This window comes from Microvirga sp. KLBC 81 (assembly GCF_003075415.1).
In the GTDB taxonomy this organism is placed as follows: domain Bacteria; phylum Pseudomonadota; class Alphaproteobacteria; order Rhizobiales; family Beijerinckiaceae; genus Microvirga.
In genome coordinates, this window is sequence record NZ_QDAH01000028.1 from 1 (window position 1) to 57062 (window position 57062).

Below are 57062 nucleotides of genomic sequence, written 5' to 3' on the forward strand. Positions count from 1 at the left end.
CTGGAGCGCGGCGCCGGCGAGCGCGGGCCCGCCCCGGCCGACCTGCAGAACCCGACCGAGACAACCGGCGGAACGGCGGATCGAGGATAGCGGGTAATCGTCAGACAAGAAGCTGATAGGGATGCGCCCAGCCCGGCACGGCGCGGACGCGGTCGAGCCACGCGCTCACATGGGTCCATGCGCTGTAATCAAGGCCTGTCTGCTCGGGCCAGAAGAGATAGCTGCAGCAGGCGATATCGGCGATGGAGATCGTCGAGCCGAGTAGGAACTGATCCTTGCCTCGAAACTCCTCATCGAGCCGGTCGAGATCGGCCTTGGCGCGGGCTTTGTGCCAGGCGATCACGTCAGGCGGTGTATCCTTCGTGAAATGTCGCGCGAAGCGGAGATTGGAGATGGAGAAGGTGATCCGGTTCGCTTCCCAGAACATCCATTCGACGGTGCGGTCGGGATCGCATTCGCCGCGCAACTGTCCGGTGACGCGCGCAAGATGCATAAGGATCGCGTTCGACTGAACGAGAGGCTCACCATTTGTGACGAGGACCGGAACCTCGCCGAAACGACTGACCTCCCGAAAATCGGGAGGCCTGTTGTTGCGTTCGATCGTGAGATCGACGGGCCGATACTCGTGCTCGAGCCCGAGAAGCGTGAGAGCCAGTTTCACCTTATAGGAATGACCTGACTCCCGGTTCCCGTAGAGCACGAGGTTCAGCATCAATCACTCACCGAACTTGTTCGATTTCGGGAAGCCCTTCGGCGGCAGGCGGCCTGCTTCGGTGCGGTCGCCCATCCAGTCGCGCAGGTCTTCCTTGGCGACGGTCCAGGTGCGGCCGGACGTATCCTTCCAGGTCAGGCCTTCCTTCAGCGTGAAGACCTTGGCATCGGAGACGCCGCCGTCCTTGTAGCGCTGCAGGCGAACGCCCTTGCCGCGGGTCATCTCCGGCACCTGCTTTACCGGGAAGATCAGGAGCTTGCGGTTCTCGCCGATGATCGCGACGTGATCGCCCTGAGCATCGGTGCAGACGACCGTGGTCGCCGGTGCATCGAGGTTGAGGATCTGCTTGCCCTTACGCGTGTTCGCCGTGACCTCGTCGGTGGGCACGATGAATCCGCGTCCGTCGGAGCTCACGACAAGGAGCTTCGAGCCCGCCTTGTACGGGAAGGCGGCAATGAAGTCCGAGCCTTCTTCCAGATCCACCATCAGGCGGATCGGATCGCCGAAGCCGCGACCGCCCGGAAGCTTCGACGCATCGAGCGTGAAGAAGCGGCCGTTGTTCGCCACCACGATGATCTTGGACGTGGTCTCGGCGAAGAAGGCGGTCTTGAGCTTGTCGTCGCCCCTGAACTGCAGCGCGGAGAGATCTTCCTGATGCCCCTTCATGGCACGCACCCAGCCCTTCTCGGAGACGATGACCGTAATCGGCTCGCGCTCGATCATGGCCTCCGCGAAGTCGATCTCGGAGGTGTCCGGCGCCTCGGCGAAGGTGGTGCGCCGCTTGCCGAGAGCCGTGTCGGGACCGAAGGTCTTGCGAACCTCCTTGATGTCGGCGGCAACGGCCTTCCACTGAATCTTCTCGGAGCCGAGCAGCTCCTCGATCTTGGCCTTCTCGTCCTGGAGGTTCTTCTGCTCGCGCTTGAGCTCCATCTCTTCGAGCTTGCGAAGCGAGCGCAAGCGCGTGTCGAGAATGGCGTTGGCCTGAACCTCGGTGAGCTTGAAGACGCGCATCAGCTCCGCCTTCGGCTCGTCTTCCTCGCGGATGATTTTGATCACCCGGTCGAGGTCGAGATAGACGATGAGCAGGCCGCCCAAGATCTCCAAGCGCTTGTCGATGGCAGCGAGGCGGAACTTCGAACGGCGGATCAGCACCTCGCGACGATGGTCGAGCCATTCGCGCAGGCATTCGGCCAGGCTCAACACCTTCGGCACCTTGCCGCCGGCGAGCACGTTCACGTTCATCGGAATGCGGCTTTCAAGCTCGGTGAGCTTGAAGAGCGACTCCATGAGAATGATCGGATCGACCGTCTTGGCGCGCGGCTCGAGAACCACGCGAATGTCCTCAGCCGATTCATCGCGAATGTCGGCGAGCAGCGGCAGCTTCTTTTCTTGCAGCAGCTCCGCAATCTTCTCGATCAGGCGTGACTTCGGCACCGCGTACGGGATTTCGGTGACGACAATCTGCCAGTTGCCGCGCCCGAGATCCTCCTTATGCCAGCGAGCGCGCACGCGGAACGAGCCGCGGCCGGTGCTGTAGGTCTCGGCCATGGAAGCCGGCGTGTCGACGATGATGCCGCCGGTCGGAAGATCCGGCCCCGGCACGAATTGCATCAGCTGCTCGGAGGTCGCATTCGGCTTCGAGATGAGATGCAGCGCGGCATCGCACAGCTCCGCCGCATTATGCGGCGGGATGGAGGTGGCCATGCCGACCGCGATGCCCTGCGAGCCGTTGGCGAGCAGGTTCGGGAAGGCGGCGGGCAGCACCACTGGCTCTTCGTTGGCCTGATCGTAGGTTTCGCGGAAATCGACGGCATCCTCATCGATGCCTTCCAGGAGCAGGCGCGCGACTTCCGTCAGCTTGGCTTCGGTGTAGCGCATCGCGGCAGCGCCATCGCCGTCAATATTGCCGAAATTGCCCTGCCCGTCCGCCAGCGGATAGCGCTGGGCGAAATCCTGCGCCATGCGCACGAGTGCATCGTAGATCGATTGGTCACCGTGAGGGTGATACTGACCCATCACGTCGCCGACGATGCGGGCGCATTTCTTCGGCGCGGACTTCGGGTCCAGCTTCAACAGCCGCATGGCGTGCAGGATGCGGCGGTGGACGGGCTTCAACCCGTCTCGCGCGTCCGGCAGCGCACGGTGCATGATGGTGGAGAGCGCGTATGCGAGGTAGCGCTCCTCCAAGGCGTCCTTGAGATTGATGTTCTCGATCTCGCCGCCAGACGGTGGATTGACCGGCTTACCCATTACCTGAATTCCTCAATAGCGAATCGCTTCTTTATCACCTGAAACGAGAACATAACAGAAACAGACCCTATTCATCCCCAGCTGTCGCGAGTGCGACGAAACGCGCCCGTTCCTCCGGCGCCCGCTGCCCCTGGGGGGCGAACACGTTCTGATGCAGGAAGAAGTCCGTGAGTGCAAATCCAGCCTGGATTTCGCTCTCGCTCGGGCGGTTGGCTTTTGTCTGGCCAATCAGGAAACCCGGGAGCTTGAGCAGGCGATCCTTGTAGGGCTCTCCCGCCGCCGCACACACCGCCCGCCCGCTTCTCGGGGACACATAGATGAGGTCCCGCTCAGTGCCTGTCGCCGCGCAGGAGGATAGGTCCAGCCCGAAGCCGAGCTCGGATAGCATGGCGAGCTCGAACCGTACGAAGAGTGCGGGGGCAAGGTCCGGGTCGTCCAGGTGGTCCACCAGAACGCTCAAGGTTTCGTAGAGAGCAAAATGCGGATCGCGTTCCGGCACGAAGCGGAGCAGGTTCGCCAGGGCAGCGAGGCCGTAGAGCGCCATGGACGAGTTCATGAGACGAGAGGCCCGCAGGCTCAATCCCTCGACCTGGAAATTGCCGAGATGCTCATCGAGCCGCGCCCGCCAAGTGGCTTGCACGGTGTTCCCCGGCTGGAGCACCGCCTGAAGGGTCTTCGAGCGGCCGCCATGGACGAGGCCCGAATGGCGGCCGTGCTCGCGCGTCATCAGCTCGAGGATGACGCTCGTCTCGCCATGTTTGCGGACGCCGAGAACGACGCCTTCATCGGTCCAGTGCATCGGGTGCGGGTGCTTTCTTTAAGCCCAATCGGCTGAAGCCCAGATGTAAGCATTCAGCGGGCTTTTTGCCATGTTTTCCAAGAGCATCGGGCGAAATTGTTAAGATATTTCCAAAGACCCGGAATGCCCAAAATGGAACCAAAGAGGCACCTTGGCATTCACGATCAGCTTAAATCCCAGAATGTGAATCGAGTATCATGAAAATTACCAACCTGTTGCTTGCGAGTACCGCTCTCCCGCTGATGATGATGTCGGCGAATGCCTCTGCGCTTCAGCCGCAGAACTCAACTCCCATCACCGTGGCTCAGGCCGATCCGGGCGACCCGACCCAGCTGCCCCCGAGAGCCCGTCAAAGACAGCAGGGACAGGATGAGCAGGCCCCTCCCGGCCAGCAGCGCCGTCAGGAGCGGCGCGGGGCGGATGAGGAAGGCGGCCAACGTCCCCAGCGTGGCGGTGGTCAGGGAGCAGCCCCGGAGGCGCCGCGCCCGCCCCGTGCGACAAGCCCCGATGAAGAAACGCGACCGGCTCAGCGCCCGGGTCGCGAGCAGCGCCAGCCGGCCGAACGCCAAGAGCAGCGCCCCGAGCGCCCGACACCGCCTTCCGGCGCGGAACCGGCTACCCCGGCTCGCCCTGTACTGCCCCCTGCCGAGCGGGCTCGTCCACCGGCAGAGACGCCGGAACGTCCTGCCCGCCCCGGCGCTCAGGAGCGTGACCAGCGCCCGGCGGAGCGCCAACGTCAGCAGGAACCCGAAACCCCGGCCCGTCCTGCGACGCCGCCCGCCGCGCAGCCTGCGACGCCGCCAACACCAGCTCAGCCTCGGACCGCACCGAGCCCCCGCGACGTTCCACAGCCCGAACGTGAGCAGCGCCGCACTCCGCCCGCGGCAACACAGCCGCGCACCGAGCCTACACCCCCGGCTCCAGCTCCGACGCAGGCTCCGGCACCCCGCACGCAGCCTGCGCCGACGTCCCCTGCTCCGGCTCAGACTGCGCCAGCTCCGGCAGCTCCCGCGGCTCCCCGTGCTCAGCCGCCGGCGGCCGCTGCCCCGGCCCCCGCAACGCCCCAGACAGCCCAGCAGCCGCTCGATCCATCGCGGGTGCGTATCGAGGATCTGCGCACGCAGCGTCGGGAGCGCAGGGAGGGAACCCGCGTCATCATCGAGGAGCCCGGCAACCGCACGATTGTCCGCGAGGGCAACGACATCATCATCCGCCACGACGAAACGGAACGCTTCCGCCGCATCTACGGTGCCGATGATGTCCGCGTGGAACGTCGCAGCGGCAATGAGGAGGTCACCATCGTTCGTCGGCCCGACGGTTCGGAGATTGTCACGGTGCGCGACGAATACGGCAATCTCATCCGTCGCGTGAGGCGAGAGCCTGCCGGTCGCGAGGTCGTTCTCATCGAGAACCGCCGCAGCGGCATCGGCGTGCGTCCCGGCTATGGCTACGTGGAAGAGGAAGTGCTCAGGCTGCCGCCGCCCACGGTGCGCATCCCGCGCGAGGAGTACATCGTGGAAACGGAACGCGCCTCCCCGAGGCAGATCGTGGAAGCCTTCACGGCCCCACCGGTGGAGCGGATCGAGCGCGCGTATACCCTCGACGAGGTCCGCCGCAGCCAGCCGCTGCGTGAGCGCATGCGCCGCGTGGACCTGGATACGATCAACTTCGAGTTCGGCTCCTGGGAGCTGCCGCCGGATCAGGTGAACGCTCTGAGTGTCATCGCCGAAGGTCTGCGTCAGGCCATCTCCCGCAACCCGAATGAGATCTTCCTCGTGGAAGGTCACACCGATGCGGTTGGCGCGGACGAGGACAACCTCACCCTCTCCGATCGCCGTGCGGAAACGGTTGCGACGATTCTGACGCAGCAGTTCCAGATCCCCGCCGAGAACCTGACCACCCAAGGCTACGGTGAGCAGTATCTGAAAGTGAACACGCAGGGCCCCGAACAGGAGAACCGTCGCGTCACCCTCCGCCGCATCACGCCGCTGCTGCAGGGGCAAAACCAGCAGTAACACACGCGGCTGGAATTCTTGAAACACGATCACCCGGCGATGAGGCCTCATCGCCGGGTGATCGTGTTTGCATGCCACCAGCTTCGCGCAGGCTTCAATCACCACAATGACGTTAGGGAATCAACAATCATAAGAACGGGACAATGCTCGGTCTTCTGCGACGCCACACGCCTCAAGAACCTCCTCAAGACGTTGCGGCCCCCGAGCCGTTGGCTGCGCCCACTCCCACACCCGTGAGCGACAGGAAGCGGGATGTAGAGGTCGTGAACTCGCTGGAAGCGGATTTGCTGAAGGCGATCCAGGGGGTCACCCAAGCCATTGCCGTGGCCGCTGCTGACGTAGCGGCGGTGGAGAAGGACTTGGCCGAGATCCGCACGCATGCAGCGGACCTCGCAGCTTCAGGACGTACGGCTTCGAGCGAGACGCTCTCGCTGGCCTCCTCGACTGAGGAACTCGCCACGACGGCTTCCGAGATCGGCCGAGCGATGGATCACGCGAGCGAGCAGATCGACAGCGCAGTTCAGGCGGCGCAAAGGGCGAGTGCTCTCATTACGCAGCTATCTGCAGCGACCGCTGAGATCGTCGGCATCGTCGATACGATTTCCGCCGTTGCACGACAGACCAATCTTCTCGCGCTGAACGCCACCATCGAGGCAGCCCGCGCAGGCGAAGCCGGGCGTGGCTTTGCAGTCGTCGCCAGCGAGGTGAAAACCCTCTCGACAGAAACCGCCAAGGCCGCCGACAACATCCGCCGGCGCATCGACCATTTGCGCGAAACGGCGGAGGCTTCCACGAGCACCGTGACATCGGTCGTTGAGGTCGTGCAGGGTGTCCGTCCTGTCTTCGACACGGTGCGCCAAGCGGTCAGCGAGCAGAATGCGGCCATCGATGAGGTTTCGCGCCTCGCAAGCGTCACGTCGAGCAGCGTGGGCGAGGTCAGCGATCGTGCGGGCGACGTGGATACCATCTCTCTCGATGCAAGCCAGCGCGCGAACCAAGCCGATCAGGCCACGAAGACGGCGGATGCCTTGGCCAAGGCCTTGGGGCAGCGTTTCGTCGCCGTCATTCGCCAGAGCGAACTCGGCGACAGGCGGCAATCCGATCGCTTTCCTGTCGAGCGCCCCGCCACGATCCGCATCGGCGCAAACAGCACCACCTCACGACTGATCGACATCAGCACTGGCGGCGTGCTTTTGGCTGCGACCGACACGATGCGTATGCCCCCCGGCCAGCGTGCTGAGATCGAGACGCGGGAGCTGGGCCGCATTGGCATTCGGATCGTCGCTTCAAGCCCCATGGGCCTTCACTGCGCCTTCGATCATCCCACGGCAGAAAGCCGCAGCCGTATCGAGGGTTTTGTCGCCCAGGTCGAGGCGAGCTATAAACCGCGCATCCTGCTGGCCCAGGAAGCCGCGCGTCAGGTCGAGGCTCTCATCGAGCAGGCTGTGAAGGACGGAAGCGTCTCGCGCGATGCCGTCTTCGATACGGATTACCGGCTGCTGCCCGACACCAATCCCGCGCAGTACAGCACCGCATATCTTCCCGTATTCGAGAAAATTCTGCCGTTCGTGCTCGAAAAGGTGCTGGCGTCAGACGCCACGATGGCCTTCTGTCTCGCCATCGACCGCAACAGCTACATCCCGGTCCACAACCGAATCTACTCGCAAGTCCAGCGCGCGAACGATCCGGTCTGGAACGCCGCCAACTGCCGAAACAAACGCATCTTTGATGACCGCGCCGGCATCACGGCCGCCCGCTCGACACGTCCCTTCATCGTGCAGGCCTATGCCCGCGACATGGGCGGCGGGAAGATCGTGATGATGCAGGAAGTGGACACGCCGATCCGCATCCTCGGGCGTCATTGGGGCGGGTTGAGAACGGCTTACCGGGCTTGATAAGAGCGCGATAAGCATTAAACGATTTAGCCCTTCGGGAACTCCAATCCCATCTCGCGGTAGCGCTCGGGATCGTCGCTCCAGTTCTCGCGCACCTTCACGAAGATGAAAAGATGCACGGGAGCCTCCGCGATCTCGGCGATCTCCTTACGTGCGGCCTGGCCGATGGCCTTGATGGTCTGGCCGCCCTTGCCGAGCACGATCTTGCGCTGGCTGTCGCGCTCCACAAACACCGTCTGCTCGATGCGCACGGAGCCGTCCGGCCGCTGCTGCCATTGGTCGGTTTCGACGGTCGACTGGTACGGCAGCTCTTCGTGCAGGCGCTCGTAGATCTTCTCGCGGGTGATCTCGGCCGCGAGCATGCGCAGCGGCGCGTCGGAAATCTGATCCTCCGGATAGAGCCAGGGACCTGCGGGCATCATGGCAGCGAGCTGACTCCTGAGAGTGTTGATGCCGTCACCATTCAGGGCCGAGATCATGAAGGTATGGGCGAAGGGCACCTTCTCGTTGAGCTTCGCGGCCATTTCCAGGAGCTTCGATCGCTCGATCAGGTCGATCTTGTTGAGGATCAGCACCTTCGGCTGCTTCAGCTCGGGCAACTTGTCGAGGATAGCCCCGGCCTCCTCGTCGACGCCTTTGCGGACATCGAGCAGCAGAGCGACGACATCTGCGTCCCCGGCTCCGCCCCAGGCCGATGTGACCATGGCGCGGTCGAGGCGCCGCTTCGGCTTGAAGATGCCGGGCGTGTCCACGAACACGATCTGTGTATCGCCTTCCATGGCGATGCCTCGCACCAAAGCGCGCGTCGTCTGAACCTTGCGCGACACGATGGAAACCTTGGAGCCCACGAGCGCATTGAGCAGCGTCGACTTGCCCGCATTCGGCGCGCCGATGAGCGCGACGAAACCCGCCTTGGTGTTGGTCGGCTCAGACTGTTCCATGCTCGTCCTCCGTCCAGACGCCCTCTCTGAGGAGAAGACTACGCGCTGCCGCCTGTTCCGCAATACGCTTCGATGTGCCGTGCCCGAATTCGGTTTCCGTGCCCTTCACCTTCACCATCACGCGAAACTTCGGTGCGTGATCGGGGCCTGTCTGCTCGGCGACGGTATATGTCGGCGGCGGCAGACCACGTCCCTGCGCCCATTCCTGCAACGCGCTCTTCGGATCGCGCAGCGGACGGCGCGGAGCTTCGAGCAGCGCCTTGAAGGAGCGCTCCACGAGACCTTTTGCAGCCTCATAGCCGCCGTCGAGGAATACGGCACCGATAACGGCTTCGCACACATCCGCCAGAATGGTCGGGTTGCGCCGCTCGCCCGAATGCGCCTCGCCCGCTCCGAGCTTCAGGTAGGGTCCGACATCCCAGGCAACGGCGATCTCGGCACAGCTCTCACGACGCACCAGCTCCGCGAGGCGGCGTGAGAGCTCGCCTTCGGGGGCGTTCGGGAACGTCTTGTAGAGCGTCTCGGCAATGGCGAGCCCAAGCACGCGATCGCCTAGGAATTCGAGACGCTGATAGCTCTGCCCGCCCGCTTTGGGGGCGCTCACATGGGTGAGCGCTTCATCGAGAAATTCGGGCTTCTGAAACTGGTATTCCAGCTTCTTCAGCAACTCGTCATAGTTCGGCTTGCGACGGGCCACGGCTTAACGGATCCGCTCGAACATGCGATCCCAGCGAATGCGCTGCGGCCATTCCCAGAACCGGAACAGGGACGCGCCTTCGTCGATGGAGAAGAAGATGATCTCCGCTCGGCCGACGAGGTTCTCGGCCGGCACCTGACCCACATTCGCTTCGTCGCGGGAGTCGGTGGAGTTGTCCCGGTTGTCGCCCATCATGAAGTAATGACCAGGCTTCACCGTGTAGACATCCGTGTTGTCCCAATAGGCCCGATCGCCTTTCAGCTCGATCACAAAGTGGCTCGAACCGTCCGGGAAGGTTTCCTTGTAGCGCGGCACGGCAGTGGCACGACCGTATTCGTCGGTTGTCTTATAATCCTCGACACGCTCGCGCTGAACCGGCTGGCCGTTGATATGCAAAACGCCGGCGATCACTTGAATGCGATCACCCGGCAGACCCACCACGCGCTTGATGTAGTCGGTGGAATTGTCCTTCGGCAGCTTGAACACCGCGATGTCGCCGCGCTTCGGCTCGGAACCGAAGATGCGGCCTGAGAAGACCGGCGGGCTGAAGGGCATCGAGTGCTTCGAGTAGCCATAGGCGTATTTCGAGACGAACAGGTAGTCGCCGATCAGCAGGGTCGGGATGAGAGAGCCCGAGGGAATATTGAAAGGCTGGAACAGGACGGTGCGGACCACCACCGCGATCAAAAGTGCTTGGATGATGACCTTGATGGTTTCCCAAAGGCCTTCTTCTTCCTTCTTCTTCACGGTGCTACCCATGGTTTGCTGCTTGGCGTTGTCGCTCACGTCGATCGACCTATGCTTGAGGAACGTGGCGACTTGAGGCCGCCGTTGTTGTTGCAAAGTCGAGAGCGGTTTGCACTTCATTGCCTCAAGTGCAAACCGCTCTCGATGATCCGAGCAGCCGGCGCGGGATCTCAGCGCCCGCCCTTCCGCTCAGGGCCATGCTCTATCCTATGGCGGGACTTGCCGCAACGCGGACGCCTCGGCTATGGGGAGGGCCTCGATGATCACAAAGGCCTGAGCCAGGGGCGGATCATCGGTCAGGGAGACATGGACGACCGGCTCATATCCCTCCGGCGTCATCTTCCGCAGCCGCTCAAGGGCCCCGCCGGTCAGCCGCATCGTCGGGCGGCCGCTCGGCAGATTAACCACCTCCATGTCCCGCCAGAACACACCTTGGCTTAAGCCCGTCCCGAGGGCCTTGGCGCAGGCTTCCTTGGCGGCGAAACGCCGGGCGTAGGAGGGCGCTCGCGCCGCGCGGCGGTCGCTGCGGGCCCGCTCGCCCTGCGTGTAGATGCGGTGGGTGAACCGGTCGCCGAAGCGCTCGAGGGAGCGCTCGATCCGACGGATGTCGCAGAGATCCGATCCGATGCCCAGAATCATGGGGCCACCTGAGCCCTTCCCTCGTCCATGGCGGCCCGCATGGCCCGCACGGCCTCGTCGAGCCCCATGAAGATGGCGTCGCCAATCAGAGCATGGCCGATATTCAGCTCCACGATCTGCGGAATGGCCGCGACAGGGCGAACCGAGTCGAGGGCAAGCCCATGACCGGCATGGATCTCCAGGCCGATCCCCGCCCCATGGGCGGCGGCGCGGCGCAGGCGCTCCAGTTCGTGAGCGACCTTGGCCTCATCGCCTGCGGCGACGGCCTCGCAATAGGTGCCGGTATGGAGCTCGACCACGGGCGCGCCCAGGTCGCAGGCGGCGTCCATGACCTCGATTTCCGGCTCGACGAACAGGGACACTCGGATACCCTGACCTTTCAGATGCTGGATCATCGGACGCAGATGGGAAGCGCCGCCAATGATGTCGAGCCCCCCTTCCGTGGTCCGCTCCTCCCGCTTTTCCGGCACGAGGCAGCAGGCATGGGGGTGGATGCGGGTCGCGATCTCGATCATCTCGGGCGTCGCCGCCATCTCGAAATTGAGCGGCACGAAGAGCTGGCGCTTCAGGCGCTCCATATCCAGGTCGCGGATATGCCGCCGGTCCTCCCGAAGATGGGCCGTAATCCCGTCCGCACCAGCCAGCACGGCCATATGGGCGGCCCGGATCGGGTCCGGATGAACCCCGCCCCGAGCGTTCCGGACAGTGGCAACGTGGTCGATATTGACGCCAAGGCGAAGAGGAGGTGCTTTCATAAGCCTGTTTGTAGCAGAGAGCCGCTCATTTCCTAGGCCCTGAACCCAGGCTGAGACCCACTTAGCCCTGGATGAATGCCAAAGAGCCAAGCGGAAGTGTCCTCGCGGCGTGTCGGCCCGAGATTTGGCGGTCGAGGGGGCGCGAGGAGCGGTCCGGCTCGAGGTCTGAGGTGTGTGAAGAGCCAGGCGGCTCCTCGCGCACGGCTTTTTTAGGCGGACAGGCGACGCTGGCTCAGCCACTGCCGCAGGCGGACACCGCATCGCTTTCAGCGGGCGGCCTGCGACCAATCCTGAGTCCAGACGCACAGCCTGGGCCTCCCGTCGCATGGGTCTACGTTGGACCCACACACGAGACCGCTCCCGACCCCGCAGTCACGACGCCTCGCGAGCGCGCCCCCAGCGGGTCGGGACAAACGCAACATAGTTCAGCTTAGGACCAAAGTCAAGAACAAAGAAAGAACATTCTCCTGCGCAATCTAGCTCTCCACCTCTACCTCGTCATCCCCGGGCTCGTCCCGGGGATCCATGCCTTTGGAAGCGCTGCGGGCTCAAGACGGGGATGGCCGGGACAAGCCCGGCCATGACGGAAGGGAAACGACGCCCCGACAGGAATGACGCGCTCCCTCACGTCATCACCGGCCTCGTGCCGGTGATCCCGCTTTACGGAAGCGCTGCGCTTATCCGCATCGGGATGGCCGCAACAATCCCCGGAACAAGTCCAGGCCGGCCATGACGAGGAGGCTGGATGGAGCGAACACACGCGGAGGGCCGGAAGTGCGGACGCAGCCTCTCATCTCTCTTGCCATCCAAGGCCAAATCGACTATAGCCCCCGCTTCGCGTTCGCTCCGGCCGGGGGCTGAACGGACGGTGCGGCTTGCCGCATAGGGGTTTGGCTCCGTCGTCCCGTGTCTCCGCCTTCGACAACCGCTCGGGCCTTGCAGGCTCGAAGGGCTTGGCGCCGATCGGACGCGCGAAACCGGCCTGAACACTTCTAAATAGTCGTGCTTAGGCCTGAACCTCAAACCTGAGAAAGGCCCACTATGCCTCTCTACGAGCACATCTTCCTGGCTCGCCAGGACGTGACGCCCCAGCAGGTCGAAGCAATGGTCGACCAGTACAAGGGCGTTATCGAGCAGAACGGCGGCAACATCGAGAAGACCGAGATGTGGGGCGTGAAGTCCCTCGCCTACCGCATCAAGAAGAACCGCAAGGCGCATTTCACGATGTTCAACCTCAACGCTCCCGCAGCTGCGGTGGCCGAGATGGAACGTCAGATGCGCATCAACGAAGACATCCTTCGCTTCATGACCATCAAGGTCGACGAGCTCGAGACCGAGCCGTCCGTGATGATGCAGAAGCGCGACCGTGACGAGCGCAAGGACCGCGAGCGCCGTGAGCGCGATGGCGGCTTCGAAGGCGAAGGCGAGGAGGCTTAATCATGGCATTTGGTGCTACTGGTGGCGCTGCTGGCGGCGGCCGTCGTCCCTTCTTCCGTCGTCGCAAGACCTGCCCGTTCTCGGGCCCGAACGCGCCGAAGATCGACTACAAGGACACGAAGCTCCTGTCCCGCTACATCTCGGAGCGCGGCAAGATCGTTCCTTCGCGCATCACGGCCGTGTCGGCCAAGAAGCAGCGTGAGCTCGCCCAGGCGATCAAGCGCGCCCGCTTCCTGGGCCTGCTGCCCTACGTGATCCGCTAATAAGCCTTCAGCGGGCTGCCTCGCGCAGCCCGCTTTTCCACTTTTCGCCCGGCGGTGAAACCCCGCCGGCTCAGTTGGGGCAAAGGGCCCCTAACCCTGCCAGCGAGCAGCGGGACAGCGAGAACCATGAATTTTATCGCAACAGGCATCGGCGCGGGCCTCGTATCGGCCCTTCTGACAGTGGTGGTCGTCAAAGCGACGCCGCTTGCTGCCGTGCTGTACATGCTCGCTCCCGTCCCCGTCCTGATCGTCTCACTCGGCTGGAACCATCGTTCCGGACTCGTAGCGACGCTCGTCGGCGCGCTTGCGATTGCCGTCTTCACCGCCTCGCCCGTCAGTGCCCTCGGCTTTGCGGTCATCACCGGCCTGCCCGCCTGGTGGCTCGCCTATCTCGCCTTGCTGGGACGCCCGACGGCTGAAGGCACGATGGAATGGTACCCGGTCGGACGCCTCCTGGCCTGGGTCGCGGCTACAGCTGCTCTCACCATCGTGGCCACCGGCATCATTTCGTCCGACGGCGATTACAGCACCTTCCAGGCCAAGTCGCGCCAGATCTCGGAAGCCTTTGTCGACATGTTCTTCGAAGCCCCCGAGCAAGGCAGTCAGGAGGCTCGTGAAGCCATGATCGATGCCTTTGCCACCGCGACACCCGCGTTGTCCGCATTCGGCTTCACGACGTTCCTGGCCTTCTATCTCTGGCTCGCGGCGAAGGTCGTCTCCGTATCCAAGCGCCTGCCGCGCCCCTGGCCTCCAATGCCGGAACTCGCGATGCCGCGCTCCGCTCTGCTGGCTCCTATCCTGGCTTTCGTCCTGGTCCAGTTCAACGGCTTCATCGGCGCCCTCGGCTACGCGATCTTCGGCGCCTTCCTCATGGCTTTCACCCTGCAGGGCCTCGCCGCCATTCATGAGCGCACCCAGGGCAAGCCGGGACGCGGCTTCATTCTGGCAGGGCTCTACGTGCTGCTCTTCCTGACGCAGGGCATCATGATCGCGGCCCTGTCCCTCTTCGGCCTTGCCGACACGATTTTCGGCCTTCGCCGCCGCTTCGGCGGCAACAGGCCGAACCAACCGCCAACCCCTTCAACCTGATCACGAACATTAAAGGAGAAAACCGATGGAAGTGATCCTTCTCGAGCGCGTCGCAAAGCTCGGCCAGATGGGCGAAACCGTTAAGGTTCGCTCGGGCTATGCCCGCAACTTCCTCCTGCCGCGCGGCAAGGCTCTGCGCGCCACCGAGGCCAACAAGAAGCATTTCGAGCAGCAGCGCGCTCAGCTCGAGACCCGCAACCTCGAGCGCCGGAAGGAAGCCGAAGCCGTTGCCGAGAAGCTGAACGGCCAGAGCTTCGTCCTCCTCCGCCAGTCCGGCGAGACGGGCGTACTCTACGGTTCGGTCTCGACCCGCGATCTTGCCGAAGTGATGACCCAGGGCGGCTTCACGGTTGATCGCAACCAGATCGTTCTCAACGCTCCGATCAAGACCCTCGGCCTGCACACCGTGCCGGTCGCCCTCCATCCGGAGGTCGAGGTCACGGTGACGGCCAACATCGCCCGCAGCCCTGAGGAAGCTGAGCGTCAGGCTCGCGGCGAGGCGGTCACCGCCCGCGAAGAGACCAACCTCGACGACCTCGGCCTCGAAGTCGGCGCTGCTCTGGCCGATGCCGGCGACGTGGAGCTCTAAGACCTGACGCGAACCTGAGCCTTGCTCTGGTTCATGTTTTGTTCCAAAATGAGCGCTCTCCATCGATTCGATGGGGAGCGTTTTTCGTTGGCGTTCCGGCTTGTCCAGGAGTCAAGCGGAGGAGCCGGCGAAAAGATGCGCTTGTGAGAATCGAGGACAGCGAGGACAGCCTGCTCGAAGTGTCGCGTTGTCCCTGATCAGCAACGGTTAGGACACCAATTGCGGTCTAAGAGCCTCTAAACCTCAATCCCGATCCCGGAGCGCCAGATGGCCACCGCCAATGCCCTGATCGCCCGTCTTGAAACCGCCGAGCCGCAGTTTCGTACTCCTCCCAGCAATCTCGAGGCCGAACAGGCCTTGCTGGGTGCGATCCTGGTCAACAACGACGCCTATTACCGTGTCTCCGACTTCCTCGAGCCCGAGCACTTCATCGAGGATCTGCACCGCCGCATCTATGAGGTCGCCACCAGTCTCATCAAAGCCGGCAAGGTCGCGACCCCCATCACGATGAAGACTTTCCTGGGCGACCAGGACCTGGGCGGCGTCACCGTCTCACAATATCTCGCCCGCCTTGCCGCGGAAGCGACCACGGTCATCAACGCCGAGGATTACGGCCGCACGATCTACGACCTTGCGATCCGCCGCAGCCTCATCAATATCGGCGAGGACCTCGTCAACACCGCCTTCGACGCCCCCGTCGACAGCTCACCGCGCGACCAGATCGAGGAGGCGGAGCGGCGTCTTTACTCCATTGCCGAAACGGGCCGCACCGACGGCGGCTTCCAACGCTTTTCCGATGCGCTCACCGCCGCGATCGACATGGCGGCTGCCGCCTACAAGCGCGAAGGTGCATTGTCCGGCATCTCGACCGGGCTCATCGACCTCGACAAGTCCCTCGGCGGCCTTCAGCCCTCCGACTTGATTATCCTCGCCGGCCGACCGGCGATGGGTAAGACCTCGCTGGTAACGAACATCGCGTTCAACATTGCCAAGGCTTACAAAGCCGAGAAGCAGCAGGACGGTTCCCTGAAAACCGTGAACGGTGGAATCGTCGGCTTCTTCTCGCTCGAAATGTCGGCGGAGCAGCTCGCCACCCGTATCATCGCGGAGCAATCGGGCGTTCCGTCCTACAAGATCCGCCGCGGCGATATGCGCGAGGACGATTTCTACAAGATCACCGAAGCTGCCCGCGAGATGCAGTCGATCCCCTTCTATATCGACCAGACCGGTGGCATCTCGATCGCCCAGCTCACCGCCCGCGCAAGGCGTCTCAAGCGCCAGCGCGGCCTTGACGTTCTCATTGTCGACTACCTCCAGCTCCTTTCCGGCTCCGCCAAGAAGGGCGAGAACCGCGTGCAGGAACTCACCGAAATCACCACGGGATTGAAGGCGCTCGCCAAGGAACTCGCGGTTCCGTTGATCGCGCTTTCCCAGCTCTCCCGTCAGGTGGAAGCGCGCGACGACAAACGGCCGCAGCTCGCCGACCTTCGTGAATCGGGCTCGATTGAGCAGGACGCCGACGTGGTCATGTTCGTTTACCGCGAAGAGTATTATCTAAAGAACAAGGAGCCGAAGCCCGGCACCGAAGAATACTTCAAGTGGCAGGCGGAGATGGATCAGGTCCACGGCAAAGCCGAGGTCATCATCGGCAAGCAGCGTCACGGTCCCACAGGTACCGTGCAGCTGGCCTTCCAGGCCGACATCACCCGCTTCACCAACCTCGCAGACGAAGACAAACTTCCCGATCGGATCGGCGATTGACCAAGACTGAACAGACCAGCGCCGCCAACCGCATTCCTCAGGAAACGGCCGGCGGCCTCCTTCACATCGACCTCTCGGCTCTGGCTTCCAACTGGCGCGCGTTGCGCGACAACGCGGGCGGCGCGGAAGCCGCCGCCGTCGTCAAGGCGGACGCCTATGGCACCGGCATCGAACAGGCTGTGCCTGCCTTGGCACAGGCCGGATGCCGCACGTTCTTCGTGGCGCATTTGAGCGAGGCAGTCCGCGTGCGCGCTGTCGCCCCCGATGCCACGATCTACGTGCTCAACGGTCTGTTCCCCGGCACTTCTCCCGTTTACGTGGAGCACAAGCTGCGCCCTGTTCTCGGCTCCTTCGAGGAGATCGAGGAATGGGCTGCCTTCTGCCGGTCGCAAGGGCAGAAGCGCGAAGCAGCCATCCATATCGATACCGGCATGAACCGCCTCGGCCTTACCGTCCCTCAAGGTCTGACGCTCAAGGATCGCCCGGAATGTAAGGATTTCGAAGTCGCGCTTCTCATGAGCCATTTCGTCAGCGCTGAAGAAAGCGCGAACCCGATCAACATCCGCCAGATCGAATCCTTCAAAGCTGTGCGCGAGATGCTTCCCGGCGTGCCCACTTCGCTCGCCAACTCCTCCGGCATCTTCCTGAAAGAGAAGCCGCATTTTGATCTCGTGCGCCCAGGTTACGCGCTCTATGGCGGCAACCCGACGCCGGATCGCGATAATCCCATGAGCGCCGTGGTCGGCCTTGAAGCGCGCATCGTGCAGCTGCGCTGGGTCGAGGAGGACGACACCGTCGGCTACAATGCGCGTTGGCTTGCGCTCGGACGCCGCCGCATCGCCACGCTCTCTGTCGGCTATGCAGATGGTTATCCGCGCTCCGCAAGCGCTCGCGGCAAGAGTGGCGAGGAGCTATTGGCCGGCATGGTTCTGGTGGCCGGGCACCCCTGCCCGTTCGCGGGCAATGTCTCCATGGATCTCATTACCGTCGATGTCACCGATGTTCCCGAGAACGAAATCCAACGCGGTGACACCGTGACCATGATCGGCGGTTCTCTCAACCTTGATGAAGTCGGCCGTCGCGCCGGCACCATCGGTTATGAGATCCTCACCAATCTGGGCCGGCGTTATGCGCGCAGCTATCGCGGAAAGCAGGGCTGATGGCGAAGCGTCACCCCTCCTTCGTCTGCCAGGAATGCGGTGCGGTCTATAACCGTTGGAAAGGCAAATGCGAGGCCTGTGGCGGCTGGAACACCATCGTCGAGGAAGCAGGCTCCGCAAGCCCCATGTCGGGCCCCGCCGCCACGCGTCCGTCCCGTGCGAAGGGCCGCATCTTCCCGCTCGAGGGCCTGTCCGGTGAAACCAAGGAGGCTCCGCGCACGCCGTCCGGCATTGCGGAGCTGGATCGCGTCACAGGCGGCGGCTTCGTGCATGGCTCCATCATCCTGCTCGGCGGCGATCCGGGTATCGGCAAGTCGACCCTGCTGATGCAGGCTTCCGCCGCTCTCGCCAATCGCGGTGAGCGCGTCGCCTATATCTCAGGCGAAGAGGCGGTGGCGCAGGTGCGCCTGCGCGCGGAACGCCTTGGTCTCGGCCAAGCCCCCGTGGAGCTCGCGTCCGAGACCAATGTGGAAGACATCATCGCGACCTTGAGCCAGGGTCGTCCGCCGGCGCTCGCCATCATCGACTCGATTCAGACCATGTGGACCGAGACGGTGGAGTCGGCGCCCGGCACCGTGACCCAAGTGCGCGGCTCGGCCCAGGCGCTGATCCGATTCGCGAAAACGACCGGCACCGCCGTCATCCTCGTCGGCCACGTGACAAAGGATGGTCAGATCGCAGGTCCTCGTGTCGTCGAGCATATGGTCGATGCAGTCGTGTCCTTCGAGGGCGATACGGGCCACCATTTCCGCATCCTGCGCGCGGTGAAGAACCGCTTCGGTCCGACCGACGAGATCGGCGTGTTTGAGATGTCGGACCAGGGCTTGCGCGAGGTTCCCAACCCCTCCGAGCTGTTCCTCGCCGGACGGGATATGGCGACACCCGGCACGGCCGTCTTTGCCGGCATGGAAGGAACGCGCCCGCTGCTCGTGGAAATCCAGGCGCTCGTCGCCCCCTCGTCCCTCGGTACGCCGCGCCGCGCCGTGGTGGGCTGGGACCAGAATCGCCTGTCGATGGTGCTCGCCGTGCTGGAGGCCCATGGCGGCCTGAAGCTCGGCATGCACGACGTCTATCTGAATGTGGCAGGTGGCCTGCGGATCACCGAGCCCGCCGCCGATCTGGCAGCGGCTGCGGCGCTCGTCTCGTCCCTGTCGGGCAACCCCTTGCCGCCCGACACGGTCTATTTCGGCGAGATGGGCCTGTCCGGTGCGATCCGCCCCGTAGCCCAGGAGCAGGCGCGGCTGAAGGAAGCTGCAAAGCTTGGTTTTTCCAGTGCGGTGTCCCCAGCCCCGCGCCTGGACAAGAACAAGCCGGAGAAGCTCCCACTCGCGGCATCTTCGATCGGCCATATCACTGATCTTGTTGCAGGAATTGCGGATCGCCGGCGCAGAGCTTTGCGGTGAAACGGACCTGTCCTGCGCGATCCGCCCCGTCGCGCAGGGCAGACTAAGCTCTGATGGTCGCCGCCCTCATCAACTTGCCAGAGCCTAATCTAGCAAATAGCCTCTAGGGCACACCAGCCCTGCCGACGAACCAGGCGAAAAGTGAGAAATCGCTTTTCCTTGAACAGTTTCGCCAACCCTGTAAGTGCCTACTTGGGATCTATTTATCGAGAGTGACCTTGAAAGAGTTCGATGCCACATTATAACATTTAAAGCTACAAGGAGCATCGCCAAATGACTGTTACTCTTTCAGACATCATCCTATCGAACGATCAAGTAGACGAGAACGCAGCGAATGACACCCAAATTGGGTTCTTCAGGCCCATCTATATTAATGATGGGGATGTTCTGCCAACAGTGACGCCTAACTTCTCACTTGTTGACGATGCCGGTGGGCGATTCCGGATAAGCAACTCCGGCACGCTGTCTGTCGCCAATGGTGCGCTTATCGATTATGAAACGACCGCGTCTCATACAATCAAAATCAGGATTGACGATATCATCACTGGCACTTCGGTTATCAAAGAGTTCATCATCAGCGTAACCGACCTTCCTGAGCCCCAAATCGGTACTGCCGGGAGCGAACGGCTTGTCGGCACGGCCGGCGCCGACATGATCAAGGGCTTCTCCGGCAACGACAAGCTCTACGGCATGGCCGGCGATGACGTGCTCGCCGGTGGCTACGGCAAGGACTTCCTCTACGGCGGAGCCGGCAAGGACACCTTCGTGTTCGACAACCCTGTCAAGAAGGGCCATTTCGACCACATTGCCGACTTCACCTCGGCCGATGACACGATCCAGATCAGCCTGTCGGCCCTCAAGGCCTACAAGGTGAAGGTCGCCAAGGAAGAGGTCTACGAGTCGCTCGAAGGCACCCGGGCCGGCAAGCAGAAGGGCTTCTTCAGCCTCGACAAGGTGTTCGACAAGGGCAAGCTGGGGAGCAAGTTCTTCGCCAAAGGCCATGCCAAGGACACCTATGACTTTGTCACCTACGACAGGAAGAACGGCAATGTTTACCTGGATCTCGACGGGTCTGGCGGCAGCAAGGGCTTCGTTATCGCCAAGCTGAAGCCCGGCACCTACGTCCAGGCCGACGACTTCGTCTTCATCTAAAAAGATCCTCTCTCCTCCCCCTTGACCCCGGCGACTTTCGCCGGGGTTTTTTCTTGCTGTGGAACGCTTTGAGCGATTCCAATATCAACTGCACCGAGCGCAGGGCTTCCTAAGGAAGCGCCCCTCTTCAGCCGGATTCCATAGACCATCCAGTCTAATTGATCCCTCTCGGCTATCTTGTATCACTGAAGCCATAGCCCCATCGGATTACCTCTTTGGTAGAGACAACGATGGGCCTGAGAACCCGTAGAGGAAAATATGGCTGCAATCCTTCTCTCGAACCTGACCGTCCTTGAGACCGCTCCAGCTGGTACGGTCATCGGCACGCTGAGCGTCTCCGAAATCAGCGGAAACGAGACCTTCACCTTCTCGCTCGCCGATAGTTTGAGCGACCGCTTCGAGATCAAGCTCAACACGACGTCGGGCTTCTACGAACTGGTCGTTAAGACGGGCGGCAGCAGCCTGTTCGATTTCGAAACGCCTGAGTTGAGCGAATTCGCGATTTCCGTGACTGCTACGGGCGACAAGGGCACCGTCATCAGCGATACTCCCTTCACGATCGCAGTGACCGACAACACGGCCCCAACCGACATCACCCTGTCGAATGCTTCCATCACCGAGCATGCAGCTAATGGCACGGAAGTCGGCGCTCTCTCTGTGATCGATCCTGATCTGGACGAGACCTTCACCTTCACCCTGAAGGCCGACGAATCCGGGGCCTTTGCCATCGTTGACGGCAAGCTCGTTGTGGCTGACGGGTCGAAGCTTGACTATCTGACCGACAGCCTGCACCAGATCACCATTGAGGTGACGGACGCGGACAATAACGTGTTCGAAAAGACCCTCGATATCTCCGTGACCGATGCCTTCGATTTCTTAAACGGCACGGCAAAGAACGACAGGCTTGTCGGCACGGCCGGCGCCGACATGATCAAGGGCTTCTCCGGCAACGACAAGCTCTACGGCATGGCCGGCGATGACGTGCTCGCCGGTGGCTACGGCAAGGACTTCCTCTACGGCGGAGCCGGCAAGGACACCTTCGTGTTCGACAACCCTGTCAAGAAGGGCCATTTCGACCACATTGCCGACTTCACCTCGGCCGATGACACGATCCAGATCAGCCTGTCGGCCCTCAAGGCCTACAAGGTGAAGGTCGCCAAGGAAGAGGTCTACGAGTCGCTCGAAGGCACCCGGGCCGGCAAGCAGAAGGGCTTCTTCAGCCTCGACAAGGTGTTCGACAAGGGCAAGCTGGGGAGCAAGTTCTTCGCCAAAGGCCATGCCAAGGACACCTATGACTTTGTCACCTACGACAGGAAGAACGGCAATGTTTACCTGGATCTCGACGGGTCTGGCGGCAGCAAGGGCTTCGTTATCGCCAAGCTGAAGCCCGGCACCTACGTCCAGGCCGACGACTTCGTCTTCATCTAAAAAGATCCTCTCTCCTCCCCCTTGACCCCGGCGACTTTCGCCGGGGTTTTTTCTTGCTGTGGAACGCTTTGAGCGATTCCAATATCAACTGCACCGAGCGCAGGGGTGACGAAAGCGTCTCTTAAGGCTATACAGCCTGGCCTCGATCCGCGAATGCGGCCCTTGTCCCTGTTTCTGCGTAGGCTCGGCTCATGCCCTTTTCTGTCCTGGACCTCGTTGTTATCGGAATCGTCCTGATCTCGGCCCTCCTGGCAGCCGTGCGCGGCTTCACGCGCGAGGTTCTGGCCATCGTGGCCTGGGTCGTCGCCGCTGCTGCGGCCTGGTATCTGCACCCGGCCGCCCTGCCTATTGCGCAGCAATATATCAGCAGCGGCACGGTGGCGCTCGTCGCCGCCATCGGCGGCATTTTCGTCATCACCCTGATCATCGTCTCGATCATCACGGTCCAGATCTCTGACCTGATCCTCGATTCCCGTATCGGCGCCCTCGACCGGACGCTCGGCCTGTTCTTCGGTGCGGCCCGCGGCTTCCTGATCTGCGTGATCGGCTGGGCCTTCTTGAGCTGGCTGCTCCAGGGCAAGGAGCCCGAATGGGCGACCGCTTCCCGCACCCGCCCAGCCATGGAGGACACCCGCGACAGCATCATCGCCATGCTGCCGGAGAATGCCGAGGCGCTCATTCAGAAGCTCAAGAAGCCCACGCCGGAGGGTGAGCCCGCCGAGCCGGCCGAGCCCGATCCGCAGCGCGGCGGTATCACGCCGGCCCCGACCTCTCCCGCTCCGGCCCCGCAGCCCCCGCAGCGCCGCGGCTGATCCTCCCTCCTGTTCACACTTCGAAGAGCGACAGGAAAACCCATTGGCGTTTGGCCTTAGGGCGATTACATAGGACCCGCGCCGGTGGGGGCGCGGATCCCAAGGAAATCATGATGTCTTCCAGGTCTGAGACGTGGCAGGTCACCCCCAAGAAGGTGGACCTCGACCTCGACGGCGATACTCTGCGTGAAGAATGCGGTGTCTTCGGCATCTACGGTCATCCGGATGCAGCTGCCATCACCGCCCTGGGGCTCCACGCCCTGCAGCACCGCGGCCAGGAGGCCGCGGGCATCGTCTCCTTCAATGGCGACGTGTTCCATTCCGAGCGCAAACTGGGCCTCGTGGGCGACAGCTTTTCCGACCGCGCGACCATTGAGCGTCTCGAAGGCCTCTCCGCCATCGGCCACGTGCGCTACTCGACCACCGGCGAGACCGTGCTGCGCAACGTGCAGCCCCTGTTTGCCGAACTCGACGGCGGCGGCTTCGCGGTGGCCCATAACGGCAACCTGACCAACGGCCTCACCCTTCGCCGCAGCCTCATTCGTGACGGCGCGATCTGCCAGTCCACCACGGATACGGAAGTGATCGTCCACCTCGTGGCCCGCAGCCGCAAGGATAAGGTGGTGGATCGCTTCGTGGAAGCAATCCAGAAAATCGAAGGCGCCTACGCACTCGTGGCCCTCACCAACAAAAAGCTGATCGGCGCCCGCGACCCGCTGGGCATCCGGCCGCTGGTGCTGGGCGAGCTCGACGGCCGCTACATTCTCGCCTCCGAGACCTGCGCGCTGGATATCATCGGCGCCCGTTTCGTCCGTGATATCGGGAACGGCGAATGTGTGGTGATCTCGGACGAGGGCATCGAATCCTTCCGGTTCGCGCCGGAGCAGGCTCCCCGCCCCGATATCTTCGAGTACATCTACTTCGCCCGTCCCGATTCCGTCGTGAACGGTCGCAGCGTCTACGAGGTCCGCAAAGGTATGGGGCGCGAGCTCGCCCTGGAGTCGCCCGCCGATGCGGACGTGGTCATTCCCGTGCCGGATTCCGGCGTCCCGGCTGCGCTCGGCTTCGCGCAGACCTGCGGGCTTCCTTATGAGCTCGGCATCATCCGTAACCATTATGTCGGCCGTACCTTCATCCAGCCGACGCAGTCCGTGCGCGAGCTCGGCGTGCGCATGAAGCACTCCGCCAACCGTTCTGCGATTGCCGGCAAGCGCATCGTGCTCGTGGACGACAGCCTCGTGCGTGGCACCACCTCGGTGAAGATCGTGCGCATGATGCGCGAGGCCGGGGCGAAGGAGGTGCATTTCCGCATCTCCAGCCCGCCGATCACCCATCCCGACTTCTATGGCATCGACACGCCGGAGAAGGAGAAGCTGCTCGCCGCGACCCACGACTTGGAGCAGATGCGCCAGTACATCGGCGCGGATTCGCTGGCCTTTCTCTCCATCGAAGGCGTCTACCGCGCTATGGGCGAGGAGGGCCGCAACCCGGCTCAGCCGCAATTCACCGACCATTGCTTCACGGGCGACTACCCGACGCCGCTGACGGATCTCTCCGTCGCCACGCCGCGTCGCCTCGCCCTCCTGGCCGAAGCCGACTAAGGACGTCTCATGGACAAGCCCCTTCTCAACCGCGTCGCGGTCGTCACCGGCGCATCGCGCGGCATCGGCCGCGCGGCGGCTTTGGCCCTCGCGGAAGCTGGCGCTCACATCATCGCGCTCGCCCGTACGCAAGGTGCGCTCGAGAGCCTCGATGACGAGATCCGCGCCAGGGGTTCGTCCGCGACCCTCGTGCCGGTGAACCTGAAGGACCTCGACGCGATCGACCGTCTGGGTGCCGCGATCTACGAGCGCTGGGGCAAGCTCGATATTCTCCTCGGCAATGCAGGCCAGCTCGGCGAGCTTGCGCCGATCACCCATATCGATCAGCCCGTGTGGGACGAGGTGATGACCGTCAACGTGACGGCGAATTACCGCCTGCTTCGCTCTTTTGACCCGCTGCTGCGCGCCTCCGATGCCGGCCGCGCGATCTTCGTGACCTCGGGTGCGGCTCATAAGCACAAAGCCTATTGGGGCGTCTACTCGATCTCGAAGGCAGCTCTGGAAGCGCTTGTTCGCACCTATGCGGCGGAGACAGTGACGACGCCGGTCAAGGCCATGCTCCTCAACCCCGGTCCGCTGCGCACCTCCATGCGTCGCGCCGCCATGCCCGGCGAGGATCCGCTGACGCTGAAGACGCCTGAGGATCTCGCTCCACATATCGTCAAGCTCGCCCTGCCCTCATGGAGCGAGACGGGTAAGATCTACGACTTCACGCAGGACGGCAAAGTCGTCGAGCCGCAGCCGCCGGCTTGAGGAGAACTGCCACCGGCGAGGACACTTCATAAGGATTACGCGAGTTCCGCAGACGTTACGACGTGTATGCCAGGACGTGGTACGACTGCGGCTTGCACCAAAGCCTCGGCGATCTTCGTGGCCGGATTGATGCGCAGGCTACGCGGCAGAACCGGTTTCAGAATCCCAAGAGCAACCGAAGCCAGCCTTTCACCGAGGCGAAATTCGTCTCGTTTCCCGCCGATCAGCCCCGGACGCACGTAGGTCAGGGACTGGAAACCGAGACTGGCGAGGTCCCGCTCCAGTTCGCCCTTCACGCGATTGTAGAAAAAGCGCGAAGAGGCATCCGCCCCCATCGCCGAGTTAAGAACGAAAGTCGGCGTGCCGTGTTGCCTGGCCAGACGGGCGACGGCGAGTGGATAATCATGATCGACACGCCGGAAAGCCTCTTGGGATCCAGCCGTCTTTATGGTCGTCCCGAGAGTGCAGATCACCGCATCAACTCGCCACCATTCTGCACCTTCAGGCAAATGCTCGAAATCGACCTTCGGTGCAATCAGTTTCGGATGCTCCCGCAGACGGCGCCGCACAGGAGCAACAACACCGTAAATGCGCGCATCGGCGAGCGCCAGATCAAGAACGTTGCGACCCACAAGGCCCGTAGCCCCCACAAGAAGCAGCTTCATTTGACACCACTCTCGGCTTCCGATCGCATCCGCATCATCTCCCGGGGCAGAGAGAATCCTACATGGACATGCAAGGCCGGCCACCACTCGGAGGGGTGAGCACCTCCGAGCGGTGCCATGCGGGCCTATTTCCGCTCTTTATCGTACGGGTTCTGCCCCATGCGCAACGACACGCGGATCGGAACACCGGGCAGGTCGAAAGCCTCGCGGATGTTATTGACGAGATAGCGGGTGTAGCTCTTCGGCAGGGCATCGAGCTGGTTGCCGAAGATGGCGAAATGCGGCGGGCGCGATTTCACCTGGGTCATGTAGCGGATCTTGATGCGGCGGCCCGAGACGGCGGGCGGCGGGTTCGCGTCAATCGCTTCCTGAAGCCACTGATTGAGCTTCGCGGTCGAGATACGCCGGTTCCAGGTTTCATAGACTTGGAACACCGCCTTCATGAGCGGATCGATACCGCTGCCGGCAAGGCCTGAGAGCGGCACCACGGGCGCGCCCTTGACCTGCGGCAACAGGCGGGCCGCCTTTTCCTTGAGTTCCGTCAGCAGGCCCTGTTGGTCTGCGACGAGGTCCCACTTGTTGAGGCCGATCACGAGGGCGCGCCCCTCCTGCTCCACCAGATCGACGATGGAGAGATCCTGCTTCTCGAACGGGATCGTGGCATCGAGCAGCACCACCACCACTTCGGCGAAACGCACCGCGCGAAGCGCATCGGCGACGGAGAGCTTTTCGAGCTTGTCCTCGACGCGGGCGCGCTTGCGCAGGCCTGCCGTGTCGAAGAGTTTTACGAGACGTCCGCGCCATTCCCAATCGAGCGAGATGGAATCGCGGGTGATGCCGGCTTCAGGCCCCGTGAGCAGGCGATCTTCACCGACCATGCGGTTGATCAGCGTCGACTTGCCTGCATTCGGGCGGCCGACGATAGCGACCTGCAGCGGCTTATTGAGGTCCTCTTCTTCCTCCTCCTCATCCGGCTCGGGGAAGAGCGGCATCAGGGCCTCGAAGAGATCGGCCATGCCCTCGCCGTGCTCGGCGGAAAGCGGAATCGGCTCGCCGAGGCCAAGCGAGAAGGCGTCGTAGGCACCGGCCATCCCTGAGCCGCCCTCGGCCTTGTTGGCGATGAGGATCACGGGCTTGCCGGAGCGGCGGACCATCTCGGCAAAGGGGCGGTCGGCGGGCAGCACGCCCACGCGGGCATCGACCACGAAGAGGATGATATCCGCATCCTCGATGGCCGCCTCCGTCTGCGCGCGCATCCGGCCGAGCAGCGACTCTTCCGTCGCCTCCTCCAGACCTGCGGTGTCGATGATACGAAATTCCAGATCGCCGAGGCGCGCCTCGCCTTCGCGCCGGTCGCGGGTCACGCCCGGACGGTCGTCCACGAGGGCGAGCTTCTTGCCCACGAGACGGTTGAAGAGAGTCGACTTGCCGACATTCGGCCGCCCGACAATGGCGACGGTAGGCGTCATGTCCCTGGTGCTCCGCCTTACTGAGTGACTTGAACGGGACCACCCGCCACGAGAGCGGTGTAGATGGCAAGCCGCTGCCTCAGGGCGGGAGGCGTTTCACGGTCAGCCGCGATCTGGTCGAACCAGCGCCCGGCATAATCCATGTCGCCTGCCTTAAGGCCGGAAAGACCCAAGAGTTCCCGAGCCGAATGACGCCAGGCATTTGCGGGCGCGGCCATGGGCTCGAGGGTCTGGCGGATCCTGGCAGGCTCGGCAGTGTCGAGGCGCAGCCATGCGGCGCGCAGACGGGCCAGGTCTCGCCAGAGCGGCGCAATGCCGGAATCGTTCGCCAGCGCATCATAGGCCGCAGCACCCTGTTCTGCGTTTTGCTGGCCACGCTCGGCAGCGACACGGAAGCGGGCGAGCAGGCTGTAGCCGGTATCGCCTTCCTTCGCGAGAGCCTCGAGGGCCGCGTCGGCCTCCTGGGTCTTGTCCTCGTCGGAGAGCTTCAGGGCCGTCTCATAGCGTGCCGCGGCGGCCTGTGCTCGGGTCTCCTGCACGTGCTCCCAGTAACGCCAGCCGCCGACACCAAGCACGACGAGGGCGACGACGGCCATGATGAGTCCATTATACCGGGCCCAAATCTTCGCCAGCTGGTCGCGGCGGTATTCCTCATCGACTTCGCGAATGAACTCATCGTTCTGGTTCGTGGCCATCGTCCCTCATGCGGCCCTTGGGCCGCCTCCTTCAATAGAAGTGGGTCGCCTAGCATACACCCCCGCCCAAGGCGAGAGGTTTCACGCTCTTGTGGGCAGGACGGATACGCCAATCAGCAGCGGATGCAGCCAGAAAACGAAGGCCAGATAGACGGCCGTGCCGATCACCACGGCCAGAATGTCGTTGCGCCAGCCTGCGGGCTCAGCCGTCCCGCCGTGCTGGGCCGCCACATCCCGACGCTTGGCGCTGATGCGGGCCAAGACCGCCCAGGCCAGGAAGGAACCGAAGAGCAGGATGGAGCCGAGGTCCCCATTGGCGATCAGATGCGCGAAGGCCCAGATCTTCACGCCCGCCAGCATGGGATGCTTCAGGCGATACTTGATGTGCCCTGGGAGATAGGCCGCCACGATGCAGATGAAGGCGATGAGCACGAGAAGAAGCGAGAGATGCCTTGTCCAGACCGGCGGATCCCAGACCGGTATGTAGCCATTGGCCCGGTACTGTCCGTAGCCGATGGAGATCAGCCCGATTCCGGCGAGAGACAGAAGCGAATAAAGCCCCTTGTAAGGCCCTTCGCCGATGCGGCCGACAAGGGCCGAACGGCTCTTGCGCACCATGCTGAAGGAATGGGTGCCCAGAAACACGATGAGGCCCAGAATAAGCAGCGTCACGTTCAATCTCCTAAAGCACCGGATCCAAAAGCGGATTCCGCTTTTGGGATCGATCCGATGCCTATTCCCTAGAGTTGCGCATCGTTCGATGCGGAAAACCGGATCCACTTTTCGCTGACGCGGCCCTTCGGGCCCGCACGATGCGCCTAGGAATAGGAAACTATAGCTGACCCTCTTCTCCCTGGCCACACGGAGGCCGCTCAAAAGGATGGGGACAGTCACCTCGCAACCCGACCTTCCGTGCGGCAAGTTTTAGACTGTTGGCAAAGGCCTGAACTGCCTAAACTTTTAACACTAGGGCATCTTGCAGCACGAATATTTCCCGGGTAGTGACCGGGCAAACGTCGCTATAGACTGAGGCGGGATGGTGGACGGGTTTCGAACCCGATAGCTACGCCGCCAGATCCAACCAACAACGGTTACCAAGGGGGAGACAGACAGGTGACGGCGCTCATCAAGCTATCTCGTGTCATCGACTCGATCAACGAACGCATCGGCAAAGTCGCGGCCTGGGCCATCGTGGTGGCCATCGTCGTCTCCGCCGTCAATGCCATCATCCGCCGTATCTTCGGCGTCTCGTCCAATGCCTGGCTCGAGCTGCAATGGTACCTCTTCGGCGCCGTGTTCATGCTCTGCGCCGCCTGGACGCTGAAGGCCAACGAGCACATCCGCATTGACATTGTCTCCAGCAAGCTCACGAAGCGCGGGCGCGACCGGATCGATCTGACGGGTCACCTGCTCTTCCTCTTCCCCTTCGTGGCGCTGATGCTGTGGCTCTCCTTCCCCTATTTCACGAAGTCCTACGCCTCGGGCGAGGTCTCCTCCAATGCCGGCGGCCTGCTCATCTGGCCGGCGAAGGGCATGATCCTTCTGGGCTTCATCTCCCTGGCCTTCCAGTGGCTGAGTGAGCTCATCAAGCGCGTGGCTATCATGCAGGGCCAGTTGGCTGACGAGCATGATCACATCGTCGGCGGGCACGGCGCGGCCGAGGCCGAGGCCGAGCGTCTGATCGCAGAGCTGGCCGATACAAGCACCACCAAGGGCGGCGAGCCCCCTGGCGACGGCATCCGCTAAGCCTCTCGCCCTGATCTGATTTTCGGAGTTCTTCGTCCATGGCTGCATTGATTGCCCAGAACCTCGCGCCGATCATGTTTGCGGCGCTGGTGGTGTTCCTTCTCCTCGGCTACCCGGTCGCCTTCTCGCTGGCGGCGAACGGTCTGCTGTTCTTCTTCATCGCGGTGGAGCTTGCCCCTCTCGCGCCGGAGAGCATCAATCTCTCCTGGCCTCTGCTCCAGGCGCTGCCGGACCGCATCTACGGTACCATGTCGAACGAGGTGCTGCTCGCGATCCCGTTCTTCACCTTCATGGGCTACATCCTTGAACGGTCGGGGATGGCGGAAGACCTGCTCGACACCATCGGTCAACTCTTCGGCCCCCTGCGCGGCGGTCTCGCCTATGCGGTGATCTTCGTGGGCGCGCTGCTCGCCGCCACCACCGGCGTCGTGGCCGCCTCAGTGATCTCGATGGGCCTGATCTCCCTGCCGATCATGCTGCGCTACGGCTATGACCGCCGTCTCGCCTCGGGCGTGATCGCGGCCTCCGGCACGCTGGCCCAGATCATCCCGCCCTCTCTCGTTCTCATCGTCATGGCCGACCAGCTCGGCCGCTCGGTGGGCGATATGTACGAGGGCGCGTTCCTTCCCGGTCTGATCCTCGCCGGCCTGTATGCCGGCTATGTGCTGCTGGCTTCGCTCATCGACCCCAAGGCAGCCCCCGGTCTGCCGCTTGAGGCCATCGGCTATCGTGAGCCCAACGGCTCGCGCGGCGTCTGGCAGCTCGGCGTCCTGGTGCTCTTCTCGGGCCTCGTCGGCTATTACGTGCTGTCGCAGACGAACACAAAGGCCGGCGCGGACTTCGTGATCCTCACGATCTGCGTGGCGACCGTCGTGGCGCTCATCTGCGCCGTGATGAACAGACTCCTGGGCGCCAAGCGCATCGCGATCTCAGCCGTTCTCGTGGCCTTCCTGGTGGGTGCCTACGTGGTTCTGCACCAGCAGGGTTACGAAGGCCTCGCCCTCACGATGGAAATGATCATCGCCGGTGCGGTCTATGCGCTGGTGGTCGGCATCGTTGAGCGCTTCGCGGGCCTTCGCCTCATGTCGAACATGGCGCAACAGGTCACCTTCGTCATGGTGCCCCCGCTCCTCCTCATCTTCCTCGTGCTCGGCACCATCTTCATCGGCCTTGCCACGCCGACGGAAGGCGGCGCCATGGGCGCGCTCGGCTCGGTGATCCTCGCCGCGATCAAGCGCAAGCTCGACAACAACCCGAACCGCTTCAACTTCACCATCGTCCGCCAGGCGACGGAAGCGACGGCGAAGCTCTCCGCCTTCGTTCTCTTCATCCTGATCGGCGCCCGCGTGTTCTCGCTCACCTTCTACGGCGTGAATGGCCACCTGTGGGTGGAGCACCTGCTGGTCTCGCTCCCCGGCGGTCAGGTGGGCTTCCTGGTCGTTGTGAATATCCTGGTCTTCCTGCTGGCCTTCTTCCTCGACTTCTTCGAGCTGGCCTTCATCGTGGTGCCGCTTCTCGGCCCCGCGGCCGAGAAGCTGGGCATCGACCTGATCTGGTTCGGCGTGATGCTGGGCGTGAACATGCAGACCTCGTTCATGCACCCGCCCTTCGGCTTCGCCCTGTTCTTCCTGCGCTCGGTAGCCCCGAAGACGGCCTATACCGACCGGGTGACGGGCAAGAAGATGGAGCCGGTGACCACGGGCCAGATCTACTGGGGCGCCATTCCCTTCGTGGTGATCCAGCTGATCATGGTGGCCATCGTCGTGCTCTTCCCGAACATCGTGATGCACTACAAGGCCGCTGGCCCGGCCGTCGATCCGGCTGCGGTGCAGAAGAAGCTCGACGAGCTCCTTGTCCCCGGCCTGGGCGGCCCTGGCGACGGCGGCCTGCCCGACCTGAACTTCGGCGACCCGCCGAAGATCCAGTAAGGGTCAGGGCACCTCAAACGATAAAGGCGGGCTCGAAAGCCCGCCTTTTTGTTTACTCACTCTGCCATTGCTGAAGCGCAAACCTGTCATCCCCGCGAAGGCGGGGATCCATAAGCACGACGTTCGTCACCATGAGAGCTACGGCTGACACTGAGCCTCGTTCTGCACCGTTAGCGTTTATGGATCCCGGGCTCCGCATTCGCGGTCCCGGAATGACAGTGGAGCAAACCGCTCCTCTCCCGTCATCCCCGGGCTCGTCCCGGGGATCCCGCTGCGGTGAGGCGCGGCGCTCTACCTGAGCGGGATGGCCGCACCAAGTGCGGCCATGACGGTGGATGATACGGCTCGAACGCCGCTCCCCATTGACCGCTTGCCACTCTCGCGTGTTATCTCGGTGCCGGAGCCGGGCGCACCCGGTTCTGGGGTCTAGTAAGCCCCTCCGAGAGCGGCCGGTATCGGCCGTGAACGATGCCTTCCTTGCCTCACGGCCGGGGAGGCGATGGCGCATGTCCAGGGCGAAAGCCTAAAGGTCATCGCGGCCGTCTCTCGGCGGTCTTACTACTCCCCGACCACCAGGAGCCCTGGTGGTCGCTTTATCCTCAGGGGAGTGCCGCCATGATTTTCCGCCGCAAGCCGAAACCGCCGCTCCGGCATGCGGAAGAGCTGGTGCGGGAAGCCGTCGCAATCGTCTACGAATCCTGGCGCGACAAGGATTACAGGCCGAGCCCAGCCGACCTGAGGACGTTCCGCGAACTGGAAGAGATGCTCTTCCGCAGTTACGCCACCATGCGCCGGATCACGATCAGAATGGAACGGCGCTTTTACGGCGAGGCAGAGGTCAACGAACGGAAGTGGTTGCGGTAACACCGTCATGGCCGGGCTCGTCCCGGCCATCCACGTCTTAGGAACCATCGCGTTTCGAAGGCGTGGATGCCCGGCACAAGGCCAGGCGTGACGAGGAGAATTCACGGCTGGGAGCAGCCCTTACCCAATGGCCTCTTCATATAGCTCCGGCTTGAAGCCGACGATGAGACGGCCATCGAGGTCGAGCACGGGGTGCTTGATCATGGAGGGCTGGTCGAGCATGAGCGCGACAGCCTTGCTCTCACTGAGATCGGCCCTGTCCGTCTCCGGGAGCTTGCGAAAGGTCGTGCCTGCGCGGTTGAGAAGCGCCTCCCAACCGACATTGCGAGCCCAGCCCTCCAGCCGCGCGCGATCGATGCCTTGGGACTTGTAGTCGTGAAACGAGTAGGCGACGCCATTGGCATCGAGCCAAGCGCGCGCCTTCTTCATCGTGTCGCAATTCTTGATGCCGTAGAGAGTAACAGCTGGCTTCGACGCCATTTTCTTACTCCCACTCGATGGTGCCCGGCGGCTTCGACGTGATGTCGTAAGTCACGCGGTTGATGCCCTTCACCTCGTTGATGATGCGGGTGGCAACGCGGCCGAGGAACGTCATGTCGAAGGGATAGAAATCCGCCGTCATACCGTCGATCGAGGTGACGGCGCGAAGCGCACAGACGTGATCGTAGGTGCGGGCATCACCCATGACGCCGACGGTCTTGACCGGGAGCAGCACGGCGAAGGCCTGCCAGATTTCATCGTAGAGGCCGGCATTGCGGATCTCTTCGAGATAGATCGCATCAGCCTTGCGCAGGATCTCGAGCTTCTCGCGGGTGATCTCGCCCGGCACGCGGATGGCGAGGCCTGGCCCCGGGAACGGATGGCGGCCGACGAAGGCGTCAGGCAGGCCGAGCTCGCGGCCGAGCACGCGCACCTCGTCCTTGAACAGCTCGCGCAAGGGTTCCACGAGCTTCATCTTCATGCGCTCGGGCAGGCCGCCCACATTGTGATGGCTCTTGATGGTGACCGAAGGTCCGCCCGTGAAGGAGACACTTTCGATCACGTCGGGATAGAGGGTGCCTTGAGCGAGGAAATCGGCGCCGCCGATCTTTTTCGCTTCCTCGTCGAACACGTCGATGAAGAGCTTGCCGATGGTCTTGCGCTTCACCTCCGGGTCGGACACGCCTTCCAGCGCCCCAATGAAGAGGTCCTGGGCCTGCACGTGGACGAGCGGGATGTTGTAGTGGTCGCGGAAGAGCGTCACCACCTGCTCGGCCTCTGCTGCGCGCAGCAGGCCGTGATCGACGAAGACGCAGGTGAGCTGGTCGCCGATGGCCTCGTGGATGAGAACCGCCGCGACGGCGGAGTCGACGCCGCCGGACAGGCCGCAGATCACGCGGCCCGTGCCCACTTGGGCGCGGATGCGCTCGATGGCCTCCTCGCGGAAGGCCTTCATGGTCCAATCGCCTTTGCAGCCCGCGATATCACGCACGAAATTGCGGATGAGCTGCGCACCCTGAGGTGTGTGCACCACCTCCGGGTGGAACTGGACGCCGTAGAACTGGTGCTCCTCGTCGGCGACGACAGCGAAAGGAGCGTTCTCGGAAGCGGCCAGCACCTCGAAGCCCTCAGGCAGCTTGGTGACGCGATCGCCATGGCTCATCCAGACGGGGTATCTCTTCCCCACCTGCCAGACGCCCTGGAAGAGTGGGCTTTCGGTGAGAACTTCGATCTCTGCCCGACCGAATTCGGAGTGATGCCCACCCTCGACCTCACCGCCGAGCTGCGCCGCCATGGTCTGCTGGCCGTAGCAGATGCCGAAGATCGGCAGGCCTGTCTCGAACAGCTCTTTCGGAGCACGAGGCGACGTATCGGTGGTCACCGATTCAGGGCCGCCGGAGAGGATCACCCCCTTCGGCTTCATGGTCCGGATGGCCTCAACCGCCTTCTGAAACGGGACTACCTCCGAATAGACACCGTCCTCACGAACCCGACGGGCTATCAGCTGTGTTACTTGAGAACCAAAGTCGATGATCAGAATCTTGTCGTGCGTCTGGGCCATTTTATATCGCTACAAGTAGGAGGCATGTCTCGGTACGGGATCGTGTCTGGTGCTTTACCCTCATCCCTGCCGAAGAGTCATGCCTTTTCGTGGGGCTGCCATGGGGCGTTATGCGTTTATAACTCTTTTCTCAACGCTTGGGCTCTTGATTCCAAGTGAGGGCCCCGCTGAGGGGTTGTCTTTGCAAAAGATCGAGGCGCTCAGCCAAGGCGCCCTCCCCGAGATCCGTGAATTCATTACCCGAAAGCTCGGATGCTCCCATTGGGAAAGCGGGGTTAGCAGGGAGCGGCTCAAAACCGTAGGAGTAAGGCGAGCGCTCAAACATTTAAGATGCAGCGCACTTGAAGAGGACGAGGCTTTCCTCCGCAAGGTCTATTCCGGGCACACAGCCTCCATCAAGGCCCTGGACGCGGCCGGTGGGTCGCTGGTTTCCGCCTCCAGCGCGACAGTTCCGCCTCTTTCTGCCGCCAGTAAGCCGGCCCAGCAGCCAGCCCCAGCGGACGCCGGGTTTTAGGTTTCCCGGCTATGGCTTGCGTTCAACGGCGCTTGATGCTCGCGACAAAGAAGCCGTCGGTGCCTGTCATCTTCGGCGTCAGCTGAAGCCCGTTCTTCGTCACACGCACGAAAGGTCGCAAGTTCGACAGCCCCGCTGCGGCCAGCAGCTCATTCGTCTTCACTACCGCGAAGCCAGGATCGCGCTGGAGGAGGCCGTCGAGAGCGGCGTCGTTCTCCTCCGGCAGGACCGAGCAGGTAATGTAGACGATGCGTCCGCCGGGCTTCACCAAGGCTGCGGCACGGTCGAGAACGGTTGCCTGTTCCTTGCGGCGCACTTCCAGGCTGCCGGGACGCAGGCGCCATTTGGCATCGGGATTCCGCCGCCAAGTGCCAACACCGGTGCAGGGCGCGTCCACCAGCACGCAGTCGATCCGACCATTGAGGTCGGATACCGCATCCGCTCCGCCTCGCGGCGTCCGAACCTGGACGTTGCGCACGCCCGCGCGGGTCAGGCGGTCATGGATGGGGGCCAAGCGGCGGGCATCGCCGTCGGTGGCATAAATCTGTCCGTGGTTCTCCATCATGGCAGCCAGCGCCAGCGTCTTGCCGCCGCCGCCTGCACAGAGGTCGACCACCTGCTCTCCGGGCTTCACGGCCGAGAGAAGTGCCGCCAGCTGCGAGCCCTCGTCCTGAATCTCGATCCAGCCCTTGATGAACTCGGGCTCGGACTGAACGGCAGGCCCGCGCCCGTCCTCGCTCGGCGCGATGCGGAGGCCTAAGGGCGAGAGAGGCGTCTCGACGGCGCCGAGATGCGGCAGAGCATCATGCGCCTCTTCGCGAGAGGCCACCTTCAGGGTGTTCACCCGCAGATCCAACGGCGCGCGGGTCGTGAGAGCCTGCATCTCAGCGACCAGATCATCGCCGAAGAGGCGCTGAAGCGAGGGCCCGATCCATTCCGGGAAATCTCCTGCCACATGGGCAGGAGCCCCGTCGAGGCCGGCAGCTTCCAGCTTCTGACGCTCGGTATCCGACAGAGGCTCAGGTGCAAAGCGCTCGCCTGAGCAAAGGGCGGCGATGGCCTCCGGATTCATCCCGCGTTGGAGCCGCAGCATACCGAGAATCGCGGCGCGGGGCGTTGCCTCTCCCATGACCCAGGCAGCGGAGGCTTTGCGGCGCAGGGCATCATAGACGAGGCTCCCGATGGCAGCCCGGTCCTTCGAGCCGGCAAAACGGTGCGAGAGGCCCCAATCCTTGAGGGCGTCCGCAGCCGGGCGACGGCGGGCTTCGATGTCACCGAGGACCTCGATTGCGGCGGAGATGCGGGCTGCAGGTGTCATCGAAAAAGCACACTTAAGCTTGACTGTAGAAACGGCACATTATTTCCTATTTTCCGACTCGTTCAGAAGTGGATTCAAGAAGCGCGTGCAGTTCCGCACGGTTCCCCTCTCGGAGCTTCTGACTATGTCGATTCTCTCTCGCCTCGTGGCCTTCGGCCTCACCCTCGCCATTGCCGCTTGCGCCACGGCTCCGGCCGCCGACCTGACTCCGCCCCCGCGCAAGATGACTGATGCCAAGACGCAGCTCGAAAGCGGCAAGAAGTACTAATCGAAAAGAGCGGGATGGGCGAGTGCGCCCGTCCCGCCTTCAAATTCCGACCTCCGAAGAGAAGACCCGGATACCGAAGATGATCCACATGAAGGCGAGGATCAGCACACCGGCGGCAAAGGCCTGAAAGCGCCAGATCACCTTGTTGGATGTCGTGTGGATGGCCGCATGAACCAAGCGGCTGGTCACGAACATCCAGGACATCACGACAAAGAGCATATCGGCCTTGCGGGTGATGAGCGCGAGAACCACCAGCACATAGAACAACACCGGCACTTCGAACTGGTTGTGAAACGCGTTCTGGAACTGCAGAGCGCGTTTGGGCCAGTTGCGCTCTCCAAGAGCGATGTCGCACATCCTCACCTCGCCTGCTTTGAGGGCCCCGACGCGCAAACGCCCTAGCCAGAGAAGCAGCACGAATGTGAGCCCGACTTGCACGAAGACGGGCAGGAGGACGGCGGTGATGTTCATGGGCTGATAACCCGTGTGAACCTTAGCTACGCGTCGGGTAGTTAGGGCTCTCACGGGTGATCGTCACGTCATGAACGTGGCTCTCACGCAGACCTGCGCTGGAGATGCGGATGAACTGGGCCTTCTCGCGGAATTCCGGCAGGGTCGCCGCGCCCACATAGCCCATGGAGGCGCGAAGGCCGCCGGTGAGCTGGTGGAGCACGCCCGAAACCGGGCCCTTATAGGCCACCTGTCCCTCGACGCCCTCCGGCACGAGCTTGAGGGTGTCGCGCACCTCCGCCTGGAAGTAGCGGTCCGCCGAGCCGCGGGCCATGGCACCCACCGAGCCCATGCCGCGATAGGCCTTGTAGGAACGGCCCTGATAGAGGAACACCTCACCGGGGGTCTCGTCGGTGCCGGCGAGCAGCGAGCCCACCATGGCGCAGGAAGCGCCGGCAGCGAGCGCCTTCGCGAGATCGCCCGAGAACTTGATGCCGCCGTCCGCGATCACCGGAATGTCCGCCGCATGCGCGGCCTCGACCGCCTCCATGATGGCCGTGAGCTGGGGCACGCCGACGCCCGCCACGATGCGGGTGGTGCAGATGGAACCTGGGCCGATACCGACCTTCACCGCATCCGCGCCGGCATCGATGAGCGCCTGAGCGCCTTCGCGGGTTGCCACGTTACCGGCAACGACCTGGACGGCATTCGAGAGCTTCTTCACGCGGGTGACGCTCTCTAGAACCTTCACGGAATGGCCGTGAGCGGTATCGACCACGACCACGTCGCAGCCAGCATCGATGAGGCGCTCGGCGCGCTCGAAGCCACTCTCGCCCGTCGTAGTGGCGGCGGCGACGAGGAGACGGCCCTGGGCGTCCTTGGCTGCATTCGGATAGGCCACCTGCTTCTCGATGTCCTTCACGGTGATGAGGCCGATGCAGCGGTAATGGTCGTCGACCACCAGCAGCTTCTCGATGCGGAATTGGTGGAGCAGGCGACGGGCTTCGTCCTGGCTCACGCCTTCGCGGACGGTGATGAGCCGGTCCTTCGTCATCAGCTCGGAGACGAGCTGGTTCGGATTGTTGGCAAAGCGCACGTCACGGTTGGTCAGGATGCCGACCAGCTTGCCCTTGGTGTTGCTGGGTCCGCGCTCGACCACCGGAATGCCGGAGATGCCGTGGTGCTTCATCATGGCCAGCGCATCGGCGAGCGTCTCGTCCGGATAGATGGTGATGGGGTTCATCACCATGCCCGATTCATAGCGCTTCACGAGGCGCACCTGCTCGGCCTGGGCCTCGGGCTCCAGGTTGCGGTGGATCACGCCGAGACCGCCGTTCTGGGCCATGGCGATCGCCATACGCGCTTCCGTCACCGTGTCCATGGCGGAGGCGATGATCGGCATGTTGAGATGGATGGTGCGGGTCAGCCGGGTGGCGACATTCACGTCGCCGGGCATAACCTCGGAACGGCCGGGCCGCAGCAACACGTCGTCGAAGGTCAGTCCTTCGATGATCCGATCCGTAACGATTGAGGCCATGGCCAACTCCTTCAGGTGTGCGCGGCGGATGAAGCGATAACGCTTTGTCGAGTTGGCACGGGTCCGTAGCACGGGCTTTCGCTTTCGCAAAGGGGCGAGAGCCGCATTCGCAGAAGATGTGCCGTGCATGAAACGCCTTTGCAATGCTGCCCGAGGGCGCTAAGTCCCACCGGTCATGCGCCAGGTCCGCCTCCTCCCCCTGATCATTGCCACTGCCCTTTTCATGGAAAACATGGATTCGACGGTCATTTCGACCTCGCTTCCGATGATCGCGCAGGACTTGAGGACCGACCCCATCGCGCTGAAGCTTGCCCTTACGTCCTATCTCATCAGCCTCGCCATCTTCATTCCCATCTCCGGCTGGGTGGCGGATAAGTACGGCTCGCGCACCATTTTCACTGCCGCCATCGGGGTGTTCATGGCGGGCTCCCTCGCCTGCGCCGGAGCCAATTCCCTAGAAGGATTCGTGATCGCACGCTTCGTGCAGGGCATGGGCGGGGCCATGATGGTGCCGGTGGGGCGCCTGGTGCTCTTGCGCAGCGTGCCCCGTAATGAAGTGGTCCAGGCGCTTGCGACCCTGACGATCCCGGCCCTCATCGGTCCGGTGGTCGGCCCTCCGCTCGGCGGCTTCATCACCACCTATTTTCACTGGCGCTGGATCTTTTTCATCAATATCCCGATCGGCGTTCTCGGCATCGTGCTCGCCACGATCTTCATCCCGAACATCCGCGAAGACGACACCCCGCCTCTCGACATTGCGGGCTTCCTGCTTTCAGGCATCGGCTTGGCGCTTCTGATGCTGGGCCTCTCTTCCAGCGGCCGTCATCTCATCCCGGAACAGGTCTCGCTCGGCTGCGTCATCATCGGCACCCTCTGCGTGGCGGCTTATGTCTGGCACGCCCTGCGGACGCCTCACCCGGTGCTACAGCTCAACCTTCTCAAGGTGCCGACCTTCCGCATCAGCGTTCTCGGCGGCTCTCTCTTCCGGATCGGCATCGGTGCGATCCCCTTCCTCCTGCCGCTGATGCTCCAAGTCGGCTTCGGTCTCAGCCCCGTCGCATCGGGGTCGCTCACCTTCATCGCGGCTGTCGGCGCACTCTTCATGAAGACCATGGCCAAGCGTATCCTGGAGCGGTTCGGTTTCCGCAGGGTGCTCGTGATCAATGCCTTCATCGGAGCGGCCTTCGTGGGCTTCAATGGACTCTTCACGTCCTCGACGCCCCATTGGCTGATCATGCTTATTCTGCTGATCGGCGGCTGCTTCCGCTCTCTCCAGTTCACGAGCCTCGCCGCCATCGGCTATGCGGAGATCTCGAAGCGCGACATGAGCCATGCCACGAGCCTGTCGAGCGCGGCGCAGCAGGTGGCGCTGAGCATGGGCGTGGCCTTCGGCGCCTTTGTGGTGGAGGCGGCAGCCCATTGGGACGGCAGAACCGCCATCGGCGCGGAGGATTTCGGCCCCGCCTTCTGGGCCGTGGCCATCGTCTCCGCCCTCTCCGGTTTCGTCTTCGCAAAGCTCGAGCCGAGTGCAGGCGCCGAGATGTCGGGGCACCGGATGGTCGAGAAGAAGCCTCCCTCCACAGGCTTGGGCGACGGCACTACAAATCTCGGTGATGAGGTAGAAGGCCGATAGGACTGCGTTACCATTCTAGGCCTCGGACCCGGAGGCCATCATGGATCAACGCATCATCGACCTCTACGACGACTTCACCCATGGCGGCATGAGCCGCCGCTCCTTCCTCGACAAGCTCGCCGCGCTTGCCGGAAGCACCGCTGCCGCAAGCGCCCTTCTGCCGATCCTGCAGAACAACTATGCCATGGCGCAGACAGTGCAGGAGAGCGACCCGCGGATCACGACGGAAACCGTCGACATTCCTGGCGCTCAGGGCCTCAAGGGCTATCTCGTGAAGCCGAAGGACGCGGCCGGGAAGCTGCCCGCCGTCATCGTCATCCACGAGAACCGTGGCCTGAACCCGCACATCAAGGACGTGACTCGGCGCATGGCCACGGAAGGCTTCCTGGCGCTCGGCCTCGACTATCTCTCGCCCATGGGCGGCACGCCCGCTGACGAGGACAAGGGCCGCCAGATGATCGGCCAATTGAAGCAGCCCGACGTGATCGCCTACGGCAAGGCGGCCGTGGCCTATCTGAAGGGCCGCCCCGACAGCAACGGCAAGGTCGGCGCGGTGGGCTTCTGCTGGGGCGGCGGCGCGGTCAACAACCTTGCCGTCAACGAGCCGAACCTCAATGCTGGCGTCGCCTATTACGGGGGACAGCCGAAGGCGGAGGATGTGCCGAAGATCCAGGCCGCGCTCATGCTGCATTACGGTGGGCTCGACGAGCGCATCAATGCGGGCATTCCGGCCTATGAGGCGGCCCTGAAGCAGGCAGGCAAGACCTACGAGATCTACGTCTATGAAGGCGCGAACCACGCCTTCAACAATGACACCAATGCCGCTCGCCATGACAAGGAGGTCGCCGATCTGGCCTGGAGCCGGACTGTGGGTTTCTTGAAGAAGCAGTTGGCTTGATAGACACCCTCAACGTCATGGCGGGGCTTGACCCTGCCATCTCGATTGGAAGAGTGCTGCGCTTTCCATATCGGGATCACCGGCACGAGGCCGGTGATGACGTGAGGAATCCCACGTGCATCTCAATCCTCGAACGCCTCCACCTGCACGCGCTTGCCGACCATGAAGGCGTCCGCCACGAGGCGGAACGGGGCTTCGTCGACCTCGGAGCGGCCGATGGTGAGGAGCGCGTCGAAGCGGCGGTAGATACCCTGGTACTCGGCAGGCTCCTCCTTCACCACGAGGCGCCCGTCGATTTCGAGGCAGGAGCCGCCGTGCATGAGCTTGAGGGCAAAACCGGCTTCCGTCTCGACCTCGATGTCCCAGCTCTGCGGGCCAGTTTGACGCCAATCGAAGACGGCCTGGAGACTGCCGTCCGTGTGACCGGTTTGGAACTGGAGATCGGCGGCGATGGGCGCATCCCTATTAGCGGGAAATTGCAGGCTCGCCGTCTTGATGAAGACAGGCTCCGGCATGATGCGCGTGACGATGGAGAGCGCGTTGATGCCGGGATCGAACACCCCGAAGCCGCCTGCCTCCCAGATCCATTGCTGGCCCGGATGCCAATGGCGCACGTCTTCCTTCCAGGTCACCTGAAGGCGCTTGATCGACCAGCCGGCGAGCGCCTTCTTGGCCTCTTCGACGGCCTTGTTGTATTGCGAATGCCAGGTTGTGAAGAGCGTCTTACCCACCTTGTCCGCAAGCTGGCGAAGATCTTCGAGCTCACTCAAGGTGGCCGCAGGCGGCTTTTCCAGAAGCACGCTTTTCCCGGCCAGCAGCGCCTCGCGGGCAATGTGATGGCGCGCCTGTGGTGGCGTGCAGATCGCCACTGCTTCGAGATCCTTGAGCCCCAGGAGATCGCGGTAATCCTGGAAGCTGTGCCTTGCGTCTTCCGACGCGATGCCACGCTGGCTTGAGACCGCCAGAAGCTCGAAATTCGGATTGGCCCGGATCACCGGCAGGTGCTGATCCTGCGCGATCTTGCCGAGGCCGATAATGCCGATCTTGTGCGGGGTCATGGGCGTGGTCTTTCAATGGTGCAAAGGCCACGCCGTGCGCGTGGCGATTAAGATGTCCGGTCTGTCGCACCCCGAAAACCGGTCGCCAGCACATAGAGTTCCGCCGAATCGGCCCGGCTTGCCGCAGGCTTCACGTGGCGCACCACGGCGAAGTCGCGCTTGAGGTCGTTGAGAAGCTGGTTCTCCGTGCCGCCCTGGAACACCTTGGCAATGAAAACGCCGCCGGGTGCCAGGATCTCGCGCGCGAAGTAGATCGCCGCTTCCGCGAGGCCGATGATGCGCAGGTGATCGGTCTTCTTGTGGCCGGTGGTGTTGGCCGCCATGTCGGACATCACCACGTCTGCCGGCCCGCCGAGCATCTCGATAAGCTTTCCCGGGGCGCTCTCGTCCAAGAAGTCGAGCTGGATGAACTCCACGCCGGCCATGGGATCGATGGGGAGAAGATCGATGCCGACGACCTTGCCTTTCGGCCCTACCTTCTTGGCCGCGATCTGCGACCACCCGCCAGGAGCAGCGCCGAGGTCCACGATGCGCTGGCCGGGCTTGAGGATGTGGTACTTCTCATCGATCTCGAGCAGCTTGAAGGCCGCGCGCGAGCGGTAGCCCTCGCGCTTGGCGCGGGCCACGTAGGGATCGTTGAGCTGGCGCTCAAGCCACTTCTGGGAAGAGAGGGACCGCTTGTTAGCCGTTTTCACGCGCTGCTTGAGATTGCGGACACCCGAGCCGGACTTGGTGCTCACCGTTGGCTTCCCTCCCGCCACACGCTGTCCTCTCGCATCATGTTCATCAGAATTCCCTCGCGCAGACCCCGGTCCGCGATGCGCAGGCGATCCGAAGGGAAAGCCCGGCGGATTGCTTCGAGAATGGCGCAGCCGGCCAGGACCAGATCGGCCCGCTCCTTGCCGATGCACGGATTGTCCGCCCGCTGCTGGAAATTGGAATGCAGCAGGCGGTGCATCACTGTCGAGATCTCACCGTTGCGCATCCACATTCCATCGACCTTGCGACGGTCATAGCGTGCCAACCCCAAGTGAATGCCGCCCACCGTGGTCACGGTTCCCGAGGTGCCGAGCAGATGAAAATGATTGGCTCTGCCCGCCTCGGCCGCCACGAGCGCGAAATCCATGAGGAGCTCGGACACTTCTTCGACCATGCCCTCGAAGCTCTCGGGCGTCACATTCACCCCGCCATGACGCTCGGCCAGGGTCACGACGCCGACCGGAAGCGAATCCCAAGCGCGGATGCGCTTGCAGGGATCAGCGAAGGCGTGCGGAGCCTGGCCGTCGAGCCAAGCGATCTCCGTGGAGCCGCCGCCGATATCGAACACGATCACGGATTGCGCCTTGGGGTCGGCCAGAGCTGCGCAGCCCGTCACTGCCAGATAGGCCTCCGTCTTGCGGTCGACGATTTCGAGGTCGAGATCGAGATCGCTGCGCACACGCTCGATAAAGGATGCTCCGTTCCTGGCCAGCCGACAGGCTTCGGTTGCCACAAGACGGGCGCGGATCACATCCTTGGCGATCATCTTGTCGCGGCATACGCGAAGAGCATCGATGGTGCGTTCGATGGCATCGTCGCTCAGGGAATTACCGAGACCGAGACCTTCGCCGAGGCGAACGATCCGCGAAAAGGCGTCCGTGACGCGAAAACCGTAATGGGCGGGCTCCGCAATCAGCAGCCGGCAATTGTTGGTGCCGAGATCGAGCGCCGCGTAGCTGCGCATTGCGCGGCGCTTCACGTCCTTTCGCGGCAATGTATCAGTACTTCCAGAAAGCCACGACGAGCCGCTCTCGGCCCCAGGGGATGGGTCCGCGCGTCGATCTCTCACTTCGGTCGTCGCATCGGCTTTCACGGTCAAAACTTAAATCCTTGGGCATTCCGCGAGAATGCCAGTGTTACGTTTAGAGTAACAACCGCCCCCCGCGTCTGCCAAGGGTTGCAGCGCATATTATGAGGCAGGCCCTACTGAAGCATTAGAGCGCCACACCCTTCAGCCTGTCTGTGAGCCCCGTCAGAACATCGGCGCCCACATTGGCAACAGCCACGCGCAAATGCCCTTCCTGACCGGGTCCGAAATAGCTGCCGGGCAAGCACAAAACGCCGCGCTCCGTCGCTAATTTCTCGGCGACAGCGTGCGCCTTCGCCCCCGCGAAAGGATGTCGCAGATAAGCGAAATAGGCACCGACCGATTCGATGCGCCACTCAGGCAACGACGCGAGCGCCGCTTGAAAAACCTGTGCACGCCGATTGATCTCGGCGCGGTTCTCCTCCCGCCAGTCGCGGAGGGCCTCAATGGCCCAGGGCAGAACCAACTGCGCCGTACGCGGCGCGCAGATCTGGACGCAATCGAGAATCTTGGCGATCTGCTCGATGAGCGCTGCATCTGCCGTGATCGCCCCCATGCGATGCCCCGGAATCGCGTAGGATTTCGAGAACGAGTAGAGCTGAATCACGTTCTTGCGCCACTCGTCGCCCGCGAAAAGCCCGTGTGCGCGGTTCATGCCCTGCGGCAGGAAGTCCCGGTAAGTCTCGTCGATCACGAGATAAATGCCGCGTTTCCGGCACAGCTCCGCAAAACCTTCGATGACGTGGGCTGGATAGACGGCGCCGGTCGGGTTGTTCGGCGTCACGAGAACGATCGCGCGCACCTTCTCGTCGATCAGCGTCGCCGCATCCTCGATGCGCGGCACGAAACCGTTCTCCGACCGGCACGGCAGCGGGCGGGGCTCGATGCCCAGCATGTCGAGCGTCATCTGGTGATTGAAATACCAGGGCGTCGGCAGCAGTACTGCCTCGCCGCGATGAGCGAGCAGCATCATGGCGACGAAGAACGCCATGTTGCATCCGGCGGTAATCGCCGTGTCGGCAGCCTCGATCCGCCCCTCGTAGAGGCGCGACATCTCGGCCGCATAGGCCTGCCGCAAAGTGGCATCGCCGTTGATGGGGCCATATTGGGAGGTCGTGGCCTCGCCCGCCACGGAAGCAAGACGCTCCAGGAAGCTCACGTGGGGCGCATTGCCCGGAACCGCCTGCGAGAGATTGATCAGCGGCCCATAGGCCCCGTCATAGCGCTTGGTCCAGCTCTGTGCCTCCGGGATCGGAGGGCTGCCGACATCGGCGACGAGGGGATTGATAGGGTTGAAGGGGCCGCTGCTCATAAGATGATTCTGCTCCGGATAAGGAAAAGGCAGGAAACCCGGTGAGCCTCCACCGAAATTCCCTGCCCTTCAAGATATTAGTAGCGCCGTCATGGCCGGACCAAGCCCGGCCATCCCGATACCGAAAAGCACCGCGCTCCCGCAATCGGGATCACCGGCACGAGGCCGATGATGACGAAAACGGGAGAAGAACCTTAGTCCTTCGCGCGCTCCACGTAGGAGCCGTCTTCCGTCATGATCACGACGCGGGTGCCGGCGGTGATGTGCGGAGGCACCAAGGTGCGCACGCCGTTGGAGAGCATGGCGGGCTTGTAGGAGGAGGACGCCGTCTGGCCCTTCACCACCGGCTCGGTCTCGGTGATCTCCAGGGTGACGCGGGCGGGCAGCTCGATGGCGATCGGAACGCCGTTATGGGTCGAGAGCATCACGGCCATGCCTTCCTGCAGGTAGGCCTTCTGGTCGCCGATGATGTCTTCCGGAACCGCGACCTGCTCGTAGGTCTCGGGGTTCATGAAGTGGAAGCCCTCGCCGTCTTCGTAGAGGAAGGTGTGCTCGCGGTCTTCCACGAAGGCGCGCTCGACCTGCTCGGTGGTGCGGTAGCGCTCGGAGACCTTCACGCCGTCGGAGATGCGGCGCATGTCGAGCTGGGTGACCGGGGTGCCCTTGCCGGGGTGGATATTCTGGGCGGTGAGCACGACATAGAGCTTGCCGTCGATGTCGACGACATTGCCTTTGCGGAGCGTAGAGGCGATGACCTTCACGGGAAGCGTTCCTTGTGACAGATAGGGCGCGTCGCAGGGCCAGGGTGCCTGGCCCCGGCGACGCCGAAATTCGGTTTCGCTGCCGCAACTAGCCTATCTTGGTGCAAATCGCCAGCCTCACCTGTCAGGAAGCTTTTGGAATGGAAAACACCATGCCCGCCCCCTCGCCCTGGTGGACGCCGCATGTCCATGCCGACCGGAGACCCTTTTTGCTAGGCCGCAACCGGATCCAGGCGGCCTTCCGGAGCTTCTTTGCGGGACATGACTTCGTGGAGGTGGACACCGCCACACTCCAGACCTCACCCGGAAATGAGGCGCACCTGCACGCCTTCGCCACCGAGGCGATTGGTCTCGGTGGGGCGCGGACGCCGCTTTACCTTCACACCTCCCCGGAATTTGCCTGCAAGAAGCTCCTGGCCGCAGGCGAGACCCGGATTTCCTGTTTTGCCCATGTCTACCGCAACCGGGAGCGTGGCCCCCTGCACCACCCGGAATTCACTATGCTCGAATGGTATCGGGCCGGCGAGAGCTATGAGGAGCTGATGAGGGATTGCGCGGCCCTCCTGGCACTCGCAGCCGAGACCGCGGGCACCCGCACCCTCACCTATCGCGGCAAGCAGACCGATCCCTTCCAGGAGCCCGAGCGCCTGAGCGTGGCTGAAGCCTTCCGGCGTTTTGCCGGGATCGATCTTCTCGCTTCTATCGGCCGGAGCGGCGAAACCGACCGCGACCATCTGGCCGCGAGCCTTCGCCAATCGGGCGTGCGGGTGGCCGAGGACGACACCTGGTCCGACCTGTTCAGCCGCGTCATCGTAGAGCGAGTCGAGCCCCATCTCGGCCTCGGGCGTGCCACGATCCTCGACGAATACCCGGTGGCAGAGGCGGCGCTCGCCCGGCCTACAGCCCGAGATCCGCGCGTGGCCGAGCGCTTCGAGCTCTATGCCTGCGGCGTGGAACTGGCGAACGCCTTCGGCGAGCTGACAGATGCTCAAGAACAACGCCGCCGGTTCGAGGCAGAAATGGCAGAAAAGATGCGCGTTTATGGAGAAAGCTATCCGGTGGACGAGGATTTCCTGGCAGCGCTCGCGCAGATGCCCGAGGCCAGCGGCATCGCGCTCGGTTTCGACCGCCTCGTGATGCTCGCCACAGGGGCATCGCGCATCGATCAGGTGATCTGGGCTCCCGTGCCGGAGACAGGCCATTGAGCACGCTTCGTACCCCGAGAGAACTCGTCGACAACGGGCTGATCGCCCCTGAGGGCTTGGCTGGAATCGAGCGCGTCGCCGAGCGCTATGCGATTGCGATCAGCCCCGCCATGGCTGATCTCATCGACAAGGCCGATCCCAGCGATCCGATTGCTCTGCAATTCGTGCCCCAAACGGCCGAATTGGCGACCACGCCCGAGGAACGCGAGGACCCTATCGGCGATCTGGCGCATTCGCCGGTCGAGGGCATCGTGCATCGCTATCCCGACCGCGTGCTGCTGAAGGCCGTGCATGTCTGCCCGGTCTATTGCCGCTTCTGCTTCCGACGCGAGATGGTGGGCCCCCAGGGCCTCGGCACGCTCATACCTGATGCCCTCGACAGGGCCTTCGCCTATATCGCCGAGCATTCGGAGATCTGGGAGGTGATCCTCACCGGAGGCGATCCGTTGGTGCTCTCTCCCCGCCGCCTCTCCGAGCTGATGCAGCGCCTTGCCGCCATCGATCACGTGAAGATCGTCCGCTTCCATACGCGCGTTCCCGTGGTGGAGCCGGAGCGGGTCGACGAGTCACTGATCGCCGCTCTGAAGGCGAGCGGCAAGACGACCTACGTGGCACTCCACGCCAACCATCCGCGGGAGCTGACGCCTGCAGCGCGTAAAGCCTGCGCGCGGCTGGTGGATTCAGGGATCGTGATGCTCAGCCAGTCGGTGCTGCTGAAAGGCATCAACGATCACCCGGAGACGCTCGCCGCCCTCATGCGCGCCTTGGTGGAAACGCGGATCAAGCCCTATTACCTGCACCACCCGGACCTCGCCCCCGGCACCAGCCATTTCCGGCTGTCGCTTGAAGAGGGCCGGGCACTCGTGGCGGGTCTGCGCGGGCGCATCTCGGGGCTCTGCCAGCCGACCTATGTTCTCGACATTCCGGGCGGCTACGGAAAGGCAGTCATCGCTCCTGACACGGTCAGCGAGCGAGGAGGCTGCTATACGATCTCGGATTTCCGAGGCGGCGAACACGCCTATCCGCCGCAAGAATGAGCCTCGCACAATCTATGCCTTAATCGAGCGTCAGAATGCAGTCTCTGGCGAGAGGCAAGTCTGGCCATGGCAGACGATCCGTTAGAATTCGCGAAAGCGGATGAGCGTGACCTCATCGAGGCCACGTTCCGGAACGGCTCGATTACGGCCATCGGAGTCGTTGTCGGCTTTTCCTTGGGATTCCTAAGCCGTTGGTCTGCTTTGCCGGGGGAATGGACCCATTCGGATCTCATCTCCGTCACCCTGATCACGCTGGGACTGGCTCTTCAAATCAAATCCCTGGCGGACTTGCTGTTGCTCTCCTGCCTACAGGTCAAGCGCTACAACCGTTCGGTCTGGACCTTCTTGACGGGCCTAATCCTCGTCGGCTTGGGCGTCATTCTCGCCATATTTGCAGACCTTCTCGGGTTCCGTGGCCTTGTCTTGCAGGGCTAAAGGCGGCATCTACTCTTAATCGAAAACCGGCTTCGCCGTGCGACCCTTCTTGATTTCGGAGCGTCGGCCTTTCGCCTCCAGTCTCCGTTTCTTGGAGGCGAGCGTTGGCCGCGTGGGCCTTCGTGGTTTCGGGCGCTCGGTGGCCTGGCGGATCAGTTCGACGAGCCTGGCCACCGCATCCTCGCGGTTGCGCTCCTGGGTACGGAAGCGTTGCGCCGTGATGATGAGCACACCGTCGTTCGTCAGCCGCTTCCCGGCGATCCTCTCCAGCCGCGCCTTCACATCCTCCGGCAGAGACGGCGAGTTGCGCACGTCGAAGCGCAGCTGAACGGCGGATTCCACCTTGTTGACGTTCTGTCCGCCAGGTCCCGAGGCACGGATGAAGCTCTCCTGAAGCTCTGCTTCATCGAGCGCGATACTGTTCGTCACCTGGATCATGGGGCCTCGGGCAGGACGGGAAGGATTAAGTGGAGCATAAGCACTCTATGTCCATGCGAGCTTCTCCGGCCCTTGTCGACCTTGGCGAGAAGTCTTAAGCGGCTTGTACCCTTCCTTTTGCCGGGCCTGCATCCGGCCTCTCAAGCACATCTCGCATGTCCGTCGTCTTCGCCAGCCTCATCCCGACCTTTCTGATCATCGCGACCGGCTGGCTGTGCCGCACCACGAATTTCGTGAGCGAGCAGCAATGGGCCGGGCTTGAGCGTGTGACTTACGTGCTCTTCTTTCCGGCGCTGATCGTCGATACGCTCTCCCGTGCGGATCTCGCATCGGTGCCGGTTCTCGGCGTAGGGGGCGCACTCGTCGGCTCCATCCTGCTCATGGCAGGTCTGATGCTGGCGCTCAGGCCCCTCCTCGCGCATTATGCCGGCATCGACGGCCCGAGCTTCACCTCGATCTTCCAGGGGGCGACCCGCTGGAACACTTTCGTCGCCCTTGCCGTGGCGGGAAGCCTCTTTGGGCAGCGCGGCGTCGCCCTGATCGCAGTGGCGATTGCCGCCATGGTGCCGCTTCTGAATCTGCTCGCCTTCTATGTATTCATCCGCTTTGCAGGCAGGCCGCGGCAGAGCCCGAAGGAAATCCTGCGCTCCTTCGCGACCAACCCCTTCATCTGGTCATGTGCCATCGGTCTGACGCTCAACCTGATCGTTCCTCCACTGCCCAAGCCGATCACCGCCTACATTGACCTCATGGGGCGCGCCGCCCTTGCGGCAGGGCTTCTGATCGTAGGAGCGGGTCTCGACATCCGCCGTCTCGCCAAGCCTGGACTGCCTCACACACTGACGGCCGGGCTCAAGCTCTTCCTGATGCCCGTCATGGCCGTACTCTTTGCGACTTCTGCGGGTGTGAGCGGCGATGATCTGGTCGTCACGATCATCGCATCCTCGGTGCCCTCAGCCGCCGCGGCCTACGTGCTGGCGCGCCAGATGGGCGGCAACGCGCCTCTCATGGCCGAGATCCTCACCCTTCAGACCCTGCTGGCCCTGGGCTCCATGCCTCTGATGATCACCCTTCTGGGTTGATGCATTTTCGGATTTTGCAACCATTAGTTATCGGATTCGCTATTGTGTTATTTATGGTTGCACTGCTAACCTGTCTCGACTGAAACAGAGACACAGCTCATCTTCATGTCCCAAGCCCCGCGCCGCGCCCTCTCCGCTCCATCGCCCCACAATCAGGAGGTTGCCGATCAGGCTCCCAAAGTTGACAGGAAAGGCATGAGCGCGACCGAGACGGCGCGATACATCGCTGAGTTTACGGCGGAGCTGTCCTATCTCGCCCGCCAGACGAGGCTCGATCTCTTGGCGTACCTTCTTGATATGGCCCGTCTCGAGGCGGCGCGCGCGCTGCAAGCTGAACAACGCAAGCGCTGATCAGCGTCCCGAGATCAGGGACACGGCATTGCCGCCGTGGCGCTCCAGCCGCCCGGCGATTTCGAGTTCGAGCAGGGTCATCTGAACGGCGCGGATCGAGAGACCGGATTGGCGAACCAGATCATCTATCGCAATCGGGGATGGCCCAAGGAGCTCGATCAGACCGGACGCCGAATCCGTTCGCTCGTCATCAATGCCTGCACTCGGCAGAACAGAGCCCGTGGGTGCTCGGGGCACATCTGGCAGGTCCAGCTCGTCCCATAGCTCTTCCGTGCCAAGGAGATGCTGAGGCTCCTCCGCTCCCGTGTCGAGGCGAGGACCAGAGGCAATCAGCGGCTCCAGAACGCTTGTCACATGCTCCAAACCTGCGCAGAGCGTTGCCCCTTCGCGGATGAGATCGTTCGTACCCTCGGCGCGGGGATCGAGCGGGGAGCCCGGAACGGCGAAGACCTCCCGCCCCTGTTCCAGGGCAAAGCGCGCGGTGATCAGCGAGCCGGAGCGGCGGGCGGCCTCCACGACCACGACGCCATAGGACAGGCCGGAAACGATGCGGTTGCGCCGCGGAAAATCGCGCCCGCGTGGCTCCCAGCTCATGGGCATTTCGGAGATCACGGCGCCGCCCCGCTCCACGATGGCGAGCAGGAGGGGCTCATTCTCGGAGGGGTAGACCTTGTCGTGACCGCCTGCGAGAACGGCGATTGTACCTGTCTCCAGCGTCGCCTTGTGGGCACGGGTGTCGATGCCTCTGGCAAGCCCCGAAACCACCACATAACCGGCCTCGCCCAGTTGGCGCGACAGGCGCTCTGTAAAGGTAAGCCCAGCTGCGGACGCATTGCGGGAGCCGACCATGGCGACGGCAGGTCGTGAGAGCACCTCCGTCGAGCCACGCACAGCGATCAACGGCGGCGCGGTATCGATGGCCTGCAGGGTTTTAGGATAGTCCGGCTCACCCATGGCGACGAAGCGCACGCCCAGGCGGGCGGCGGCGGCCATTTCCCTTTCGGCTTCCGCGCGGCTCGTGACCTTGAGTAGCAGGCGTCCGCCACGGCGGGCAAGGTCGGGCAAGGCCTCGAGGGCCGCAGACGCACCGCCGAACTGGTTGATGAGCGCGCGGAACGTGCGCGGCCCTACATTCTCCGAGCGGATCAGCCGGAGCCAGTCGAGGCGTTGCTCGTCCGTCAGGTTCACTGCCCTAGCCCTTCTGGCCGATTTTGCCTTCGGTTCCGGCAAGCAGGCGGCTGATATTGGCGCTGTGCTTCCACCAGAGCAGCGCCACGAGGATCACAGCCATGGCAGCCATCTCAGGCTCACCCAGAAGCCACAGGGCCACCGGTGTCGCGGCGCTGGCGATCAGGGCCGAGAGAGACGAGTAGCGAGTGGTGAAGGCGCTGCCGAGCCAAATGGCGGCAAAAATCACCGCAGCGATCCACTTCAGGCCGATCAGCACGCCGATGAAGGTGGCAACACCCTTGCCGCCCTTGAACTTGAGCCAGACCGGAAAGAGATGGCCGAGGAACGCGCCGAGTGCGGCGAGTATCGCGAACTGATCGCCCCACCGGGCCGCGATGAGGACGGCAGCCGTCCCTTTCAGGCCATCGCCAAGGAGGGTCGCTGCGGCGAGCCCCTTGCGGCCCGTGCGCAAAACGTTGGTCGCGCCGATATTGCCGGAGCCGACATTACGAATGTCGCCCAAGCCCGCCATGCGGGTGAAGATCACGCCGAAGGGAATCGAGCCGAGGAGATAGCCGAGGGCCAGGGCCCCGAGCAGATAGAGCAGGTTCATTTCGTCAGGCATTCGCTTCTCGTCACATCGAACTGCGGTCGAACACGATCCTGCCTGCAACCATCGTGATCGTCACCTGTCCTTCCAGACGGGCTTCATCGAAGGGCGTATTCTTGGACAGGGACTTCAGTTGGCGCTTGTCGAGCACGTAAGGCGCATCTGGGTCGAACAGGATCAGGTCCGCAGGCGCGCCGATTTTCAGCCGCCCGGCTGGCAATCCTAGGATTTCCGCGGGTTTCGTGGACAGGGCGCGCAGGAGCTTCGGCAGTGAAATGCGGTCCGAATGGACTAGGCGAAGCGCCGCCGAGAGCAGCGTTTCGAGCCCAACCGCCCCGTCGGCGGCCTCCGCGAAGGGCAGCCGCTTGTTCTCCACATCCTGTGGATTGTGATCCGAGACGATCACGTCGATCGTCCCGTCAATCAGCGCCTCGATCATCGCCTGCCGATCCTCCTCGTGCCGCAACGGCGGCGAGAGCTTCAGGAAGGTGCGGTAATCGCCGATGTCGTTTTCGTTGAGCGACAGGTGATTGATGGAGACGCCGCAGGTAACCGGAAGCCCCTTGGCCTTGGCAGCCCGCACGATCTCTGCCGAATCGGCGCAGGAGATCATGGCGGCGTGGTAGCGCGCGCCCGTGAGGCGCACGAGGCGCATGTCGCGCTCCAACATGATCGTCTCGGCCTCGCGCGGAATGCCGGGAAGCCCGAGGCGGGAGGCGAACTCACCTTCATTCATCACCCCCTGACCGACGAGGTTCGGATCCTCCACGTGATGGACGATCAGCGCATCGAAATCGCGGGCATAAGTGAGTGCCCGGCGCATCACCTGCGCATTGGTGACGGAGCGCGCGCCATCGGTGAAGGCAATCGCCCCGGCTTCTTTCAGCCGCCCGATCTCAGCCATCTCCTCGCCCTTGAGCCCTTTGGTGAGAGCGGCGGCTGGAAGGATGTTGACGATGGAGGTGTCGCGCGCCCGGCGCACGATGAAGTCGATGACCGCCGGATCGTCGAGAGCCGGGCTCGTATCCGGCATGGAGACGACAGTCGTCACGCCGCCCGCAGCCGCCGCCTCACCGGCGCTCTTCAGCGTCTCGCGATACGGCCCGCCCGGCTCGCCGATGAAGGCGCGCATGTCGATGAGACCGGGAGACAGCACTTGCCCGCCGCAATCGATGACGTCGGCATCCGCAGCCTCTGACAGCTGCGGCCCGAGATCCTGGATCACGCCATCGCGAACCAGCAGGCCGCCCTTGTCCTCGCGCCCCGTATCGGGATCGACGAGACGTGCGTTCTTGAAGAGAAGAGGTTTCGTGCTCATCGCGCGTCTCACCCGTTCGGCAGATGGCTCGCGAGAGCCTCGAGAACCGCCATGCGGACGGCCACGCCCATTTCGACCTGTTCGCGGATCAGCGATTGCGCGCCGTCTGCCACATCGGAGGAAATCTCCACGCCCCGGTTCATGGGGCCTGGATGCATCACGAGCGCATCAGGCTTGGCATAGGAGAGCTTTTCCTGGTCGAGCCCGTAGAAGCGGAAATACTCCTTCACAGAGGGCACGAAGGAGCCGTTCATCCGCTCGCGCTGCAGGCGCAACATCATCACGATATCCGCCCCTTCCAGACCTTTGCGCATATCGGTGAAAGTCGGGAAGCCCAGACGCGCGATGCCGGGCGGCAGGAGGTTGGTCGGCGCGACGAGACGCACCTGCGCGCCCATGGCTGCGAGCAGGATCATATTGGAGCGCGCCACGCGCGAATGCAGGATGTCACCGCAGATCGCGACGGTGAGGCCTTCGATCCGTCCTTTGTTGCGGCGGATCGTGAGCGCATCGAGAAGCGCCTGCGTCGGATGCTCATGCGCACCGTCGCCCGCATTCACCACCGCGCAATCGACCTTCTGCGCAAGCAAATGCACCGCGCCCGCCGCGTGATGGCGCACGACTATGATATCGGGGCGCATGGCGTTCAGCGTTGCCGCCGTGTCGATGAGCGTCTCGCCCTTTTTCACGGACGAGGACGCCACCGCCATGTTCATCACATCGGCGCCAAGGCGCTTGCCGGCGATCTCGAATGAGGATTGCGTGCGGGTGGAGGGCTCGAAGAAGAGATTGATCTGCGTGCGCCCCCGAAGGGTCGTCTTACGCTTCTCGATTTGGCGGCTCACCTCGACCTGTTGATCGGCGAGGTCGAGCAGCGCCTGAATGTCCAAAGGAGACAGCCCCTCGATTCCGAGGAGATGCCGGTGGGGAAAAACGGATCGGGGGGTATCTGTCATCTTAAAGCCATCGCTATAGGCGGTCTGCCCAAGGGCAGCAAGCTGCCTCTCTTCGCCATGTGCATTTTTCACCCTAGATCTAGAGCTTAAGATGCGCTGCCGGGGGTCGATGGTCATGACCGCATTCCAGACCCATGAGATCTTCAATCAGACGCCACCCTTCGGCGATGTGAACCTGATCGCGGGCGACCAGCCTCTGCTGGATGCTGTCAAGAGCAATGGCGTGGATCCCGAGGCCGAGGGGCTGATCGCCTTCGGCGAGGCCTGGGGCAGCGCGGAGCGGCTCGATCTCGGGCGGCTCGCCAACGAGAATCCGCCGAATCTGCGCACGCACGATGCGCGGGGCTATCGAATCGACGCGGTGGAATTCCACCCCGCCTATCACGCGCTCATGCGGGCCAGCATGGCGGACGGCCTTCATTGCTCGACATGGGACGAGCCGAAATCAGGTCATGAACATGTGGCGCGGGCTGCCCGGATCTACACCGTGGCGGGCGTCGAAAGCGGCCATGTTTGCCCCATCACCATGACGCACGCCGCGGTGGCGGCGCTGTCGGCTGCGCCTCACCGCCTGAAAGAATGGCTGCCGAAGATCCGCTGGCGGGATTACGATTCGCGCTTCCTCCCGTCTTGGGAGAAATGCTCCGTCACCCTCGGCATGGGGATGACGGAAAAGCAGGGCGGAACGGATGTACGCGCCAACAGCACCCGTGCTGTGCCGACGGGCGGAGATGAGTATGCGCTCACGGGGCACAAATGGTTCATGTCCGCTCCCATGTGCGACGCCTTCCTGGTCCTTGCCCAGGCGCCGGGCGGCCTCACCTGCTTCCTCGTGCCCCGCTTTCGGCCTGACGGCTCCCTCAACGGGCTTCGCCTGCAGCGACTGAAGGAGAAGCTGGGGAATCGCTCCAACGCTTCCTCCGAGGTCGAGTTCGTGGAGGCCCTCGGTTGGCGGATCGGTGAGGAAGGAGCAGGCGTGCGGACCATCATCAATATGGTGCAGCTCACCCGCCTTGATTGTGCGGTGGCCTCCGCCGGGCTCGTGCGGATGGGGCTGACCCTCGCCGTGCATCACGCCCATCACCGCAGCGTCTTCCAGAAGAAGCTCATCGACCAGCCCGCCATGCGGATGGTGCTGGCCGATCTCGCCCTTGAAAACGAGGCCATGACGGCGCTGGCTCTCCATACCGCTCGCAGCTTCGACTTGGCCTCCCAAGACGTGCACGAGGCGGCCTATGCCCGACTGATGACGCCTGCGGCCAAGTTCGGCATCTGCAAAGCCGCCCCCCGGCTTCTCTATGAGGCCATGGAGAGCCTCGGCGGCAACGGCTATGTCGAGGAGAGCCCCCTACCCCGGCTTTACCGCGAGGCCCCGGTCAACGCGATCTGGGAAGGATCGGGCAACGTGATCGCCCTCGATCTCCTGCGGGTGGAAAGCCGTGAGCCGGAGCTGGCGGCCTCAGTCCTGGAGCGTCTGATGGCCGATGCAGGCGACCTGCCGGGAGCCTCGGAGACGGCCAGGGACATCGTGCTCGCCCTCCAGTCTCCCGAAGCAGAAGCCAAGGCCCGCTTCATCGCCGAGCGCCTGTTCACCCTGGCGGCAGCATCGGCCTTGGCCCGCTCCGCGCCCACCCAGATCACCGAAACCTATGCTCTCACCCGGCTGGCCCAGCCAGCCCGGATGATCGGTGCAAATGACCTGGGTGATGCCGTGAAGCCCTTGCTGGATCGGGCTTTCGTCACCATATAACGGTCTAGGCGGAACAACCGATTTGACTTGTCCGCCGTGATCCACCACTTATCGCGCCTTGGCTGTCAGGGGGCTGACCGCCTCCTACCTTGACATTAAGAGCATCTGCTCGCGGCCATCTACGGGAAAGTCGCTCATGAAAGTCGTCGTCGTCGAGTCGCCTGCGAAGGCCAAGACGATCAACAAATATCTCGGCAAGGATTACGAGGTCCTGGCCTCCTTCGGGCATATCCGCGATCTGCCCGCCAAGGACGGCTCAGTCGATCCGGATGCCGATTTCCGCATGATCTGGACGCTCGAGGACAAGGGCTCGAAGCGGGTCTCCGAGATCGCCAAGGCGATCAAGGGCGCCGAAAAGCTTATCCTTGCCACCGACCCGGATCGCGAGGGCGAGGCGATTTCCTGGCACGTCGTCGAGGCTTTGCGCGAAAAGCGCGCCCTCAAGGACCTGCCCGTCGAGCGCGTGACCTTCAACGCCATCACCAAGGATGCGGTGCAGACGGCCTTGCGCCAGCCGCGCGAGATCGATCAGGCACTGGTCGACGCCTACATGGCCCGCCGCGCCCTCGACTATCTCGTGGGCTTCACGCTCTCTCCCGTCCTCTGGCGCAAGCTGCCCGGCGCGCGCTCGGCTGGCCGCGTGCAGTCGGTGGCGCTTCGCCTCGTCTGCGACCGCGAGCTTGAGATCGAAACCTTCAAGCCGCGCGAATACTGGTCACTCATCGCGACGCTCGCGACAAAGGACGGCGCGGTGTTCGACGCGCGCCTCGTGGGTGCCGACGGCAAGAGGATCCAGCGTCTCGACATCG

At 63.2% G+C, this 57062-nt stretch carries 54 protein-coding genes (1 of these 54 running past the window's edge); 27 read left to right on the forward strand and 27 right to left on the reverse strand.

Annotation, left to right across the window (positions count from 1 at the left end; genetic code table 11):
* Positions 1–100 precede the first annotated feature (100 nt).
* The 3 genes from DC522_RS17255 to recO all read right to left on the reverse strand — a co-directional run bounded on the left by DC522_RS17255 (position 101) and on the right by recO (position 3761).
* Positions 101–712, reverse strand: a complete 612-nt coding sequence (locus DC522_RS17255; RefSeq protein ID WP_116529913.1) for a glutathione S-transferase family protein — start codon at positions 710–712, stop codon at positions 101–103.
* Between the two features lie 3 nt (positions 713–715).
* Complete coding sequence (gene parC, locus DC522_RS17260) at positions 716–2962, reverse strand: DNA topoisomerase IV subunit A (protein WP_116529914.1); 2247 nt, start codon at positions 2960–2962, stop codon at positions 716–718.
* A 67-nt stretch (positions 2963–3029) separates the two neighbouring features.
* Complete coding sequence (gene recO / locus DC522_RS17265) at positions 3030–3761, reverse strand: DNA repair protein RecO (protein ID WP_116529915.1); 732 nt, start codon at positions 3759–3761, stop codon at positions 3030–3032.
* 197 nt (positions 3762–3958) lie between these two features.
* On the opposite strand from recO, the gene DC522_RS36005 reads away from it, so the two are divergent.
* Positions 3959–5776 carry an OmpA family protein gene (locus DC522_RS36005; RefSeq protein WP_245444259.1) on the forward strand — a complete coding sequence of 606 codons (1818 nt, stop codon included), beginning with the start codon at positions 3959–3961 and terminating at the stop codon, positions 5774–5776.
* Between the two features lie 143 nt (positions 5777–5919).
* Positions 5920–7671, forward strand: a complete 1752-nt coding sequence (locus DC522_RS17285) for a methyl-accepting chemotaxis protein (RefSeq protein WP_116529919.1) — start codon at positions 5920–5922, stop codon at positions 7669–7671.
* 26 nt (positions 7672–7697) lie between these two features.
* Here the strand turns inward: DC522_RS17285 and era are convergent, their stop codons facing one another.
* The 5 genes from era to DC522_RS17310 all read right to left on the reverse strand — a co-directional run bounded on the left by era (position 7698) and on the right by DC522_RS17310 (position 11450).
* Positions 7698–8612: a GTPase Era gene (era, locus tag DC522_RS17290; RefSeq protein WP_116529920.1), complete on the reverse strand. Its 915-nt coding sequence runs from the start codon at positions 8610–8612 to the stop codon at positions 7698–7700.
* A complete protein-coding gene (gene rnc, locus DC522_RS17295; protein WP_116529921.1) occupies positions 8599–9309 on the reverse strand; it encodes a ribonuclease III in 711 nt (236 codons plus the stop codon). Before rnc ends, era begins: the two co-directional genes overlap by 14 nt.
* Positions 9310–9312: 3 nt before the next feature.
* Complete coding sequence (gene lepB, locus DC522_RS17300; RefSeq protein ID WP_116529971.1) at positions 9313–10068, reverse strand: signal peptidase I; 756 nt, start codon at positions 10066–10068, stop codon at positions 9313–9315.
* Between the two features lie 195 nt (positions 10069–10263).
* Positions 10264–10695 (reverse strand): holo-ACP synthase, encoded by a 432-nt coding sequence (gene acpS, locus DC522_RS17305; protein WP_116529922.1) that lies wholly within the window; start codon positions 10693–10695, stop codon positions 10264–10266.
* On the reverse strand, positions 10692–11450 hold the full coding sequence (locus DC522_RS17310; protein ID WP_116529923.1) for a pyridoxine 5'-phosphate synthase: 759 nt from the start codon (positions 11448–11450) through the stop codon (positions 10692–10694). Before DC522_RS17310 ends, acpS begins: the two co-directional genes overlap by 4 nt.
* Before the next feature lie 1041 nt (positions 11451–12491).
* Here DC522_RS17310 and rpsF point away from each other — a divergent pair.
* The 12 genes from rpsF to DC522_RS17370 all read left to right on the forward strand — a co-directional run bounded on the left by rpsF (position 12492) and on the right by DC522_RS17370 (position 24898).
* A complete protein-coding gene (rpsF, locus tag DC522_RS17315; RefSeq protein WP_116529924.1) occupies positions 12492–12887 on the forward strand; it encodes a 30S ribosomal protein S6 in 396 nt (131 codons plus the stop codon).
* Between the two features lie 2 nt (positions 12888–12889).
* Positions 12890–13150, forward strand: a complete 261-nt coding sequence (gene rpsR, locus DC522_RS17320) for a 30S ribosomal protein S18 (protein WP_036353512.1) — start codon at positions 12890–12892, stop codon at positions 13148–13150.
* Positions 13151–13276: 126 nt separating this feature from the next.
* Entirely contained in the window at positions 13277–14239 is a 963-nt protein-coding gene (locus tag DC522_RS17325; RefSeq protein ID WP_116529925.1) for a DUF2232 domain-containing protein, read from the forward strand.
* Between the two features lie 25 nt (positions 14240–14264).
* Positions 14265–14828, forward strand: a complete 564-nt coding sequence (gene rplI / locus DC522_RS17330) for a 50S ribosomal protein L9 (RefSeq protein WP_116529926.1) — start codon at positions 14265–14267, stop codon at positions 14826–14828.
* A 267-nt stretch (positions 14829–15095) separates the two neighbouring features.
* Positions 15096–16589, forward strand: coding sequence for a replicative DNA helicase (locus tag DC522_RS17335; RefSeq protein ID WP_116529927.1), 1494 nt, complete (start codon positions 15096–15098; stop codon positions 16587–16589).
* Entirely contained in the window at positions 16586–17749 is a 1164-nt protein-coding gene (alr, locus tag DC522_RS17340) for an alanine racemase (protein WP_371679838.1), read from the forward strand. The genes DC522_RS17335 and alr overlap by 4 nt, the downstream gene beginning before the upstream one ends.
* Positions 17749–19152, forward strand: a complete 1404-nt coding sequence (gene radA / locus DC522_RS17345; RefSeq protein ID WP_116529928.1) for a DNA repair protein RadA — start codon at positions 17749–17751, stop codon at positions 19150–19152. The genes alr and radA overlap by 1 nt, the downstream gene beginning before the upstream one ends.
* A 273-nt stretch (positions 19153–19425) precedes the next feature.
* A complete protein-coding gene (locus tag DC522_RS17350; RefSeq protein ID WP_116529929.1) occupies positions 19426–20304 on the forward strand; it encodes a calcium-binding protein in 879 nt (292 codons plus the stop codon).
* A gap of 258 nt (positions 20305–20562) precedes the next feature.
* Positions 20563–21732 carry a hypothetical protein gene (locus DC522_RS17355; protein WP_116529930.1) on the forward strand — a complete coding sequence of 390 codons (1170 nt, stop codon included), beginning with the start codon at positions 20563–20565 and terminating at the stop codon, positions 21730–21732.
* A gap of 191 nt (positions 21733–21923) precedes the next feature.
* Entirely contained in the window at positions 21924–22544 is a 621-nt protein-coding gene (locus DC522_RS17360; RefSeq protein WP_116529931.1) for a CvpA family protein, read from the forward strand.
* A gap of 113 nt (positions 22545–22657) precedes the next feature.
* Entirely contained in the window at positions 22658–24145 is a 1488-nt protein-coding gene (purF, locus tag DC522_RS17365; protein ID WP_116529932.1) for an amidophosphoribosyltransferase, read from the forward strand.
* 9 nt (positions 24146–24154) lie between these two features.
* The gene (locus DC522_RS17370; RefSeq protein ID WP_116529933.1) at positions 24155–24898 is read left to right on the forward strand and encodes an SDR family NAD(P)-dependent oxidoreductase; all 744 of its coding nucleotides are present in this window, start codon (positions 24155–24157) and stop codon (positions 24896–24898) included.
* A 35-nt stretch (positions 24899–24933) separates the two neighbouring features.
* On the opposite strand, the gene DC522_RS17375 is transcribed toward DC522_RS17370, so the two are convergent.
* From DC522_RS17375 to DC522_RS17390, 4 genes are all read right to left on the reverse strand, one after another.
* Positions 24934–25563: an NAD(P)H-binding protein gene (locus tag DC522_RS17375; RefSeq protein WP_116529934.1), complete on the reverse strand. Its 630-nt coding sequence runs from the start codon at positions 25561–25563 to the stop codon at positions 24934–24936.
* Positions 25564–25688: 125 nt separating this feature from the next.
* Complete coding sequence (der, locus tag DC522_RS17380) at positions 25689–27032, reverse strand: ribosome biogenesis GTPase Der (protein WP_116529935.1); 1344 nt, start codon at positions 27030–27032, stop codon at positions 25689–25691.
* Between the two features lie 17 nt (positions 27033–27049).
* Positions 27050–27727 carry a tetratricopeptide repeat protein gene (locus DC522_RS17385; protein ID WP_116529936.1) on the reverse strand — a complete coding sequence of 226 codons (678 nt, stop codon included), beginning with the start codon at positions 27725–27727 and terminating at the stop codon, positions 27050–27052.
* A gap of 81 nt (positions 27728–27808) precedes the next feature.
* Positions 27809–28399, reverse strand: a complete 591-nt coding sequence (locus tag DC522_RS17390; protein ID WP_116529937.1) for an NnrU family protein — start codon at positions 28397–28399, stop codon at positions 27809–27811.
* A 441-nt stretch (positions 28400–28840) separates the two neighbouring features.
* Here DC522_RS17390 and DC522_RS17395 point away from each other — a divergent pair, with 441 nt between their 5' ends.
* From DC522_RS17395 to DC522_RS17405, 3 genes are all read left to right on the forward strand, one after another.
* Positions 28841–29473, forward strand: coding sequence for a TRAP transporter small permease subunit (locus DC522_RS17395; RefSeq protein WP_116529938.1), 633 nt, complete (start codon positions 28841–28843; stop codon positions 29471–29473).
* Positions 29474–29511: 38 nt separating this feature from the next.
* Positions 29512–31401, forward strand: a complete 1890-nt coding sequence (locus DC522_RS17400) for a TRAP transporter large permease subunit (RefSeq protein WP_116529939.1) — start codon at positions 29512–29514, stop codon at positions 31399–31401.
* 615 nt (positions 31402–32016) lie between these two features.
* Positions 32017–32265, forward strand: coding sequence for a hypothetical protein (locus DC522_RS17405; RefSeq protein ID WP_116529940.1), 249 nt, complete (start codon positions 32017–32019; stop codon positions 32263–32265).
* A 120-nt stretch (positions 32266–32385) separates the two neighbouring features.
* On the opposite strand, the gene DC522_RS17410 is transcribed toward DC522_RS17405, so the two are convergent.
* From DC522_RS17410 to DC522_RS17425, 3 genes are all read right to left on the reverse strand, one after another.
* Positions 32386–32745 (reverse strand): ArsC family reductase, encoded by a 360-nt coding sequence (locus tag DC522_RS17410; RefSeq protein WP_116529941.1) that lies wholly within the window; start codon positions 32743–32745, stop codon positions 32386–32388.
* A gap of 4 nt (positions 32746–32749) precedes the next feature.
* On the reverse strand, positions 32750–34306 hold the full coding sequence (gene guaA / locus DC522_RS17415) for a glutamine-hydrolyzing GMP synthase (RefSeq protein WP_116529942.1): 1557 nt from the start codon (positions 34304–34306) through the stop codon (positions 32750–32752).
* Between the two features lie 536 nt (positions 34307–34842).
* Positions 34843–36138, reverse strand: coding sequence for an RsmB/NOP family class I SAM-dependent RNA methyltransferase (locus DC522_RS17425; RefSeq protein WP_116529944.1), 1296 nt, complete (start codon positions 36136–36138; stop codon positions 34843–34845).
* A 124-nt stretch (positions 36139–36262) separates the two neighbouring features.
* On the opposite strand from DC522_RS17425, the gene DC522_RS34870 reads away from it, so the two are divergent.
* Positions 36263–36406: a hypothetical protein gene (locus DC522_RS34870; protein ID WP_165820193.1), complete on the forward strand. Its 144-nt coding sequence runs from the start codon at positions 36263–36265 to the stop codon at positions 36404–36406.
* A 39-nt stretch (positions 36407–36445) separates the two neighbouring features.
* On the opposite strand, the gene DC522_RS17435 is transcribed toward DC522_RS34870, so the two are convergent.
* On the reverse strand, positions 36446–36877 hold the full coding sequence (locus tag DC522_RS17435) for an MAPEG family protein (RefSeq protein WP_116529946.1): 432 nt from the start codon (positions 36875–36877) through the stop codon (positions 36446–36448).
* Positions 36878–36899: 22 nt separating this feature from the next.
* The gene (gene guaB / locus DC522_RS17440) at positions 36900–38393 is read right to left on the reverse strand and encodes an IMP dehydrogenase (RefSeq protein ID WP_116529973.1); all 1494 of its coding nucleotides are present in this window, start codon (positions 38391–38393) and stop codon (positions 36900–36902) included.
* A gap of 175 nt (positions 38394–38568) precedes the next feature.
* Between guaB and DC522_RS17445 the strand changes: the two genes are divergently transcribed.
* Complete coding sequence (locus tag DC522_RS17445) at positions 38569–40026, forward strand: DHA2 family efflux MFS transporter permease subunit (RefSeq protein ID WP_116529947.1); 1458 nt, start codon at positions 38569–38571, stop codon at positions 40024–40026.
* A 40-nt stretch (positions 40027–40066) separates the two neighbouring features.
* Positions 40067–40924, forward strand: a complete 858-nt coding sequence (locus tag DC522_RS17450) for a dienelactone hydrolase family protein (RefSeq protein WP_116529948.1) — start codon at positions 40067–40069, stop codon at positions 40922–40924.
* 122 nt (positions 40925–41046) lie between these two features.
* On the opposite strand, the gene DC522_RS17455 is transcribed toward DC522_RS17450, so the two are convergent.
* The 5 genes from DC522_RS17455 to efp form a co-directional block, all read right to left on the reverse strand.
* Positions 41047–41982 (reverse strand): Gfo/Idh/MocA family protein, encoded by a 936-nt coding sequence (locus DC522_RS17455; RefSeq protein WP_116529949.1) that lies wholly within the window; start codon positions 41980–41982, stop codon positions 41047–41049.
* A 47-nt stretch (positions 41983–42029) separates the two neighbouring features.
* Entirely contained in the window at positions 42030–42722 is a 693-nt protein-coding gene (locus DC522_RS17460; RefSeq protein ID WP_116529950.1) for an RlmE family RNA methyltransferase, read from the reverse strand.
* Complete coding sequence (locus DC522_RS17465; RefSeq protein ID WP_371679854.1) at positions 42719–43810, reverse strand: Ppx/GppA phosphatase family protein; 1092 nt, start codon at positions 43808–43810, stop codon at positions 42719–42721. Before DC522_RS17465 ends, DC522_RS17460 begins: the two co-directional genes overlap by 4 nt.
* Before the next feature lie 145 nt (positions 43811–43955).
* Positions 43956–45140, reverse strand: a complete 1185-nt coding sequence (locus DC522_RS17470) for an aminotransferase (RefSeq protein ID WP_116529951.1) — start codon at positions 45138–45140, stop codon at positions 43956–43958.
* A gap of 194 nt (positions 45141–45334) precedes the next feature.
* Positions 45335–45901: an elongation factor P gene (efp, locus tag DC522_RS17475; protein WP_047187113.1), complete on the reverse strand. Its 567-nt coding sequence runs from the start codon at positions 45899–45901 to the stop codon at positions 45335–45337.
* A 152-nt stretch (positions 45902–46053) separates the two neighbouring features.
* Between efp and epmA the strand changes: the two genes are divergently transcribed.
* The 3 genes from epmA to DC522_RS17490 all read left to right on the forward strand — a co-directional run bounded on the left by epmA (position 46054) and on the right by DC522_RS17490 (position 48578).
* Positions 46054–47106 carry an EF-P lysine aminoacylase EpmA gene (epmA, locus tag DC522_RS17480; protein ID WP_116529975.1) on the forward strand — a complete coding sequence of 351 codons (1053 nt, stop codon included), beginning with the start codon at positions 46054–46056 and terminating at the stop codon, positions 47104–47106.
* Positions 47103–48143 carry a lysine-2,3-aminomutase-like protein gene (locus DC522_RS17485; RefSeq protein WP_116529952.1) on the forward strand — a complete coding sequence of 347 codons (1041 nt, stop codon included), beginning with the start codon at positions 47103–47105 and terminating at the stop codon, positions 48141–48143. Before epmA ends, DC522_RS17485 begins: the two co-directional genes overlap by 4 nt.
* Positions 48144–48209: 66 nt before the next feature.
* The gene (locus tag DC522_RS17490) at positions 48210–48578 is read left to right on the forward strand and encodes a hypothetical protein (RefSeq protein ID WP_116529953.1); all 369 of its coding nucleotides are present in this window, start codon (positions 48210–48212) and stop codon (positions 48576–48578) included.
* 15 nt (positions 48579–48593) lie between these two features.
* Here DC522_RS17490 and arfB read toward each other — a convergent pair whose 3' ends face one another.
* On the reverse strand, positions 48594–49016 hold the full coding sequence (gene arfB / locus DC522_RS17495) for an alternative ribosome rescue aminoacyl-tRNA hydrolase ArfB (protein ID WP_116529954.1): 423 nt from the start codon (positions 49014–49016) through the stop codon (positions 48594–48596).
* Between the two features lie 155 nt (positions 49017–49171).
* Here arfB and DC522_RS17500 point away from each other — a divergent pair, with 155 nt between their 5' ends.
* Together DC522_RS17500 and DC522_RS17505 are read left to right on the forward strand one after the other, a co-directional pair.
* On the forward strand, positions 49172–50098 hold the full coding sequence (locus DC522_RS17500; RefSeq protein ID WP_116529955.1) for an AEC family transporter: 927 nt from the start codon (positions 49172–49174) through the stop codon (positions 50096–50098).
* A gap of 105 nt (positions 50099–50203) precedes the next feature.
* A complete protein-coding gene (locus tag DC522_RS17505; protein ID WP_116529956.1) occupies positions 50204–50449 on the forward strand; it encodes a hypothetical protein in 246 nt (81 codons plus the stop codon).
* Here DC522_RS17505 and dprA read toward each other — a convergent pair whose 3' ends face one another.
* The 4 genes from dprA to DC522_RS17525 are packed head-to-tail and all read right to left on the reverse strand — an operon-like array spanning position 50450 to position 54503.
* Positions 50450–51637 (reverse strand): DNA-processing protein DprA, encoded by a 1188-nt coding sequence (gene dprA / locus DC522_RS17510; RefSeq protein ID WP_116529957.1) that lies wholly within the window; start codon positions 51635–51637, stop codon positions 50450–50452.
* A gap of 4 nt (positions 51638–51641) precedes the next feature.
* On the reverse strand, positions 51642–52244 hold the full coding sequence (gene plsY, locus DC522_RS17515; protein WP_116529958.1) for a glycerol-3-phosphate 1-O-acyltransferase PlsY: 603 nt from the start codon (positions 52242–52244) through the stop codon (positions 51642–51644).
* A gap of 10 nt (positions 52245–52254) precedes the next feature.
* Positions 52255–53547, reverse strand: a complete 1293-nt coding sequence (locus tag DC522_RS17520; protein WP_116529959.1) for a dihydroorotase — start codon at positions 53545–53547, stop codon at positions 52255–52257.
* 8 nt (positions 53548–53555) lie between these two features.
* Positions 53556–54503, reverse strand: coding sequence for an aspartate carbamoyltransferase catalytic subunit (locus DC522_RS17525; RefSeq protein WP_116529976.1), 948 nt, complete (start codon positions 54501–54503; stop codon positions 53556–53558).
* Positions 54504–54612: 109 nt separating this feature from the next.
* Between DC522_RS17525 and DC522_RS17530 the strand changes: the two genes are divergently transcribed.
* Together DC522_RS17530 and topA are read left to right on the forward strand one after the other, a co-directional pair.
* Positions 54613–56253, forward strand: coding sequence for an isovaleryl-CoA dehydrogenase (locus DC522_RS17530; RefSeq protein ID WP_116529960.1), 1641 nt, complete (start codon positions 54613–54615; stop codon positions 56251–56253).
* 136 nt (positions 56254–56389) lie between these two features.
* Positions 56390–57062: the beginning of a type I DNA topoisomerase gene (gene topA, locus DC522_RS17535; RefSeq protein ID WP_116529961.1), read on the forward strand. It continues 2036 nt past the right edge of the window; the window shows 673 of its 2709 coding nt (coding positions 1–673); it begins with the start codon at positions 56390–56392; its stop codon lies off the right edge, out of view.

Excerpts from the sequence above, each read along its gene's own strand:
- DC522_RS17255 (WP_116529913.1), bottom strand. The coding sequence starts at position 712 with ATGCTGAACCTCGTGCTCTACGGGAACCGGGAGTCAGGTCATTCCTAT.
- parC (WP_116529914.1), bottom strand. The coding sequence starts at position 2,962 with ATGGGTAAGCCGGTCAATCCACCGTCTGGCGGCGAGATCGAGAACATC.
- recO (WP_116529915.1), bottom strand. The coding sequence starts at position 3,761 with ATGCACTGGACCGATGAAGGCGTCGTTCTCGGCGTCCGCAAACATGGC.
- DC522_RS36005 (WP_245444259.1), top strand. The coding sequence starts at position 3,959 with ATGAAAATTACCAACCTGTTGCTTGCGAGTACCGCTCTCCCGCTGATG.
- DC522_RS17285 (WP_116529919.1), top strand. The coding sequence starts at position 5,920 with ATGCTCGGTCTTCTGCGACGCCACACGCCTCAAGAACCTCCTCAAGAC.
- era (WP_116529920.1), bottom strand. The coding sequence starts at position 8,612 with ATGGAACAGTCTGAGCCGACCAACACCAAGGCGGGTTTCGTCGCGCTC.
- lepB (WP_116529971.1), bottom strand. The coding sequence starts at position 10,068 with ATGGGTAGCACCGTGAAGAAGAAGGAAGAAGAAGGCCTTTGGGAAACC.
- acpS (WP_116529922.1), bottom strand. The coding sequence starts at position 10,695 with ATGATTCTGGGCATCGGATCGGATCTCTGCGACATCCGTCGGATCGAG.
- DC522_RS17310 (WP_116529923.1), bottom strand. The coding sequence starts at position 11,450 with ATGAAAGCACCTCCTCTTCGCCTTGGCGTCAATATCGACCACGTTGCC.
- rpsF (WP_116529924.1), top strand. The coding sequence starts at position 12,492 with ATGCCTCTCTACGAGCACATCTTCCTGGCTCGCCAGGACGTGACGCCC.
- rpsR (WP_036353512.1), top strand. The coding sequence starts at position 12,890 with ATGGCATTTGGTGCTACTGGTGGCGCTGCTGGCGGCGGCCGTCGTCCC.
- DC522_RS17325 (WP_116529925.1), top strand. The coding sequence starts at position 13,277 with ATGAATTTTATCGCAACAGGCATCGGCGCGGGCCTCGTATCGGCCCTT.
- rplI (WP_116529926.1), top strand. The coding sequence starts at position 14,265 with ATGGAAGTGATCCTTCTCGAGCGCGTCGCAAAGCTCGGCCAGATGGGC.
- DC522_RS17335 (WP_116529927.1), top strand. The coding sequence starts at position 15,096 with ATGGCCACCGCCAATGCCCTGATCGCCCGTCTTGAAACCGCCGAGCCG.
- radA (WP_116529928.1), top strand. The coding sequence starts at position 17,749 with ATGGCGAAGCGTCACCCCTCCTTCGTCTGCCAGGAATGCGGTGCGGTC.
- DC522_RS17350 (WP_116529929.1), top strand. The coding sequence starts at position 19,426 with ATGACTGTTACTCTTTCAGACATCATCCTATCGAACGATCAAGTAGAC.
- DC522_RS17355 (WP_116529930.1), top strand. The coding sequence starts at position 20,563 with ATGGCTGCAATCCTTCTCTCGAACCTGACCGTCCTTGAGACCGCTCCA.
- DC522_RS17360 (WP_116529931.1), top strand. The coding sequence starts at position 21,924 with ATGCCCTTTTCTGTCCTGGACCTCGTTGTTATCGGAATCGTCCTGATC.
- purF (WP_116529932.1), top strand. The coding sequence starts at position 22,658 with ATGTCTTCCAGGTCTGAGACGTGGCAGGTCACCCCCAAGAAGGTGGAC.
- DC522_RS17370 (WP_116529933.1), top strand. The coding sequence starts at position 24,155 with ATGGACAAGCCCCTTCTCAACCGCGTCGCGGTCGTCACCGGCGCATCG.
- DC522_RS17375 (WP_116529934.1), bottom strand. The coding sequence starts at position 25,563 with ATGAAGCTGCTTCTTGTGGGGGCTACGGGCCTTGTGGGTCGCAACGTT.
- der (WP_116529935.1), bottom strand. The coding sequence starts at position 27,032 with ATGACGCCTACCGTCGCCATTGTCGGGCGGCCGAATGTCGGCAAGTCG.
- DC522_RS17385 (WP_116529936.1), bottom strand. The coding sequence starts at position 27,727 with ATGGCCACGAACCAGAACGATGAGTTCATTCGCGAAGTCGATGAGGAA.
- DC522_RS17400 (WP_116529939.1), top strand. The coding sequence starts at position 29,512 with ATGGCTGCATTGATTGCCCAGAACCTCGCGCCGATCATGTTTGCGGCG.
- DC522_RS17405 (WP_116529940.1), top strand. The coding sequence starts at position 32,017 with ATGATTTTCCGCCGCAAGCCGAAACCGCCGCTCCGGCATGCGGAAGAG.
- DC522_RS17410 (WP_116529941.1), bottom strand. The coding sequence starts at position 32,745 with ATGGCGTCGAAGCCAGCTGTTACTCTCTACGGCATCAAGAATTGCGAC.
- guaA (WP_116529942.1), bottom strand. The coding sequence starts at position 34,306 with ATGGCCCAGACGCACGACAAGATTCTGATCATCGACTTTGGTTCTCAA.
- DC522_RS17425 (WP_116529944.1), bottom strand. The coding sequence starts at position 36,138 with ATGACACCTGCAGCCCGCATCTCCGCCGCAATCGAGGTCCTCGGTGAC.
- DC522_RS34870 (WP_165820193.1), top strand. The coding sequence starts at position 36,263 with ATGTCGATTCTCTCTCGCCTCGTGGCCTTCGGCCTCACCCTCGCCATT.
- DC522_RS17435 (WP_116529946.1), bottom strand. The coding sequence starts at position 36,877 with ATGAACATCACCGCCGTCCTCCTGCCCGTCTTCGTGCAAGTCGGGCTC.
- guaB (WP_116529973.1), bottom strand. The coding sequence starts at position 38,393 with ATGGCCTCAATCGTTACGGATCGGATCATCGAAGGACTGACCTTCGAC.
- DC522_RS17445 (WP_116529947.1), top strand. The coding sequence starts at position 38,569 with ATGCGCCAGGTCCGCCTCCTCCCCCTGATCATTGCCACTGCCCTTTTC.
- DC522_RS17450 (WP_116529948.1), top strand. The coding sequence starts at position 40,067 with ATGGATCAACGCATCATCGACCTCTACGACGACTTCACCCATGGCGGC.
- DC522_RS17455 (WP_116529949.1), bottom strand. The coding sequence starts at position 41,982 with ATGACCCCGCACAAGATCGGCATTATCGGCCTCGGCAAGATCGCGCAG.
- DC522_RS17470 (WP_116529951.1), bottom strand. The coding sequence starts at position 45,140 with ATGAGCAGCGGCCCCTTCAACCCTATCAATCCCCTCGTCGCCGATGTC.
- epmA (WP_116529975.1), top strand. The coding sequence starts at position 46,054 with ATGCCCGCCCCCTCGCCCTGGTGGACGCCGCATGTCCATGCCGACCGG.
- DC522_RS17490 (WP_116529953.1), top strand. The coding sequence starts at position 48,210 with ATGGCAGACGATCCGTTAGAATTCGCGAAAGCGGATGAGCGTGACCTC.
- arfB (WP_116529954.1), bottom strand. The coding sequence starts at position 49,016 with ATGATCCAGGTGACGAACAGTATCGCGCTCGATGAAGCAGAGCTTCAG.
- DC522_RS17500 (WP_116529955.1), top strand. The coding sequence starts at position 49,172 with ATGTCCGTCGTCTTCGCCAGCCTCATCCCGACCTTTCTGATCATCGCG.
- DC522_RS17505 (WP_116529956.1), top strand. The coding sequence starts at position 50,204 with ATGTCCCAAGCCCCGCGCCGCGCCCTCTCCGCTCCATCGCCCCACAAT.
- plsY (WP_116529958.1), bottom strand. The coding sequence starts at position 52,244 with ATGCCTGACGAAATGAACCTGCTCTATCTGCTCGGGGCCCTGGCCCTC.
- DC522_RS17520 (WP_116529959.1), bottom strand. The coding sequence starts at position 53,547 with ATGAGCACGAAACCTCTTCTCTTCAAGAACGCACGTCTCGTCGATCCC.
- DC522_RS17525 (WP_116529976.1), bottom strand. The coding sequence starts at position 54,503 with ATGACAGATACCCCCCGATCCGTTTTTCCCCACCGGCATCTCCTCGGA.
- DC522_RS17530 (WP_116529960.1), top strand. The coding sequence starts at position 54,613 with ATGGTCATGACCGCATTCCAGACCCATGAGATCTTCAATCAGACGCCA.